Source organism: Streptomyces sp. NPDC050856 (assembly GCF_040653855.1).
Lineage (GTDB): Bacteria > Actinomycetota > Actinomycetes > Streptomycetales > Streptomycetaceae > Streptomyces.
This window is the reverse complement of record NZ_JBFAGV010000023.1, coordinates 1-55,753: the sequence shown is the minus strand read 5'-3', so window position 1 is coordinate 55,753 and position 55,753 is coordinate 1. Positions and strand designations below refer to the sequence as shown.

The window sequence follows — 55,753 nt, the reverse complement described above, 5'->3', positions numbered from 1 at the left end:
TCGGGGTGGCGTTCTCGCCCGACGGCCGGCTCCTCGCCACCACCGGTGCCGACGGCACCGTGCGCCTGTGGGACCCGGCTGCCCACAAACTGGTCGCTACCCTCACCGGCCACACCGCGGACAGTCTCGGGGTGGCGTTCTCGCCCGACGGCCGGCTCCTCGCCACCACCGGTGCCGACGGCACCGTGCGCCTGTGGGACCCGGCTGCCCACAAACTGGTCGCCCGCTTCACCCGCCAACCCACCGCGGGCAGTGGCGGGGTGGCGTTCTCGCCCGACGGCCGGCTCCTCGCCGCCAGTTCGGGCGGTGAGGTGTGCCTGTGGGTCCCGGCTGCCCACGAACTGGTCGCCACCCTTGCCGGTCACACCAGGAACAGCTTTAGTAACGTGACGGCGTGTTTCGGGGTGGCCTTCTCGCCCAACGGCCGGCTCCTTGCCACCGTCGGCACGGACAGCGCCGTGCGCCTGTGGGACCCGACCACTCATGAGTTGGTCGCCACCCTCGCCGGCCTCACCAACGGCGCCCGAGATGTGGCGTTCTCCCCCGACGGCAGACTCCTCGCCGCCGTCGGCAATTACGGCGACGTGCGCCTGTGGGACCCCGCCACCCGCGAACCCATCCGCACAGCCCTCAGCGACCAGCCCGGTGCCGACCGAGCTGTAGCGTTCTCCCCCGACGGCAGACTCATTGCCACCGTCGGTGACGCCGGCAACGCGGTGAAGCTGTGGGATCTGGCCGCCGACGAAGCCGTCACCACCTACCCCACCGGGGGCAGCCGCGAATTGGCGTTCTCCCCGGACGGCCGGCTCCTCGCCATCACTGGCACGGACGGTCCCGTACGGCTGTGGATCATCCCGACCAGCGGAGCCGTCCCGACTCAGCGTGCCCCGCTCGGCGGTGTACGGACACCCTGACGAGAAACGACCGTCCCCCGCCAGCCCAAGAAGCCGTGATCGAAGCCCTGCTCATCACTTAGCACCTGAGGCCAGATAGTAGGAGTCCGGGGCCCCTACCAGAAGGGTGAGCGCGGCACGATCGGGCGACTGTGAGGGTGGGACTACCCCCGCGGGTGCGGGGACGACTATTGGCCGGGGCCTGGGTGCGGATGAGCATCGACTACGCCCATGCCCACGGCTACAGCCTCATGATCGAGGGCGTGTTCCGGGTGCCCGAGATGACGGTGTCGACCGCCGAGGAGTTCACCGCGATCGGCCACCAGGTGGAGGTCGTCGGGATGGGGGTACGGGCCGAACGCAGCCATCTGGACAGCCTGCACCACTACCTGGAAGGCGGGCGCTAGACGCCGCCCACTGCCCACGACAGCTCCTATCAGATGACACCCGAGACCATCGCGGCCGCCGAAGCGAGCCCGGCCGTCCAGCGAATCACCCTCACCGACCGGACCGGCGCCGACCTGTACTTTAACGAGCGTCTTGGTGATGGCAGCTGGCGCCGTGAGCCCGCGGCCGCCGAAGCACTGCATGCCATCCGGGCGCGACCACTCCCGCCCGACCCGAACAGCGCTGCCCCGCCGAGAACACGCCGCGGTACGCCCGCTGCTCCAGGACCTGGTGTCCGCACCGATCAGCACTGCCGATTCGCTGCCGCTCAGCCTGCTCCCGGACGATTTCCTCACCGCCCCGGCGAGCGGTTCCGGCTCCGCCGGCGCGTCTGTCAGGGCCGAGATCGAAAATCGCCGGGCACTCCCGGCCGCCGACCGGCAAGCAGGCGGCTGCGGTACTACGGCCTGCGTCCCGGCCTGCCGGGCGGCACGCTCGGCACGGGCCCGGCGCAGCGCGGCCGCCTCGCTCGCCGCAGCCTCCCGGCGGCGCTGCACACGGGCCTGCTCGATCGAGGCCGGCCCATCGTCAGGGACGGGGATGACCTCGGGTTCAGGGAACGCGCGGTGGCTCAGGTCCCGCATCGCGGCGGTCTGCCGTTCCACCGCCTTCGCGATGGCCGGATCCGCGTGCCGCGGTCGTCAGCCTGGCGGTGCGCTTCGAGGGCGCGGAGGTAGCCCTCCGGCGGGTCCGTCGCTGTAGCGGCGCAGAGGGCGGGGTCGGCTGCGGGTCCGGGTTGGCGGCTGCGGTTGTGGGGCCGGCCTTCACTGATGCGGGTGGCAGGACGTGCAGGGCGCGGACGTTCGCGTCGGGCACCCGCTCGTTGGTCGCCGCGATCAGCTTGGGCGCGCTCAAGCGGAGCTTCGTGCCGTACACGGGAGCGTCGGGGGCGACGTCCAGACGGCCGGTGTCCGCGTCAAACTGCACGGGTTGGCATGACCGGCGAGTTCGGGTGGCGACCGCGGCGAGGATGGCGTCGAACTGGGCGAGGACGCTGCCGCCTACGGCCGGGGCGACCGTGCCACGCTTGGTCATCATCATGCCGATCGCCGCGCCGCGGCCCGAGCGCCTCGCGGCCGTCGCGCCGTACGAGGATGGCGCCGCGCCGCCTCGGCTTTTCCTTCCAGGCGCTGCCGTTCTTCTTCGCCGCCTCCCGAGCGGCGAGCAGGGCCTCGCGGGCGAGGTCGACACCGGACATCTCACCGCTGCTCATGCCTGCCCCCCAGGTGGTGTAGCCGAGGCCCAGATGCCCGAGGTCGGTCAGGCGCTGCACCTGGGCCCCGGGTGAACAGGGTGCCGACAACTCGCCGTACCAGTTGATGTGGTCGAACACCAGCTGGTGGTCTACCGGACGGCACCACCAACGCGTACATGGACGCCAACGGCGCATCCTCGGGCAGGCTCCAGAGGTGGACAGCACGATCACCCTTGTGTGGCCGGTGACCCTGCATTCGGCCGGTCTCTATCGCGTCGACGTGAACCGGATGGGCGCCGAGGTGTAAAAGCGGGGTGGCAGTGGTGTGCCAAGGACAGTGCGGGACGAGGGCCTTCTGGTCGCCGGTGCGGATGTCGCATCCATACCAGGCCAGAAGACCCTCACCCGTTGCAGACTCTAGCCGAGACTTGCGTCACGACGGAACAGCTAGTTCTGGACGCCTCTCTTGACTTCAACGACACCCCGGAAGACGGCGAGAAGGGCAATAATAGCTATTGCCGCGATCACCCACAGGGCGAATTCGGATTGACGCCAGAAGATAAACAGGGGTGCGGCAGCTCCGCATCCGATAAGAGCCGCTATAGCCAGCCTTATACGCGCTCGACCGTAGACTTGGCGCATACCCTGCTCCCCTTTCCCTAACTATTCCTTACGGCCCGGGTACGGCTTTGGTGAGAGCTCCTCCGACAGCACCGAACACTCCGCCGACGGCACACGCTTTCGCAGCGTCGGATCCGGATCCCCCGGAGATCGCGGTACCGACCGCCGCTCCGGCACAGCCTCCGAGCGCACCGCCGACGACAGGCCCTCCCAAAGCCGTACCTGCAGCAAGTGCCAAGGCCCCGACCACACCACCGCCGATGGCGGCGCCCCAGTCGAACAGCCCGGTAGGGTCGATGCGGTTGACGGGGTCGCCTTCGGCGTAGAGGTAAGCATTCTTTTCCAGGCCGGAGGGGTCTGGTTGGGTGAAGCGTCCGGTGTTGGGGTCGTAGTAGCGGGCGCCCATTTTGTACAGCCCGGTCGGGTCGGCGTAGGTGCCGGCGAATCGGTAGGGCTGGGGGATGGTTTCGGTGGTGGTGCGGGCGCGGCCGGTGGGGTTGTAGGCGTAGGTGTGGGTGCGTGTGCCTGCTTCGTCGACGAGGCCGAGGACGTTTCCGGTCGCGTCGGTGAGGTAGTAGTAGCTCTTGCCCCCGGTTCGCATGGAGTTGAGTGTTCCCGCGGGTTCGCGGATGAATCCGGTGTCGGTGCCGGCGGTGGTGCTTCCGGTCAGGCCGAGGGCGGTGGTGTGGAACCAGGTGTCGCCGAGTTTGGTGCGCTCGCTGTTGTCGGTGCCGGCGTGGGCCGCGTCGCGGGCGGTACCGCTGGTAGTGATGGTCTTCAGCTGTCTGTGGTCCGTCCAGGTTTCGCTGGAGCGGGCGTAGCCGGAGGTGGGGTCGGCGGCGAGTTCGTTGCCGGACTTGTCGTAGGACCATCCGGCCGATGACCCGTTGGCGGAGATGAGCTGGGAGGCGTCGTTGTAGCCGTACGTCACCGTGGTGGAGCAGGCACTTGCGGAGGAGTCGTAGTGGATGAGGTTGCCGGCCTTGTCGTAGCAGTACAGCCACGACGCTTTGCGAGCACCCGCCGCATCGGCCTCCTTGGCGTACGACAACCGCCCCTGGGAGTCGTAGATGTAGCTGGTGGTGAGCTTGGTGGCGTTGTCGCTACGCGTGCGGATCTTCGTGCCGTCCGTGGCTCCGCCGGTGCCATAGCCGAAGGTGTAAGCCAGGTCGAACAGGGTCGTCGTTCCTGAGACGGCCTTGATGGCCTTGGGACGGCCCGACTCGTCGAGGGTGACGGTCTGGGTGGTGCCGCCGGGGTAGACGGTTTTGGTGCGCTTGTCGTTGTTGTTGTAGTCGTAGTCGGTCTTCTTGCCTGCCGGGTCGGTCAGGAAGTCGAGGCGGCCGGCCGGGTCCCAGGTGTAGTCGGTCTTGCCGTTGGGGTCGGTGTAGTAGTCGACATCACCGCCGGGCGTGTAGGCCAGTACGGTCTGGGCGCCGTTCTGGAGTGTGCGGGTGGCTTCGCGGTTGAGCTTGTCGAACGACCAGCTCGTGGTGCCGGAGGCGTCGGTCCGGTTGGTGAGGTTGCCGTCGCCGTCGTAGCCGTAGGTGACGGTCATGCTCGTGGACGACACCTGCTTGACCCGGTCGCGGGTGTCGTAGACGTAGACGCTCTTGATCCCACGCCCGTCGGTGACGGTCTCCACCCGGCCCAGCGCGTCATAGGTGTAGGTGACGGTGCCGAGCGGGGCGGGCGGGGTCACCTTGGACAGGTTGCCCTTGGTGTCGTAGGTGAAGGACGTGACCTTGCCGTTGGCGTCCTTCGCCGTGCAGCGCTGGCCTTCGAACCCTCCGCAGGTCGGGGTGGCCTTGTTGTACGTGTACGAGCGCTGGCCACCGTCCGTGCCGGTGGTGGTCACGGTCTGGGTGTTACCGCTGGTGTCGTAGGTGTAGTCCTCCTTCTGTCCGTCCGGAGAGGTGAAGCTCCCAGGTAGATCGCTGCCGGCAATGGTCTGGTAGCCGGTGAGCGCGGCCGTGGCGCCGGTGGGCAATTCGGCGGAGGAGGGGTTGTTGCGGGCGTCCCAGTCATAGGTGGTGACGTTGCCGCCAGTACCGTCGGTCCCCGTGCCCATGGCGTCGGTCGCGGTCTGCACCAAGTGGTTCTTGTAGGTGCGGGAGCGGGAGTGGCCGAGCGGGTCGGTGACCTTGGTGATCTCGCCGTCGGCGTTGTGGGTATGGACGGTCTTGTCGCCGTCCGGGTCGGTCACCGTGGTGGTGCCTGCGTCCGAGGGGGCGGCGCCGGAGTAGTCGTAGCGCCAGGTCGGCCCCATATGGCCGCTGCTGGTCGACTCCGTCGCCCGCTGAACGGACCGTACGCGGTTCTGCGCGTCGTAGGTGAAGAGAGCGACGGTGCCCTCAGGTGTGGTGACCTTGGTCAGGCGGCGAGAGGAGTCGTACCCGTACGACGTCGTCTTGCCCGCGGTGTCGGTGCCCTTGGCGAGGTCGCCGGCCGGGTTGAGGTCGAAGACCGCGGTGCGGCCGGTGTGGTCTTTGGCCTGCCACTGCGAGGCATCGGTCTTCACCAGGTCGATCCACCGGCCCGAGCGGGTCTCGGACAGCATCCCCCACCTATGTCACGCCTCGGGCGCTCCGCCGCGCCCACGGGCAAGCGCTGGACCCGGATGGTCCGGAAGCCCGGCCCGGTGGGCGGCCTCACCTCCGTCGGGCGCTGCGGGCTGCCCAGACCCGTGAGAACGCGGCCGGGCCGGCGGGCCCCCTGCCCGCATGGTTCCGCCCCGGCTAGCCAGCCTTTCGGTGCCTGGCCGGGACAGCCGCCGTCTTACCCCCGGCCACCTTCCTCAGGTAGAGCCGGCAGCGGTGAGGACGCCCGGCGTCTGATGGCGGGTCATGTCTGGACGAGGGGCGGGAGGAGGCGTGGAGGGCAAGGCACCGTGCCTCCTCGGTTGCTGCGGGGCGCGCGTGACGGGGTGTCAGGGATCGGCTGAGTCGGTCTGTCCGACCGCGTCGGTCGCCCGCCCGGTGGGCCGTGCTGGACGCGGGCGCCGTCCTGGGGCACCGGTAGCGGCGGATTGCTCGGGCGCCGCCGTCACAACACGGCGGGAGTGTTGGTCATACAAGCAGTATCGAACTGCACTCTTTCGGGGAAATGTTCGCATGGGCTCTCCCCTCTACCCTTGCATGGGCGGCACTCGTATTTCCCATATGGGAATGGTGTGCACGCATTTTCCGTGCGAGGAGAAGAGTGAGGGGAATGGCGATGACGATCAGCAACGGCGTGCCGGCTGGCGAGATCAGGGGTGTGACCTGGCTGAAGGCGCAGGCGAGCGTGGGGGCCGGGGAGTGCATCGAAGTGGCGGGCCTGCCCGAGGGCGGCGTGGCCGTGCGCAACTCCCGGGATCCGGAGGGCCCGGCCTTGATCTTCACCAAGGCGGAACTGAGGGCCTTCCTGGAGGGTGCGAAGGGCTCGGAGTTCGATCGCCTCGCCATTTAGGAGGCAACTGAAAGCTAAGCCTTGGCCATAATTTGTGGTGGCGGGCATACAAGCGGCATTCTGGGGGCAATTTCTGCCTACTGGCCCGGAGTTCGCATGCCCGCCGCCCGCAAGTCCCGCCTCGAGTCGGACGCCGACGTCATCCGCATGCAGGCGTCGGACGAGCAGCGCCCCGCCGGCCGACTGCTCGGTGATGAGTTGAGGTTCCACCGCGAGCGTCTCGGATACACCCTCGCCGATGCCGCGCGGGTCATCCGGGCCTCGACTTCGAAGGTCAGCCGCTTGGAGCGGGGGGAAAGCCCGGCCAAGCCTCGAGACGTCCACGACCTGGCTAAGTTCTACAGGCTCTCCCGAGAGCAGCAGGGTCAGCTGGACCAGCTGCTGGCGCAGGCCGGGAACGCCGACCTCTACGCGCAGTTCGCCGATGTGACGCCCAACTTCCTCAAGCGACTGATCCGCCTCGAGGGGACCGCCGAGAAGATCTCCGTGTTCGACCCCCGTGTCGTGCCGGGGCTGCTGCAGATCGAGGAGTACGCCCGGGCACTGGTGTCGATGATGGAGCTCGGTGTCGCGGAGTCCGACATCGAGCGCATCGTCGCCCTGCGGATGAAGCGGCAGGTCATGCTCGACAAGGGCGTGCCCACCTTGGCCGCCCACATAAGCGAGGAGGTCCTGTACCGGCCGTACGGGACCGCGGATGTGATGGTGAAGCAGGTGGCGTTCCTTCTCAAGGCGACACGGACCAACCGTGTCAACGTCCGGATCGTGCCCAAGGAGGCGGTCATGCCTCCTTACCCCTTGTTCCATTTGACGTTCGGCGACCGCCAGGAGCTCGCCTACGTGGAACACCTCGACGGGGCGAACTACATCACGCAGAAGCCTCAGCTCGACAAGTACCGCCGGCTGCTGGACAACGTCCGCGCCAGCGCGTACGACCGCGAGCAGAGCACCGCGACACTGGAGCGGGCTCTCGCCCACTGGAAGCGGCTGGCCGCCACGGAAGGGCCGGCGTAGGCTGCTGTGCGGGCCGAGCCTGTTCCGTGACGGCTTCACTGCTGCGGCGTCACCCCGAGATGCGGGCGAGGCCGCCCCACTCCACCCAGTCCGTCGCCCTGAGGTGCAGAGGGGGCGGCGGGGAGTCCGGTCGCCAATCGATCACGTCGACGAGCCCTGGGGGATCTTCGATGTCCAAGCCGTCGAAGAACCGTCGGACTTCGTGCTTTTCGCGGACCCGGCCCCACTTGCCGTTGGTCGCCGCCGCCATGAGGTCGGTGACGTCGCGGCGTACGACTGGGTCATCGCTGACGAGCTGGCAGATCACCATGTAGCTGCCGGCGGAGAGCTGCCCGGCGACGGTCTGGATCAGCCTGGCCGGGTCGTTCTCGTCGTCGGTGTCGGGCAGGCAGTGCAGGACGGACACGAACAGGGCTGCGATGGGCTCGCTCCAGTCGAGGAAACCCTCAGTCGCCGCTCTGATGTCGCTGGTACGCCGCATGTCGTACCCGAGCACCTTGGTGTTGTCGTTGTCGTCCAGGAAGGTCCGGGCGTGGGCGAGGACCATGGGGTCATCGTCCACGTAGACGACCTTGGCGTCCTTCCGGTGCCGCTGTGCGACTTCGTGCACGTTGTCCTGCGTCGGCAGCCCAGATCCGTGGTCGAGGAACTGGGTGATGCCTTTCTCTGCAGCCAGGACGCGCACCACGCGCCTCAAGAACTCCCGGTTGCCGCGGGCCAGCTGCTGGCTGCTGGGAGCAATCTTCAACAGCTCGACGCAAGCCTCGCGGTCGACGTCGTAGTTCTCCGTCCCTCCCAGCAGCCAGTCGTACATGCGTGCGGCGCTGGCTTTGCTGGTGTCGATGACGTGAGTTTGGGGTTTCTCCCCGTAGGCCATACGCGCTCCCCTAAGCCCTGCGCGGGCTGGGTGTCATGAATGTAGGGGGCACATCCTAGGAGCACTCCAAGCGGTCGGCTAGTCGCTCAATGGGACGTAACCGGCGGGCTGTTACACGCCACAGCGGACGAATGTGCCCCGGCGCGCAACCCCGCCTTGCAGAGAGGTGTGCGCCGGGGCTCGGCTCAGGCTCCGCAGTTCCCCAGGAGGGTGCGCAGGTCACGCTCGGCGCCGCGTAGCAGGGCCCGTGCCTCGTGGTCGGCCAGGCCCATGAGCCCGGCGGCGCCGTCGATGGGCAGTCGCAGGTGATAGTGCAGGAGCATCATGTCGGCCTGGTCCTCGCGCAGGAAGGCATGGAACCTGCCCGCCCGGCCCGCGGCGCAGGCGGTCCGCTGGGCGGTCTCGGTGCGCAGGTCCCTCCACGCGCAGGCGGCCGGGCGCTCGCCGCCGAGCACCGCGACCCACCGTGCGCCCAGGGCGTCGAGGACGGCGTCGACGCAGCGGCGCGCCTCCGCTTGGTCGTCGATACGCACCTGGGCGTAGCGCACGTAGGCGTCCCGGTTGGCTTCGCAGAAGGCCGCGAACTCCAGGCGGAAGCGGGCCGGGCGCACCGCGTGGTGGTGGCTGTGTCGCAACATGATCACCTATTCCCTTCCCGGGTGGCGAGCTGCGCGGCCCGCGCCTCCGCCCACAGGCTCTCGAACGACGTCAGGTCTGCGCCCAGCACCGTAAGGACGTCGCTGATGACGGGCCAGTCGGGCACCGCCCGCCCGTCGAAGACTGCCTGCACCTCGGCCACGTCCCGGTCAGGCGGGCAACTCGCGGCGAGGTCCGGTAACCCGGCCGCGAGCCGGGCACCGCGCAGTGCCGCACGCAGGTGTTGCGGGCTGTCGTCCACGTCGCCCGGTGCGGGCTGGCCCCAGGCGTGCTGCCACAGCCACCGCAGTTCCTGCGGCTCGCCGCCCAGGGCGTGCGACAGCATGTAGATGACCGACCAGGGAGCGACCGTGTGCCCTTCCAGCACGGAGGCGATGAGGGGGACGGGCAGGTCCGTGATGAAAGAGACGCGGCGCAGGCCGACACCCGAACGCTCATAAAGCGTGCGCAGGGCTGCGCCGAGGGCTTGTGGCGCGCCACACGTTGCGGGCCGCGCCGGGCGCAGGATGAGCTCACCGCCCGCGGGTGCGGGCGGCTCCTGGTAAGCCGGCCGAGCCGAGGGCAGGGGCACCCGTCCAGCGACCAGGCGGGCGACGCGAACACCGCCCCACCGGGCCCGGGCCGACGCTTCGCTCAGGCCCGCCGCGGATGCCACCTCCTGCCAGGCCCACCCGCGCTGACGGGCTGCGTCGACCGCCACGGCCGCCAGGCAGTCCGCGTCCTGACACAACTGCTCCGTCAGCTCCAGCACCTCCGGCAGGGGCAGCTCGGCGCCGGCGGTGTGCAGGTGCCGGGCGCGCGCGGACAAGTCGTGGCTGATCACCCGCCACGATCCCCCCGTCGGTCTGGAGGCTCGCCGGTCACGGTCCCGTTGACGCTGTGCACGCCGCCGGCATGTTGCGTTGCAGTAGTCCTTCGGGCGCCCGCCCCGTTTCAATTGTTCGATCCCCTTCCCACAGAAGGCGCATCGTGATGGCGCTGCCATCGAAGATCCCCTTTCGCCCGCCCCGGGCGGGGTCACCCCAGCGCTCCGGGGGGCTTCATCAGTCGCGGTCCCGGGTGGGCGCCGTACGCGTACGGCGCCCACCCGGGGAGGGTCCGGGGCTCAGCTCTGGCTCAGGCGCACGACTCGCAGGTGCCCGCGGCGGGACCAGCCCACCACGCTCACCACCGCGAACCCGGTGAGCAGCCACAGGCCGAAGGCGTCCGTCGCGACGGGGCGCATTCTGGCGACCATGATGATGGTCACCAGGACGAGGACGACGATCAGCAGGCTCGCGCACAGACACAGGTCGAACAGCGCGGCGTTTCGGGTTTCACCATCACTCCGGGCAGGGATAATGCCGGGAGGAAGCACCGGGGGAGTAAACGTCCACTCCCGGTTCTCTCCGTTGGTCACGTGCATTCCTTTCTGGGGTTGTAGATGTGACAGGTGGCCCCGGGTCGCACCCCGGGGCCATTCCCATGACAGCCCGCAGGAAGCGGGCCGTGATGGGCCACCCACAATATCTTCAGATGTGAGCTGTTCGCTCCACGATTGCAGGGTTTCCCCCCATGCAATTCGGCCCCCTCATGCAAGAAGGCCGACTTCCTAGGTTTCGAATCACCTGACGCTCACCGATGATCGATCGGGGTGCCTTTATTGTCCGTAGGTGATCGGACGTCCTGCTCGTGGTGGCGCAGGACAGGGAAAGCGCAGGTGGTGGGGTGGTCTGCAGATGGGTGGGCGGAGGACGACACTGCACCTTAAGAGGAATGATCACTTCCGTCCGCTACGGCTCGTGCATATGGGAAAAAAGCAAACTTGCTCAAGTGAAAGAAGCTCCCGGTTCGGGACCATTTTCCACGCGGGGTGCCCGCGAAAAGCAGCTAATCAGGGGGTAGCTGATCCACAGGCGCCGTGAGGGCAAGTTCGCTGGGCAAACACCCTCCATCCGGATGCTTAAAGGTGGCGGAACGAATCCAGTCGATGGCGTGCTATCAATTCGTTCATACGCCCGAAGGATGATCCATCCGACACCTGTGCCAATCGGGACCAGTGACGACGTCAGCCCACCCACTGACGCTGTGCCGCAGGTGGAACTTTCTGGTGAAGACGCGGGGCGGGCACGGCAGGTTGGAACAGCCGTGGGGGCGGGTGACAGGTTGGCCGGCAGGCGCCCAGCAGCGGGGCACAGGCGGGGAGGCGACGGCCGGGGTGGGCCCGGCAGCACGGTGATGGACAAGTGAGGGTGTACCGCGACGGCATGGAGGACCAGCTCGGCTCCCTCGGCCTGGTCCTGAACGCTGTGGTCCTCTGGACGACCCGTTACGTCGATGCCGCCGTCGCTCAGCTCCGCACGGAGGGCCACGAGATCCGAGACGAGGACATCGCCCGGCTCTCCCCGCTCAAGCGCAAGAACCTCAACGTGCTGGGCCACTACAGCTTCACCCGGCCCGTCCCGGCCGGCGGCCTGCGACCGCTGCGCGACCCGGACGCTCGCGGGCTGGACAACGAGGATGACGACGGGGCGGAGGACTGAAAGGTGATGCCCTCGCCGAGTGCCGACGGGCCCCCGAGCCGGGCTGGCCTCCCGCCCCCGAAGGGGCCGGGGTGGACCGACCGGGTCCGTGCCCCTGACGACGTCGACGAGGGCCTGGACGAGTTCGGCAACCGGGTTACCGGGAAGTGGATGCCCAAGGGCATCGACCAAGAGCTGTGGGAGCGTATCCGAGGCGCCACGATCGAGGGCTACCTCGGCTTCGGCGCGAAGGTGCTGAAGGACTTCACCGGCGCCTGCGTCTACACCCGCGACTACCGCGACCTCGACGATATGCGGCGCGTCCTGACGATGCTGCGGGAACTCGGGGTCGACGGCTGGCTCGACTACAAGCGGAACTGCGACACCGCCCGGGGTCTGTTCGGGCGCGGGGCGCTCTACTGGTACTTCCCGCCGGGCACGGCTGCCCGTGGCCCCCGACGGCAAGGGCCGCTACGGGCGAGCGGACGTGGTGATCTGCACGCCGCTGCTGCCGGACCTCGTCATCGAGCTCGCCTCTCGCCCCAACCCCGCGTCTGCGCAGAAACTCGCCTTCGCCCGCGATGCCGGCGCGTTCCCGCTGTGGGTCCGCTTTGGAGAAGGGGACATCGACAACACCGGCGGCGTGATGGTCCTCGACCTGCGCGAGGCCGTACGGGGCGTGTGCGACGCCCAGCCGTCGGCCGGAACATCCTGAACGGCATGGACGATGACCGCGACCTCCTCACCGAGGACGAGGTGAACGACCTGCTCAGCGACGACGACCGCGACGCCGGCGGGGAAGACGACGAGTACGAGTGGGTGCGGTGAACGCACCGGGATCCCGGCGGGGGCTTCCTCCCCGCCCGGGCACGGCGCGTACGGGCTGTCTCACGGGCCGTACGCGCCCTGTAGGTGCGTTGGTCAGCTGACGGGGAGGACGTAGGCGCGGGCGAAGTGGGTGCCGATGTGCGCTTCGTGGAGGTGTCCGGCGATGGCGCGGTCGCCTTCGACGCCCATGACGACGTGGATGTGGGCGAAGCCGTTGCGGATCTCGCCGGTGCCGGTCATCTCGCCGGGCAGGTCGTACTTGGTGATGTTGTCCTTGAGCGCGTCGCTTTCGGGCATGGTCGAGACGGTGAAGGAGTCGGCGGCCCCGATCAGGGAGACGATCGCCGCGTCGGTGATACCGGCCTCGGCGGCCTGGCGGTTCAGCTCGTCGACGAGCTCGCCGGCGGGGACTTCAAAGACGATCATGCGGGACTCCGTCCGATCATGGGGCTCAGCTCCCGCAGCATGACCGAGGAGCACCAGCGTGCGCCAGAGTCCCGGGGGGTGAGCGCCTCCCTCGCGAAGCGGGTGGCGAGGAAGTCCGCGCGGTGGCCGTACGAGGCGGGCTGGGAGACGATCCGGCCGGCCGTCGTCCAGTCCACGGCGCACACGCGGGAGGTCACGGCCGTCATGTAGAGGTGGCGGACCTCCTCGTCGTGTGCCAGGACGCGGGCGACCTGGTCGGCCTGGCCCTGACCGGGCAGCTTGGCGAGGATGCCCGCGGCGTTGACCCGCAAAATCGGTACATCGCCGTCCAGCATCCACCGGCGCAGGTGCACGGTGGACGCCTTGTCCGCCATGGACGCGGTGACGATGTCCGCGCCGTGCGTGGTCTGGACGCGAGCCAGAGGGACCGGGTCGCTCCCGGCGATGCTGGCCGCCATCTCGGTGGCGAGCGCGCCGTGCGTGACGGCCAGGGCGGACAGTCCCAGGAAGGCTCGGCGGTTCACGCGATCGAGCCTAGCTTCCGCCTCCAACTGCTCGACAGGGGCGCCCAGTACGCGAGACAGGTGCCCGATCCAGTACCTGCCGGGGATGACCTTCCCGCTCTCCCACCGCTTGACCGCGTCCCGGCCTGGCGCCCCGGTGGGGTCACCTGCAAACATGGCCAGCTGCTCGGCGAGCTGGACTTGGGTCCAGGGCTTGAGTAAGCGCAGATGACGGATCAGCTGTCCGATCGGCATGGGCACATGATGCCCCCCAAGATGCCCCTCCGTGACGGTGTCGGCACGGTTCACCCTTGCGAGAGCCCGACCGATGGAGGTTACTCATGAACACCGCACACCGATCCGTCTCCCACCGGCAGCTGCCCGACTGGCTCACCGAGGGCGGCGCGGCCGTCGACGAGGACAGCCACGGCCGCCGGGGCATCGTGCAGTTCATCGGCGAGTGGGAAGACCCCTCCACCCGACGCGTCACCGACTGCGCCGTCTTCCTGCGCCCCGAAGGCGGCGGCACGGAGTGGATCGTCGCCGACCACCGCACCCTCACCCCGGGCTGAACCCCATCAGATTCCCGCCCCGACCAGGGACGGGCAGGCGGGCCTCCGGGCCCGCGGCACCACCGGATGCGGGCAGCCGTCCCGCACCGCCGTTTTCCGCAGAGAAGGAGCCATCCCATGGCGCAGTCCAAGTCCACCATCGCCGCCATCAGTGCCCAGGCGCCGGCCCAGGAGACCGATGAGGTCACCGGGCCCGTCGTGGTCGCCGTCGACGTGGAGGACGAGGAGTAGTCCTCGCCCCCGCCCGCGCCCTGACCTGGGCGCCTCTTCCCCGGCCTCTGGGCCCGGGGAAGAGGCGCCCCTCGCCCTTCACCCTGGAGGCCGGTAGTGATTCACGTGTTCGTCGGGCCGACGCTGATGCGGTCCGAGCCGCAGCTTGCCGCGCCGGGTGTGCGGGTGTGGCCGCCGGCGCGGCACGGTGACCTGTTCAACACCGCGATCCGCAGCGGTGACACGGTGGTCCTCATCGACGGCGTGTATCACCAGGCGCCGGCGCTGCGGCACAAGGAGATCCTGGCCGCGATGGGCCGGGGCATCCGGGTGGTCGGGGCGGCCAGCATCGGCGCGCTGCGGGCGGCTGAACTGGCGCCGTACGGGATGCTCGGCGTCGGCCACATCTACACCGCCTACGTCCGCGGGGACATCGACGGCGACGACGAGGTGGCGGTCGGGCAGGCCCCGGACGGCGCGTGGGACGCGCTGACCTGGCCGCTGGTCAACCTCCGGCACGCCCTCCAACTCGCGGTCGCGGACGTGGTCCTCGACGCTGGGCGGGCCGCCGGGCTCTTGTCGGCGCTGCGCGCGGTCTACTACCCGCAGCGCACGTGGGCCGCCGTGCGGGCCGTGTGCGGCGGCCGGGGCGAGACAGCATTCGCCGGCTGGCTGGTCGAGCGGCGCGAGCAGGACCGGCACTTCGGTGACCTCAAGCGCGCCGACGCGCTCGCCGCCGTACGGGGCGCGCTCGCCGGCACCACCGCGGCGACTAGCGTGGTCGCCGCCCCGCCGCCGGGGTGGGAAATGGCCTACGTCCACCGCTGGTCCAACGCCGCCGTGCGGGAGCGGGTGGACGGCCTGGAGCTGTCCACCGAGGACTGCCTCGTCTACCAGCAGGTGTTCGACCCCGCGTTCGGCGACAGGTGGGCGGCCTACCTCGAACATCTCTCCCGGCATCCCTCCGACGGCGGGCCCGGGCTGCCGCTCGCCGAGCGCCTGGCCCAGGCGTGCGGCGGGGGCTTGCCCGCCGACCGTGTGTTCCACCCGAGGCTCGATCTGCGTGACGAGCAGACCGTGGCGCTGCTGCTGGCTGGCGAGACCGCCGAGGACCGGCGTGCGGTCGCCGGGTACTCCGATGCCCTCGCCTGGGCTCGCCGCAGCCGGCCCGGGTTCTCCACGGCGGCGGTCCGCGACGAGGTGGCCCGCGACCTCCTGCTCGGGGTGTGGCGGTGCGACGAGGGGGAGTTCGACGCGGAGGCGTCCGCGCGGGGGCTGGGCCGGGCGGCGAGCGCGGTGGAGGCGGCCAAGCGGTTCGTGCCCGGATTCTGGGAGGAGACGAAGAGGATGGAGACGACCCGTGGTGGGCGTTGACGAGTTGGTGGCGCTGCAGGGCACCGTACGGGCCCGGACGCCTGAGGAGACGTGGGAGGCGGTGGCCGGCCGCCTTGAGGAGTTTGGCATCACCCGGGTCGCGGACCTGACGGGCCTGGACGTGATCGGGCTACCGGTGTGGACGGCCATCCGGCCCGGGTCGAAGACCTTGTCCGCGTCGTAGGGCAAGGGCGCCACCGCGCTGTTGGCGAAGCTGTCGGCGGTGATGGAGGCGATCGAGCTGTGGCACGTCGAGCAGCCGCTGTCCGTCGCCGCAGTGGGTCCGGCCGATGAGGTCGCCCCCGACTGCCCCATGACCGCGCTGCCGACCACTGCCCCTTACCCCGAGGACTCCCTCGCCAGGGTGGTGTGCGAGTGGACGCACGGCGCCGGCCTGGTGAGCGGGGCGAAGGCGCTGCTGCCGGTTGACCTGGTCCGCCGCTGCGGCCAGCGCCCTCCGTGGACCCCGGACGTGTGGCGGGCGACCAGTACCGGCCTCGCCTGCGGCAACACCCGCGACGAGGCGGCGGTGCACGCCCTGTTCGAGGTGGTCGAGCGCGATGTGCTTTACCGGGACACGCAGGCGGGCGGACGGCGGCGCACGCTGATCGACCCCCGCACGGTCGATGACCCGCTCGGCCGGGAAGTGATCGCCCGGCTGGCGGCTGCGGGCATGCGCTGGAGATCGCCCTGGTGGACGGCCCGTACGGGCTGCCGGTGTGCGTCGCCTATCTGTGGTCGGAGGACTACCCGGTCGTCTTCGCGGGCGGCGGCTGCCACAGCGACCCGGGGATCGCGCTGACGCGGGCGGTCACCGAGGCCGCGCAGTCCCGGCTCGCCACCATCGCCGGAACCCGCGACGACATCCTCGCCGACCCCGGCAGCTTCGACACCTCGCTCTTCCGCCCCGCCCAGACCGCAGGACTCGCGCCGTGGCCGGAGGCGACGGCGCGCTTCACCCCGGCCGCTGGCGGCTTCGCCTACCAGGCCCAGGACATCGCCCGCCGCCTCCAACACGTCACCACCCACGAGCCAGTGGCGCTGGACCTGTCCGCCCCCGGCTGTCCCGTCCACGCCGTGCAGGTCGTCTGCCCCGGCACCCGTTCCCGGATCAGAAGGTCAATGCCCCGATGAACCCCACAACCACCAGCCCGCCCCCGGCGCCGTCCGCATCCGCGCAGGAACGCTCGGCTCAGTACGACGCCTTCCACGCCGCCCGTGCCCGCAGCAATCTGGTCGCCAGCCTGTACGCCCAGGCGATGGGCGAGGACTACCCGGCCGAGGTCGCCGCCTCCAGCTCCTGCGACTGGCCCCTGCTGGGGCTGATGTCCGCGCCGCGGCACCTTCACCATCGTCCACCTCACCGGCACGAAGGACGGCCACGCCGAGCCGGTCAACGTCTACGACCACCTCTCGCCCGGCTCCTTCATCCTCGGACCGCCCCAGCTCCAAGCGACCTCGACCACCTCACCGCGAGCGGCCGGTACGACCGGATCGACGGCACCGGCCGCGTTCTGTCCGCCCGCGGCGAGCAGCCCGTGAAGGTGGTGGCCAGCCGTGTGGTTCTTTGACGCGCTCGCCTCCGGCTTCGCCCGCCCCACCGACCCGGGCCGGCTCCAACTGTTCCGGATCGTCTTCGGCACCGTGCTCACCATCCGGTTCGCGCTCGCCCTCGGCCAGGGCAGCTGGGGCCGCCTCGCCCGCGGCTCCCTCAGCCTCTTCCTCGCCGAGCAGCGCTTCGGCCCCCGCCGGGCCCGGCTCCTCGCAGCCGTGTACCGGCCCGCGCTGCTCATCCGCACGACCGCCGCACTCGCCCTGGCGCTCGGCGTCGCCCCCCGCCTCACCCTGCTGGTGGTCCTGGCCGGCGCCGCCACGGAACTGCTCTACCTCAAGAGCCCCAGCGCCGTGCGCTACATCCTGCTGACCGGCGCCTGCCTCCTCGTCGCCAGCGACCTCGGCCACGGGCTGAGCATCGAGCACGCCCCGAGCGCCGCGAACACGTGGTCCCTGTGCCTCCTCGTGCTGCTCACCACGGATATCTACTGGAACAGCGCCTGGCAGAAGATCCGCAGCGACCAGTTCCGCAGCGGCCTCTACCTCGCCCAGTGGGTCCACACCTACACCCAGGTCAAAGAGCACCTCCCGCACCGCCGCGGCCAGTACGCCGTCCCCGCCATCGTCCGCCGCCACCTGGGCAACCTCACCGACCGCGACATCCGGCTGTGGCGCCTGATCGCCGCCACCGTTATAGCGGCGGAGATCGCGCTGCCGGTCGCGCTTCTCATCCCGCAGACGATGCCGTACGCCGTCGCCGCCGGCATCGCGATGCACGCCGCGTTCAGCTGCCTCAAGCCCCGGCAGCTGATCACCTTCTCCGGTCTGACGACGGGGACCTACTTCGCCTTCGCCGCCTGATCCTGGCCGTCGGGCCTATCCGGGCGCCCATACCGTCAAGCTGCTGACCTGCGGGTCTCACATCACCGGTGGGGGGGTGTCACCTCGATGTCGGATATGGTCGAGGACCGCCGACGGACCGGCGCGGGCCGCTCCCGCTCCAGGCGGCGCAGTCGGTCGTGGACGCGCTCCAGGGGGGTGTGAGCGAGATGCGCGCCAAAGGGGCAACGGGATGCTCTTGAAGCACTGATCTGCTCGGCTCACGTGCGGCGGCGTGCAGCGGGGTCGCGTTCGGCGACGTGCCGGGCGACCGAGTCGACGCCGGGCCGGGCGTACCGCTCCAGGGATCGGAACGATGCGTGGCGGGAGCGGGCCAGCAACATCGGGGAAGAGGTGCCGTCCTCCGCGTCGTGCGTCAGGGCACTGTGACGATGCCGGTGAAGCGTCCAGCCGCCCAGGTCCTCGATGTCGTCGGGTAGGGGCGAGGGGTTGGCCAGCAGCCGGGTGTTCTCCTCGAAGATCTCCTCAGTGCGGCGAGCGATGGACAGCTGCCGGTTGACAGTGTCGGCGTCCATCTCGTCAGCCCCGCGCCGCCGCCAGCTCGGCCAGCATCTCCGGCAGCGCCGGGTCGTCGATCGCGGCGACGGGGAAGACGGGCGGCTTCGCGCCCCGGCGGGCGGGTCCGGTCGGCGCCGGTTCGCCGGCGAGCATCCACCCCCCAGGTCGTCAGCGAGATCCGGAAGATCCGCGCGGAGGATTTCGCGATGTCCGCGCCGGTGAGGTAGCGCTCGACCGCTGCGGTGTACGACGTGGGAGGGGCGGACATGGGCACGACGCGGACGCGCGGCAAGCGCAACGCGCCCCCGCCTCCGAGTTCGGTCACCCGTTCGATCGTCACGCCCGCTCCGCCCTTCCGGCACTGCCGCAGTACATCCGGCATTTACTGCGGCAGTTGCGAACGCATTTTCGCGATCGAGCATCCGCCCGGGTGCGGGTCTGCTGTGCGGACTTGAGGGGAGGGGGCTGTCAGTGCCCGGCGCCAGCATGCTTACCTGGGACATGCCCCAGACCCTCCGTCACGGGCAGGCACTCGGCCAGCAGGCCGACGACGTCGCGCCAGGCTCGCTGCGCGTGCCGTGGGTGGTGGCCGACGCCCGGGAGCACGGTCTGGTCGACCGGCGGGTGGTGGAAGGCGTGCAAGGCGCCGCCGTAGACCGCGAGGCGCCAGTCGACGCCCGCCGCCTGCATCTCAGCGGTGACGCGTTCCGTTGCGCGGGCGGCATGATCGGGTCCTCAAACCCGACCCCGGCCCACACCGGGCAGCGGATGCGCGCCGCCTCACCCGGTCGGCCGTGGTGGTTGCGTTAACTGTCCCGATCGCGCGCAGGCTGACACCGCCGCGCCCGAGTTCCAGCCCGACGGCGCCCCCGGTGCCGTAACCGACGGCGGCGATCCGGTCGGGATCGGTCCGCGGTTCGGTGCGCAACACGTCGAGCGCCGCATGGCCGATGCCCCGCATCCGGTCGGGATCAGCGAGCAACGGCAGGCAACGGGCCAGCATCTCCTCGGGGTCGCCCACATAGCGCCCGCCGTGAAGGTCGAAGGCCGGCGCCACATATCCCAGTTTGGCGAGAGCATCGGCCCGGCGGCGCTCGACGTCGCTGAGCCCCATGCCCTCTGGTCCGAGCAGGAGCCCGCACCGGTGTTTCAAGCCGTCTGTCGAACGTCAGGTGACCTGCCGTCGTTCTGTCCGCCGGAGGAAGTCGCTGCTGGCGGCCACTCTTCCGGGCAGATGGAGAAGTTCTCCCAGATGAGGGGCATGACCGAAAATTATCCTGTGACTTCAGTCACGGCGCTAAATCCTATGGTGAGATCGTTTCGGTGCGTTACGTTCTCGGGACACGCAACCGGTTGACCTGACCCGTCAACACGGAGCGTTCACAAGTCCATTCGCACGGGGGGCGGAGCCAGGCGCGGTTCGGGGCCGAAAGTGTCCAAGCCGACGGCTCCACAAACAGGCACCTGGTTCCGCACCCCTTTGTGCATCACACAAAGGAAGAATACGTGAACCGCAACACGGTACGCATCGGGGGCGTCGCAGTACTCTCGGCACTTGCTCTGGGTCTCGGCGGTACTGCTGCACAGGCGAGCACGACTGCCCCTGTCGCCCCTGCCATCTCCGTAACCGCGCTGGAGCAGCGGCAGGCCATCCAGTCACTGGCCACCGCCCTGCTGAACTCCCCCATCGAGTACAGCGCGACTGAACGGGCCGAGCTGCAGTCGCTCGCCAACGGCGAGGCGGCCACCGCCGGCAAGTTCGACGGACTCGTCAAGCTGCTCAAGAAGGTGCCGGGCTTCGCAAAGGCCGTCGGCGGGAAGTTCAGCGACTTCAAGAACTGGTACGACAACCTGGCCTGGTACTGGAAGGCTCCGTTGCAGGCCGCCAACGTCGGTGCCAACCTCTACGGCATCTGGCAGCTCTTCCAGTGACGATCAAGCTGAGCTCTGACTGAACAGAGGGGGCGTGCTGCAGCCACGGCTGCAGCACGCCCCTTTCGGCCTGATGCACAGCGAACCCGAAAGGACCCACATTGCACACCTCTTCAGCCGCCCCGCGTACCGCCAAGCACGAACAGAAGCCAGGATGGTTTCTGACTGCGGCACTATTCGGTGTGCTGTCCGCTGTGCTCCGACTCACCGATATCTGGTCCTGGTGGGTCATCCTCTGGGCACCGTTGTTCATCCTCGCCATCGGCTCCGCGGTGCGCGAATGGCTCCTTACGGTCCGCAGCCAGTGGCATGCGAGCCTCATGGAGTGGGTGCTTCTGGTCGTCGCCCATCTTGCCTTTGCTGCCTCACTGGCGTTGGTCTTGGGCCTCCTGCCCCGATGACCGACCGCTCAGCCGAGACCCGCGCGAGGAATCTCAAACCACGCTGGCCGCCGCTGAACGGCAAGCCGCACGAGGGGCCCCACACCACGACCACTTGGGAGAAGCAGTGCCCGTAACGGCTGCGCACACACGAGGGGATCGCCCTCCGCGGATACCGGAGGTCGACGCCCTGCGCGGCTTCGCACTGATGGGCATCCTAATGGTCAACGCCCTGATGATGGCCAGCCCGTACGGCCTGGGATCCACTGACGCCCCGGACGCCTCCGCACTCGACCGGACCATCGAGGGCATCATCCAGACTCTCATGGTCGGCAAGTTCTACCTGATGTTCTCGTTCCTCTTCGGCTACAGCTTCACCCTCCAACTGGCCTCCGCCGAACGCGACGGCGCCAGCGCCGTTCCCCGGCAGCTGCGCCGTTCCCTCGGCCTGTTCGTCCTGGGTGCCCTGCACGCCGTACTGCTGTACATCGGCGACATCCTCATGACCTACGCGGTGCTGGGTCTGGTCCTCATAGCCGTACGCAACTGCTCAGCACGGGTGGCCCTGCGCGCCGCCCGGATCCTGTACGGCTGCCTGAGCGCCCTCCTGCTCCTCGTAGGGTTGGCATCCCTGCTCATGTCGGATGGCGAGGCGGCCGAACCGGACACCGAAAGCGCAACGAGCCTCGCAGGGCTGGTCGCCGACTACCGGGGTGACGCCGCGTCCGTCGTCCAGGCCAACATCAACCAGCTGCCCGACATGCTCCTCGCCACAACCCTCCTGAGCGGCTTCGTCTTCGCCGCCTTCCTGACCGGCCTGCACTGCGGAAAGCGGCGCCTGCTCGCCGACACGGGAAGCCACAGAACACGGATCCGCCGCATCTGCGTGATCGGCGCGGCCATCGGCCTACCCGGCAGCCTCTTCATGGCCCTGGCCGTCAGCGGCCCGCTCAATCCCCGATGGGCGTTCCCCGGCGAGATGGTGGGAACAGTGACGGCCCCCGCCCTCACCGCCGCATACGTCTGCGGAGCGCTCCTCCTCATGGAGACCGTCCCCGGCGCGCGCATCGCAGCGCTCTTCGCCCCCGCCGGCCGCATGGCCCTGACGAACTACCTGAGCCAGTCCCTGGTCATGGCGCTCGTCTTCACCGGCTACGGCCTCGCCCTGTACGACCGACTCAGCCCAGCCGTCGTCATACTCGGTGCGCTCGTGCTGTACGCCCTGCAACTGGCTCTCAGCACGCACCTAATGAGCCGACACCGGTACGGCCCAGTGGAATGGCTCCTCCGGGCGGTCACCCTTGCACGGTTCCCGCACCACCACGACCGGCCGCCGACCACACGGTGACACAAGCCCCCTCACCCCCCGCGTAGGCTATTCGGGGCGCGGCTGCTAAAGCTCGAACTCCAGGTGCGGGACGTCCGTGAAGCGGACCTGCTCCAGGCTGCCGTCCGGCCGCGCCGCGCTGCCCCACGGCCGCCCCACGCTGTCGCCGTCCTACGGCGCTGCGCGGCAGGTGAAGACTGGTGAAGGAGCGGAGCGGGCGGGGCAGGTTGGAGCAAGCCGTGGGGCAGCTGACAGGTTGGCCGGCAGGTGCCCGGCAGCGAGGCGAGGACTACCCCCGCGGGTGCGGGGACGACACCCTCATGCCGGGCGCCCCCCAGGGCCATGCCGGACTACCCCCGCGGGTGCGGGGACGACCCCACCGGGGACGTCGTGCACGGCGAGCAGGTGGGACTACCCCCGCGGGTGCGGGGACGACGGCGAGACGTCCGATCCGTCATGGGCGGTCGCGGGACTACCCCCGCGGGTGCGGGGACGACTCCCTGAACGATCCGTCCGCGCGCCTAGCGTGGGGACTACCCCCGCGGGTGCGGGGACGACCCTTGCTGACCTGGGCTTTTGTTACGTGATCATGCCGTTTTTCTTTACTTGGTTCGCGGTCGTCCATGGTTGCCCAGCGCTCCCTCTGGGTCTGGACATGAGGGTGAGGCCGTCGAAGTCGGTGGGGGTCCAGCGGTCTTGACCGGCTGTGCGGACGGTCCAGCCCTGTTCGGTTCGGGCGGGTTCGATCATGACTGCCTGTCCGTCGTGGATGCGTTCGGCCAGGACTTTCCACAGCCCGTCGCGGATGCGTGTGTTGGGGCTGCCGACGAAGACACCCGGGGCGACTTCGATGAACCAGCGGGTCAAGTGGCCTCGGAGGCCGGGAGGGGCGGCGATGAGGACTACGACCGTCGTCGCGGCGCTCATGAGGGGGCGCTCCCGTCCGGGTCGGGGATGACGTTCAGGTGGCTGTCGGGGTCGAAGGGGTCCGATCCCCAGTTGCGGCCGCCGCTGACGACACCTTCTTCCTCGTCCCATAGTCCTGCCAGGTCCTCCTCCAGCAGAGCGGTGCCTTCCGGGACCAGCAGGTTCTTGACGTCCGTGACGACGCGGGGCAGCAGCTTGTTCTGGACTACGGCGTCGCGGAGTGCTGTGCGGGCGTCGCGCTCCGAGGTCAGTCCTTTGGCTGCGAGGTCGAAGGCCAGGGGGATGGTGAACTCCGCCTTGTAGAGGTCGGCGATGTCCAGGACGAAGGACAGTGCGGATCCTGTGTGGACGAAGCCGAGGGCGGGGCTGGCGCCGATGCCGGTGATGACGGCGTGGCAGATGCCGTACAGGGCGGAGTTCGCCGCGGACAGCAGCCGGTTGACGTCGTCGCCTGCTGCGAAGGCGTCTCCGGGTTTGTAGTCCCGCTTGGTCCAGGGCACTTTGGTGCGTTCTGAGTGCTGGGCGTAGAGCTGGCGGATGCGTGTGCCCTCCCGTACTCGTAGTTGCTGGAGGGTGAGGCCGGAGGTTTTCTCGCCGGGGAAGCGCATGTCGTACATGCGGCGGGCGACTGCGACGCGTTCCTTGGGGCGGGTGACCAGCCATGCCTGGCGCAGTTGGAGCTGGGAGCCGCGTGCGACGCCGTGGCCGGAGGCGTAGAGGCGGACGCCGTGCTCGCCGACCCAGCACAGGGAGGTGCCGGAGTCGGCGAGCAGGGTGACGGCTGCGTGGGTGATGCGGCTTCCGGGGCCGATGAGGAGGACGGCGAGCCAGGCCGCCGGTACGTGGACGACGCGTGCTTTGTTGACCAGGACGACGGCGTTGTCGTCGCGGTCGATGTGGCAGCGTTCGACGTACAGGCTGGAGACGCGGTCCTCCAGCCGGTGTACTTCCTGCGGGCCCGCCCGCCACCACGGCTCAGGCATGTGTCGTCATCGCCTTCGCCTTTACTGGGGCCAGGGTGAGCAGTCCCTGCCCGTATCCCTTGGCTGGCCCGATGCCTGTCAGCAGTGCCGCGCGTAGCGCGTCGGGGTCGGTGACTCTCAGCCGCCCTTCGAAGGTGGCCGTGGAGAGGGTGACCTGCGGCCCGCCCTGTTGTTTGGCGAAGCGCAGGATGTCGCGGCTGACGATCGACACGGCGGGACCCGTGGTGAGCGGGCCGTCGGCTTCGATTCCTGGGGCCGCCGGCGCGTCGAGGCAGGCTTCAGGGATGGTGAAGCCGTGGCGTTCGGCCCGGGCGAGGAGCCAGTTGAGTTGCTGGGCTGCGGTTCGGTGGGCCACGCGGAAGCCGCGGGGGCGGCGGTCGGCGGCGTCGGGCTGTTCTGCGTGGGCCTTGAGGCGGGCGTCTTGCTGCTCGCTGGGCTTGGTGGGGCGTGACACGGTCTGGACGGGGTTGGCGGTTAGACGGAAGCCGAACTCCGTGCCGATGGCGATGCGCTCGAGGAGGGGGGTGTAGTCGGCGATGAGCGGTGCGCCGCCGTCGGCGCCGGGCCAGCCGGCTTCGTCGACGAGGTGCTGCCAGGAGGGGCGGCTTTCGGTCAGGGTGAGGATCTCGGCACGGTGAGGGGTGTTGTTCTCCATCCGCCACAGGACCCGTTCGGTGACGGGCTGTACGGCGAGTCCGGCGAGGACCGCCGCGTGCAGGCGGTGGGGGCTGGACAGCAGGGAGACGGCCGTGCGGCGCCGCGGGTTCAGGGCGATTTTCGACAGGTAGGGCATTCGGGTCACCAGCCCAGGAGAGCGAACGGGTCATGGCCGGGGTCGGCGGGAGGGGCTTTCCCGTCGACGGGTTCTGCTGCTTGCCGACCGGTGGGAACGGTGACCCACAGGTGCCGGACGTCCCGGCGTCCGAAGAGGGTGCCGGTCTTGAGGTCATAGGTGTTGGGGACGTCGACGGCGACTTGGTCGCCGGCCGGGTTTTCGACCGTGGCCTCCAGGCGCACTTCCGTCGTCCGGACCTGGCTGCGGCGGTGGGCGGACGCCTGCCAGGGCACGGCCGCCAGCGCGTCGGGGAGTTCGGCGTCGGCCTGCAGGCCGAGGCTGACCGGTCCGGTGGGCGGACAGGAGCGGCGGCCGAGGGAGAGGGGGTAGAAGGGGTGGCGTACGGCGTGTTCCAGGCGCTCCAGGAGGGGTGCGGGTCCGCGCAGCGCGGCGACGAAGACGGCGTCTTGGAGGTAGAAGCGCTGCGTGACGCTGGTGTACTTGGCGGGGCTGGTCTTCGTCTGTACGCCCTTGGCGTTCACTTTGGCGGAAGGCAGCGGCAGGCCGCGGCGGTCGCTGGCTGTGTGGTAGTCGCGCAGGAGCGTGCCGGGCTGATCGACGCGCACGCCGAGCCGGAGGTTGAGCAGGTCGGTGATCGAGGCTTCGCGGGTGCGGCCTTCGGCGGCGGCGAGGAGGCCGAGGACGCCGGACTTGGTGGGCTGGGGTCGGGTCTCGCGCCGGTTGTAGCGGGAGGGGCCGCCCCAGGACTGCAGGGGGGCGGCCAGTTTGAGGACGAGGACGGCGTCGTCGGTCATCACGCGTCGGCCTTCGTGATCTCGCCGTTCGCCAGCCATTGCCCGACCAGTTCGCCGAGCGAGTCGAGCAGTGTCGGGAAGGCGACGGACGGGCCGAGCACCTCGGTGAGCTTGTCGGCCTCGACGTTGTAGGCGGCCAGGGTCCTGACCGGTTCGGCACCCCAGGTGGCGGTGACGGAGTGCAGCTCGCCCGCCAGGCGTACGGCGGACTCGGTCGCCAGGCCGGTGACGCCGAGGACGGGCTCCTCGTAGGCGGAGACGAGGTTCACCGGCTGGTCGGTGCGCAGGGTGAGGAGCACCAGGTGGGGCAGGGTGCGGTGGGCGAAGGAGTTCTGGTGGCCGGTGGGCATGGAGCGGGTGAAGGCGTCGACGAACCGGACGGCCGCCTCGCGTGTGTCCTTGGGAGAGCTGAGGTTGTCGCGCAGCTGGTGGACGCCGAGGACCGCGTAGCGGTAGAGGGTGGAGGAGTTGAACTCGACGGTGCCGATCATGCCGGCGCCGTGGTCTTCGGTGTTCTCGTCGTCCACGGCGGTGTAGTAGTCGAACTCGGTGCGCACGGCGTGGGTGGACAGGGCGTGGGCGACCTGGACGGCGGCGTCCACGTTGAGGGCGGGCAGGTCGGCGACCATGCGGCCGAACAGGGCGACCTCCGCCGGGTGGCCGGTGGTGAGGGTGGTGACCACGGGGAGCTTGCCGACTTCGGCCTTGAGGTCCGCGTCGGGCAGGGCGGCCAGTTCCGCGGTACGACCGTCGAGGAGCTTGACGATCGCGTCGAGCTGGCGCTTGCCGAAGAAGAGCAGGTAGGCGGACTGCTCCTCCTTCTTGGACGACTTGGTGATCCCCAGGGGCTCCAGCAGGGCGGCGGCCAGGCGGTCGGCCTGGGTGGTGTCCAGCCCCGTGCCTCCCTCTGCGGCCGGACGGGCGAGCCGCTCGGCGAGCAGGGCGGCGATGCGCTTGGTCCTGGTCGCGCGGTCGGCCGGCTCGACGGCCTTGGCGAATTCGGTGCGGGTGGCCCGCTTCCATGCCTGGGAGGAGACGCGGGCTCGGCGGGCGCCGCCGTAGAGCGCCTGCTTCGGGGTGCCGGAGTCGTCCCGGTTGGCGTTGGAGGGGGGCAGGCTCTGCAGGATGTGGACCTCGACGAACAGGGTGGGCTGTGGCATCAACGGGCTCCTTGGAGACATGGGGCATCGCCGCAGGGCGATGCGGAGCTGAAGCGGGGGAGGGAGACGTGGTGCCGGCCGGTTTTGCCTGTCCGGCCCCGTCGTCAGGAGTTCTTGGACTTGGGCTCGACGTGGAAGTCGCGGTCCCAGCGGTTGCGAAGACGGCTTTGGGCGTTCGGCCGCTTGGGGTCGTCCCAGGTGCGCAGCGCGGTGCGCACCTGGTCGTAGTCGAGGCCGATCCCGGCGCGGGCGAGGGGGGTGATGAAACCCCGCAGGTGCATCGCCAGCTCGCCGGCGTCGATCGAGGTGAGAAGGGTTCCGAACCGGCGTTCCAGTGCCTCTCCCCCGTTGCCGTCCTTCACCAGGAGCAGGCGCGCGGCGGTGCCGGGGCTGTTGCCGGGGATGTGCATCGGCCGGCGGTGGCCTTGCTGGTGGCGCCCGAAGAGGGTGAGCGCCGTGTGCTCGGCGATCAGATCCCTGGTGAGGGCTCCGGTGTCGCGGAGGTTCGTGGGCATGTGGGTCCGGTAGTGCGGCCACATCGCGGGGACGGTGCCGGCCTCACGGCCTGTGCCGGATCTCAGGGCCGCGAGCTGTGCGCCGTTGTCCGCCTGGTTTGGTGTGTAAGGGACCCAGTACGGGGCTGCCTCGGTGCCGTCGGCCGCTGCGGCCGGTTCGGTGTACTGCAGTCCCCAGGCGCGCAGGACCCGGTCTCGGCCCGGCCCTTCCCAGCGGGTGAGGTCGTGCAGCAGTCGGGTGTAGTCGAGGCCGATGCCCGCCTGCGCCAGCAGCAGAACGAGCCGGTACAGGTGCTGGACGAGCTCGTGGAGGTCCTGGGCGCCGGCGGCGGCCATCAGCCGCCGCTCCACAGCGCTGTCCGAGAACGTGTCGGCGCGGCGCAGTTCCCGGCAGGCCCTGCCCAGGCCGGTGCCCGGGAGGTGGGCGGGTTCGGCGGCTGCCTGCTGGTGCCGTCCGAAGAGGGTGAGCGCTGCGTGCTCGGCGATGTAGGAGGCGGGGAGGCGGTCCGATTCCCGGGCGGTGTCCGTCAGCCGCACCCGGTGGGCGTCCCGCATGGCCGGGACGGTGCCCGGCTCTCCGCTGATGCCGTCGCGCAGGCCGCGCAGCTTGCGCGTGATGTGCTCCGAGAAGCGGGGGCGGTCCTCCTGGGCGTGGGCGTGCCAGTCGCTGACGGCCTCTTCCCAGAAGTAGGTGCGCCGGTCGTTGCCGACTTTGCCGGTTGCGGTGCTCATGCCGCCGCCTCCCCGCCACCGGAGCTGTCCTCGGGGGACCGGGTCAGGATTTCGGCGAGCTTTTTGTGGAAGAGGCCGACGGCTTTGCCACTGCGGTACACGATCTCCTTGCCGTTGCTCTTCTCGGCACGCCCCACCACGGCGTGTGGCGGCGTGGCGGCAAGGAGTGTCTCGGCCTCCCGGACGGCCACCGCCCGCACGGACAGCTCCCAGGCGAGCTGGGCCCGCTCCAGCAGGTGGCCGTCCTCACCGACCGTGCGCAGCCCAGCCAGCAGGCGGCGCATCGTGCCGTCGAGGCCGTGCAGGAGCCGGGAGGAGGGGTGCTGGCCCTTGTCCCACGGCAGTGGTTCACCGCCGGAAGCTCGCCGCAGATCACTGTGAAGGTTGTCCAGAGCGCGACCGGCCTGGTCGGCCTGGCTGACGCATTCCAGGATCGCGGCGCGCAGCCAGTCGTCCTCGGCGAGCAGGGACGCCACCGGGAGCGGCAGGGTGTCTCCGATGGCGTTCTCGACGACGGCGGACTGATTGCCGTATTCCAGGCCGCAGATCTCTACGCCGAGTGGGTAGTCGGCGGGCAGGACCTCCTCTGCGTGCAGATCGGCGAGCTGCCGGAGGAGGACGGAGGTGTACGGGCCGTCTCCCTCGACGGGTACCGCCAAGGCGAGCAGGGTGGCCAGGCCCTGCCAGGCCGAGCGGCCGGACGCGTGGCGGCGGGGGCGCCGCTGTGGCTGACCGGCCTTCGGCTTCGCGAAGTGCGACCAGGCGGTGTGCGGCTCGTACTCCGGAGTCTGCGCGAGTCGGTCGCCGGCGGAGACGACCACGCGACGCACGTACAGGCCCCGCTCCGTCTGACACGGGACCAGCCGGATACGGCGGGCCTGGAAGGTCAGCAGGTCCAGCCGTTCTCCGGCGGGGCGCGATGACCACTCGGGGCCGGCCGGTGACTTCCAGCCAGGCGAGGCCGGGCGCTCGTCCCACGCCCACTGGGGCCGGTCTGCCGGCTCCAGTCCGTCGGGCAGGATCGGCGTGTTCAGCATCAGCGTCTCGTACAGGGTCTGGCCCGTCGGTACGACCACGCCGAGCTGCCCGAGCGGGCCCGTCGGGTTTCCGGTCGTCTTGCCGTTCTTGGCCTGCGGATCGTCGACGGCCCCGGTTTTGATGGCGGCTGTGTCCCAACACTGCGTGTGCAATAGCCACAACAGCGCCTGGCCGGGCGATAGCAGCAGCTCGTCGCCCTCGGTGAGCGAGCTGAACAGCGGCACGTTGTTGCCGGACGCGATCGACGGAACGAGCTGCGCGGCCGGCTTCGTCTCCCCGTTGAGCGCTTCCAGACCAGCGACCTGTGCGAACGGGCGCTTGTCATCGAACAGCCGGAAACGGTCGCCGTAGCGGGGGCCGAGGTAGTCCGTCAGGTGCGTCATCTCGGCATCCGAGAACCGGCCACGCTCGAACCGCTCCGCCCACTCTCCCCGTGTGCGCGGCACGCCGAGGGCGTCCCACATCACCGGCAACAAGAGCTGACGCAGCAGCGCGGGCAGCATCGTCGGCACCGGCAACTCCAGCCGCCGTACTGCGTGCGCACCGGTCAACACGCCTAACAGGCCGGTCGTGCGCACCGAGCCGTCGGTATCGACTGCGGTGAGCAAGCCGTCGTGGACGATGTCTCCGTCCGCGCCCATGGCGCCCCCTCCATGACTCATAACGCGCCTCTCGGGCGCACAGGCGGACACGGCAACTCGCCTTAGGGTAAGGGTTTTTGGCGCTTCAGCCGCTCACCGAGAGCCTCGCATGCGGCAACTCGTTCTTACAATCGAAACAGCACGATTGAATGGATTTGATCTGATAGATCCCATAGGTGAGTAGTGATCCTGTACCCTGTCCGCCGGCGCATGGAGTCGCCCTCCTCCGAAGCCGAAGTCTTCGCATCCAGCACTTCCCGTCGTCTCCGCAGCGGGGGACGACGGGTCTCCGCAGCCGGCTTCACGCGCTGCTCAGCCCCGTTCGACGACCAGCCCCAAGGTGTCGTCGTACGAGACCCGGTCCGCACCCAGCACGGCCGCCCCGTCCTCCTCCAGGACCAGCGCCCGCGCATACCGGAGCCAGGGATGACCAGCCCACCCCGGCAACGGAGCGAGCCCGGCCTGCTTCGCTTCCGCTGCCTCCGTGAGCCGGGCCGGCAACCTCACCGTGCCCCCCAAAAGCCGATCGACCACGGTCTCGTCGTCCACCTCGCCGTGCACACCGATCCACGTCCCGTCGACCGCCCGGTACCCGCCGGCCGAACGCCGGACGATCACCGCTTCCACCGACCGCTCACCGTCACGCACCACGGCGTCGAGATCTTCCTCGGACGCGGCTCGGCTGCCCGCGTAGTGGAGCCCCTCCAGCGTCGGCGCTCCCCATTCGCGGGGACGCGTCAGCAAGAACCCCTCCGCATTCTTCCCCCGCTTCTCCTCCTGGACATGCCACCCCTCCCGGGCCACGCCCTCATCCCATTCCGGCGGGCACACCTCCGCCTCCCCGTAGGCTCTGGCGACCAGGTCCGGTACGTCGGCCGGGATGCTCCACCCGCCGCTCTGCCGCGCTCCTGCGCCCAGCGGCCCCGCAGCTTCGGCGACCAGGGCGGCCGCCCTCAGCAGCGCCCACTCCCCGTAGATCTTCTTCGAGGCGGGCAGGAAGCACGGACGCCTTCCCGCTCCGGGCGCCACGCCGGTCACCAGGACACGCGGCTCGGCGACTGCGGCCGGCCTACGAGTCCCGCTGTGCCGGTGGAGCCGCCCGATACGCTGCAGCAGCAGATCGACGGGGGCGAGGTCCGTGATCAGCAGGTCCGCGTCCACGTCGAACGACTGCTCAGCCAGCTGTGTCGCGATCACCACCATCCGCTCGGGCCGGCCCTCGCCGGCCTCCGGTCCCAGCAGCCGCAGGCACTCCTCGGTCCGCTCCGCCCGGTGAGTCGAGCAAAGACGCCCGTGCAGTAACCGCACCCGCCCATCGAACCCGCCCTCCACCAGGGCACGATAAATGGCTTGGGCCCGGTCGACCTGATTGACCACCACCAGCGCCACACCACCCTTGACCACCTCTTCCCGCACTGCCGAGGCGACCAACGCCCCGTCCGTGGAGATATCAGGAAGCCAGTCGATCCGCGTCGGCACCGACGCGCGCCAGGACGGCACTACACGCTGGGAACTCTCCGCCACCGCCGCCCCGTCCAAGGCGTAGGCCACGGTGACACACGGATAGCCGGCCGGCTCCGGCACCGGGCACGACACGTCCGCCGCACTCAACGAACCCGACAGATACGCGTCAACGCAAGCCTGTCGCTGCGCCGGCGGAAGCGTCGCCGACAGCAGGACCACCGGAACCCTGGCCTGTCCGAGCCAGCGCAGCGCCTCCAGGAGGAACTGCCGCATGTAGACGTCCGCGGCATGTACCTCATCCACCACCACGACCTTGCCGACCAGCCCCGCGAAACGCAGCATCACGTGCCGCGTACGGGTCGCCGCGTGCAGGAGATGGTCCACGGTGCCGACGGCGAACGCCGTCAAGAGGCCCCGCTTGTTGCCCAGGAACCACCGGGCCGGGCTGTCCCGCTCCCCCTGCACCCCGGGGCTGCCGGCTGACGACCAGGACGGCATGCCGTATTCGGCGTCCTCCTCGGTCGCCCCGTAGACATCGAACGGATCCGAGGACACCCACCCGTCCTCTACGACACATAGCCCGTCGGAGGTCACCCGTTCACCTTCCCAGATCCTCCGCCACGTCGGGTTGGAGCGACGCTTGCCGTGCAACAGCGCGACCTGCGCTTCCAAATCCGAGTCGAACGACCGCACCCACTCCAGCACCTGCTCGTACATCGGGTCACTGGTCGCCTGCGTCGGCATGGCCACGAAAACGCCGTCCAGCCCGAACCGGGCCGCCAGCACCTCGGCCGCCGCCAGCGCGGCCTTCGTCTTGCCCTCCCCCATAGGAGCCTCGGCCACCATCAACCCCGGCACGGGCATCGACCACGCCCGCTCCACCAGCTCACGCTGCGAGGCCCTTGGAGACACCCCCAACCGCCCCGTCAACGGAGCAAACAGACTTTCCGGCACGGCAAGCTCACGCCACCCACCCCGTAGACCGAGCCGCTCCCACGCCGCCTCAGCACGCCGACGAGCCCCGGCAAGAGACACCTCCCGCGCATCCGCGAGCCCTGCGAACTGCTCGCTGTCACTGGCAATCCAGTCCGCCATGACGATCAGCCCGGACAACGCCAGCTGCTCCGCCCTGTTCAAGGCCCCCACCGGGCGCACATTAGTCAGATCTTCAAACCCGACGGCCCGAGTGAACACATCCACGACCGCCCGCTGCGCCTCCTCCCACCCAGCTCCGCGCCCCTGGACCTCCCGGTGCTTGGGCTTCAACCCCTGAACGGACGGAAACACCCCATGATGGCCGGCCACCAACGGCCACACCCACGCCGCGCTCTGCGCACTGCCCCACTCCGCGACCAATCTCGGACGCAGCAACGCGGCACCCGCCACGTCATGCCGCCACCGCTGCCGCCGATCCGCCGGCAACCGCCCCCACGTCAACCCCGCCGCCCTGACCGGAGCTGCTTCCTCCTCATCCACAGCCTGAAAGGCCGGGCACGCCTTCCCGCAGTCGTGAATCCCGCAGATCCACATGAACCACAACCGCCCGCGCCCGCCACTGACGTCCTCCAGACGACGCCGCAACGCAGCCGACATGTATCGATCCCACATCACCTCCGCCACTGCGGCGGTGTCCAGCAAGTGCCCGAGCAGCAGGTGCGTTCGCCCCCCGTTACGCGCCGCCGACTTCCCCCATAACCGCGACACCCCGGCGATGGCCTCTGTCGACAGCCCCATCGCCCGCATCAGGTCGACAATCGACCGCATCTGCTCCACTGGCGCAGCCTCCTCCGTACAGTGGACCCGCACCATAGACCCACCCACTGACAACACCCCTGAACCGCATGCCTCAGCCCCGACTCTGCTCAATGAAAACCACCCCAACTGCTAGCATCCGCGCAGGTCAAGAAGTGTCGTCCCCGCGCCTGCGGGGGTAGTCCGCTGACCCGGGAGCTCGCGCAGCGTCCCGGCATGTCGTCCCCGCGCCTGCGGGGGTAGTCCGGATCCGCGCGACGAGCGGTTCGAGCGGCGCGAGTCGTCCCCGCGCCTGCGGGGGTAGTCCGCCGGATGAGCCTGAGTCAGCCCCGGAGCTTGAGTCGTCCCCGCGCCTGCGGGGGTAGTCCGACGTCGACTGCATCATCACCAGCCACACCACCGTCGTCCCCGCGCCTGCGGGGGTAGTCCTCTTTTCGGAACACAAGCGGAGGATCTTGGGGCGTCGTCCCCGCGCCTGCGGGGGTAGTCCTTGGAGTGCCGCACGTGCCGCCGAGTGCTGACCGTCGTCCCCGCGCCTGCGGGGGTAGTCCTCGGGTTCTTGTGCATCAGGTTCGCCTCGATGCAAAAATCCGGCACGGCAACCTCAGTCGTCCTCCTTGCCCAGAGCCACCCTGGCGTCGGTCTGCGTCGGTCAGCAGAGTCTGCGCCCGGAGGACGGCACGGTACGGGCATTGCCAAGCCAAGGGGACCCGGCAAACACGGCTGCCACGATCAGCTCGAATAGTCCGAACCTGCTGGCCCAGTCCCATGGGGCAGCGAAGCCGTCGAGCTCCTCGTGGCCGGTGCACCAGAGAAGCACCTGCATAGGGCCTCTGGCCGCCGGACCACAGGAGGGAGTACCTCAGCGCTCACTGGTGCTGGCGGTAACCAGTGCTCGCACCCCCTGCGTGATGTGGTGAGCATGCAGCAGTGTTTCGACCACACCCATTGCTGCGACCCGTCCCGATTCGCACAGACCACGGTCCAGCCGCGTGCGGTCTGACTCCGGGGTCAACAGCCAGAGCATCAGCGTCAGGCACTGAAGTGCAGCAGTGATCGCCCCGTCGATCCAGGGACCACGACACGGAAGGCAGCCACCACTTCCCTGCTGATGCTGTGCCAGGCTCTGTGGGCTATCACGGCGTGATCAGAGTTTGGGCGGTGAGCCGCTGGTCTCTCGGTTCATGGCGATTGGTCCTGTCCGTGCGGCGAACGGGATCGCGATCCCAGCGAGCGATGCGCGCTATCACGGCGTGATAGCGCCCCTCAACGGGTGCAGCGACTGACTTGCTGCCTATCACGGCGTGATACCGCCGCCGCCATCTGCTAGATAACTAACGTGCCTTGCATCCAAGGATGCCGTATCCGTTAGTAGAGTGACCTCATGACGTCACCTGACACCAGGGGCGACCGTGAGAAGGTCGTCTCCAAGCTGCCTTCTTGGCTGCGCCAAGAACTCAAGATTCGCGCCGTTCAGCTCGGCATCGACATGCAGGAAGCCGTAGACGCTGGCATTACCGCATGGCGCGGGCTCGGATCCAACCTCAGCCCGATCGACACCTCCGGGGCAGAGTCCTTCGCCACGTTCCTGCCCGCCGACCAGTGGGCCGGGTTCCGAGCCGACTGCAAGAACCGCGGCGTGTCCCTCATCCAGGGCCTGGCCCAGTCCATCCAGGTATGGCTCGACAACCACCCTGCGCCCGCCGTGAAGCGACCGGCGATTGTTCGGCGCATCGTCGTCTGCAACCAGAAGGGCGGTGTCGGCAAAACCGCCATCACTGCCGGCGCGGGAGAGGCTCTCGCTGAGGACCCCACGAACCTCGTGCCCGTCCGCGTTTCCAAGCACTTCGCAGCCCTCCTCGAAGAGGAAGGCGAGCCGAAGAGCGACCCGCTCGCTCTGGAAGATCTCCCCGGCCTCGGCCAGCGCGTTTTGCTCGTCGACTTCGACCCGCAGGGTCACCTCACCAAGCAACTCGGGCACGAACCCCTGCCCATGGACGGTGACTCCCTCACCAACCACATGGCTGGCGACGCCAAGGGTGAGCTCCGGGACCTCATCGTCACCATCGATGAGGACCGCTTCGGAGGACGCCTCAACCTCCTGCCCGCCTGCGCCGACGCCTTTCTCCTCGACGTACGCCTCGCCTCTGTCCGCGCCCGTGAAGCCGCACTCGAGCGAGCGCTCGCTGCGGTCGAGGGCGACTACGACGTCATCCTCATCGACTGCCCGCCCAGCCTCGGGCTCAGCATGGACGCAGCCAGCTACTACGGACGCCGCCGGCCCGAGGAAGTCCCCGGCAACTCCGGTGTCCTCATCGTCGTCCAGGCCGAAGACAGCAGCGCCGACGCCTACGGACTCCTCACCTCGCAGATCGAGGACATGCGCAACGACCTCGCTCTCGACATCGACTACCTCGGCCTGGTGGTCAACCACTACGACGCCCGCCGCGGCTTCATCGCCACCTCGTCCCTGCAGTCCTGGATGGACATAAAGGATCCCCGAGTCGTCGGCGTCATCGGCGATCTCAAGGAACAGAAGGAAGCCGTCCGGGCAAAGCGACCGCTCTTGGCCTACGCCCCTCGCTGCGAACAGTCCGTCGCTCTGCGCGCCCTGGCCCGGGAGATCAGCAAGTGAGCAAGGCCAAGAACCTCGGTGCCGGGTCATCGTTCGCTCAGGCGCGCCCCATCAGTGCTCGCCGTGCCGCTATCGGCGCTGCCACAGGGGCCCCTACCTCCGGGGTGCCCGACCCGACCGAACTCCCCCTCGGTCTGATCAGTCAGAACCCCGACAACCCTCGCGAGGAACTCCGGGACCTTGAGGGCCTGGCAGACAGCGTCCGGGAGATCGGCGTCATCAACGCCATTACCGTGGCCACCATCGACGCCTACCTCGCAGAGCGGCCCGACCGAGCAGACGACCTCGACGAGGGCGCCCGATACATCGTCATCGACGGCCACCGCCGTCTCGAAGCCTCACGCCTCGCCGGCGTGCCCACCATCCGCGTCAGCGTCGATAACGCTCTTGTCTCCACCGACGAATCGCTGCTGGAAGCCGCCTTCGTAGCCAATGTCCACCGTGACGATATGAACCCCTTGGAGCAAGCGCAGGCACTGCGCAAGCTGGTCGACTTCTACGGCTCGCAGAGCAAGGCCGCCAAGAGGCTGGGCATCGCCCAGTCGACCATCTCCTCCAAGCTCTCCATCCTCGACCTCAGCCCGGAACTACAGGCAGATCTCCTCGCCGGGCGCCGCAAGATCGAGCACGTACGCAACTTGTCCAAGCTGCCCCCCGAGGAGCAGCGCCAGCAGGCCGACGCACGTGCCGCTGCGAGCGATCGCCAGCGTCGCCAGCCGGGGGCTGACCTATCACGCCGTGATACCTCCGACCCGAGCAATACCGCCGTCTCCGCTACAGGGGGAGCCGCACCCAGTATTGACGGGCTATCACGCCGTGAAACCGCCGGCAACGAGTCTGCCAAGGCCCGGGAGGGCTCGGGCACCATCGGGCTCAGCACCGGTGACCTATCACGCCGTGATAGCCCCCTCTCCAAGCCGACTGCCTCACCAACCGCAGTAAACGGCGCCCCGGGCGAAGCAGTCGCTCCATCACGCCGTGATAAGCCCGGGATGAGGGACCAAGCCCAGGCACAGGGTGACAACTTGCCCGCGCCGCGATCCGAGGCCTCCGACGTCCTAGCCCAGTCACCGGGGTCGGCAGAGCCTGCCCCGGGGCAGAGCGGCGTCATGGATTTGCGTCGCGTCATCCGGATGCCCTGGCACGATGGCAACCAGGTCGCCGACCTCGTGCTGGAGAAGATGCATGAGGACCAGCGCAAAGTTCTGATCGAACGGCTGCTCGCTGAAGACAGTGACTCCCGTCTGGAATGACCGATCGCGGCTTACCTGAAGGTCGTGACCGGTGACGGAAGTGCATCCTTGCTGCTGGGGGTGGGCGTACCGCTCTGCGGTAGGCCTCCCCCACCGCTGCACGAAACGCGCCCTCACCCCCGCAGCTGCAGCGAGGTTGGCTACCGGGCCCGGTGCCCGCGCCGGGCGCGCTGCCCAGTGAGCTGCGGTTTCAGCCGCTCGGCGGCTACCGGGCGCTCGCCTTCACCCCGTGGCCGGCACCCGGCCGGCTGCTGCTGCAGTCCCGCCGCCGCAGCCTCATCGCCGAGTCGTTTCCGGATTTCGTGGCCGCGGCCGTGCACCTGCCCGACCACCTGGCCCTCGATGGCGAGCTGGTCGTGTGGGCCGATGGCCAGATGTCGTTCGAGGCGCTCCAGCGGCGAGCGGTCTCCTACGGCCGGACCGCCGCCGGTCTCGCCCAGGAGATGCCAGCGCACTTCATTGCCCGAAGCCGAACATGGCCAAGCTCGCCGACGACCCAGCCGAAGTCCGCGCCGCCGCCCAGGCCGCCGTTGACGCGCAGGCCGGCCTTGGCACCATCACCTCGTACTGGACCGACGTACCGCTGCCCGCCACCGGCACCTGGAAATGCCCGGCACGGGCGGCGCCGAGCCGACATCGCCCTGACCGTCCCGCAGGACCGGGTGCCGCCTGGTCCAGGACGTCGGACCACGCGCCGCCGTACGCCGCCGGGTCGACGCCAGTCAGCGGTGTCAGCCACAGGTCGGCGTGCGACTGGAGCCGTCCTTCGGGTGAGCGGTAGCCGCGGACCGTGCCGCACGGCATCGTGCCAGTGTCCGGGTAGTCCGCGACGCCAGGCCACCCGTCCAGGTCCACGGTGTGCACCGGGCACAAGAACGCGAGCCAGGCCGCGCCCGTCCCCGGAGTCCTGTGCCGGGCCTTCGCGGAGCACGGTGGCCTTGAACCGGCACTCCACCACCGTGCGGAGCCCTCCGAGCTCGCGGCGGCCGGAGAGCTCCCGGACGATCGACGGCACAGCGGCTCCTTCGCGGGTCAGACCTCGAGGTACGCGACGACGACCACGGTGCGAAGCGCCGTCACCCAGTACAGAAGCCGTACGCGCTCGACTTCGTCGGCGTACTCGCGCAGCTGGGGGCCGGCGGTGTCGCCGGGGATCGGCTCGCCGACGTCGGGGGCGACGGAGACGACGACCAGGGCGCGGTCCAGAGCGTGGATCTCCGCCTCGCTGGTCAGGTTCTCCAGCTGCTTGGCGGCGGAGTCGGAGAACGCGATCCGGGCGCGGCGCGGGCCGTGCTGCGGGGCCATCAGGCGACGGCCGGGCGCTGCCGAGCCAGGCGGGCGAGGTGGGCCTCGCGCAGCTCCTCCCACGGGGTGCACTGCTCGGGGTCGGGCAGGCCGTTGGTGGCGATGTCCTCCAGGACGGCGGCGAACCGGTCGGCGTCGGCGCGGGTCTTGGCCGCGTACGCGCGCACCGCGTCGGCGGCCGCGGGCTCCAGCTGCCGGGCGGTGTCGGCGGGGGCCGGCTGTTCGCTCATCGAGGGCTCCAGAGGGCAGAACTGGCGTGTCTCACCAGGGTATCGCCGGGCGGAAGGGCACAGGACTCTGTTCAGGTGAACCGAGGGCGATTCATTCGGAGCGGAGTTCGAGTTCGTGGACCTTACTGCTCGGCCCGGCCTTGGCTCGCCAGTTCTCGAGCCACGTTCGCAACTGCTCCTCGGTGTAGTGATGTGCCTGTCCGTCCCAGGCACTCCTTGGCAGCGGGATTCCGCGCCGCTGCGAGCGACCGAGATATTGGCGCATCGTGGTCGGCTTCCAAGGAACGAAGCCCGCCTCGTATGCCTCGGCGAGGGTGTACAGAGGCTCCTGCTGCTCATCGGACCCGCTGCTCGGGTCGGCGTCGGAAAAGTCGTGCTCTGCAGGCCTCGGAGCGGGTACTGCGCTGTTTACACAGGGACGGGGTTCGATGCCTAGAAGTTCCCACACAGGACGGTCCGTCTCGATCCAGTCTTCCAACACAAAGCGGTCAATGACGTGAAGGTTCTGATCTTGGGCGAAGTTGCGTGCCCTGCCCGTGACCGCCCCGTTGGTCACCATGACGATGACATGCCCCTTATGCACGGGGCGCCCCGTGCCGTTGAGGATCTGAAACTCGCGGACACCCACGGGTGCACCTGAGAGCCCTTGCTTACGGTGCTTGCACTGAATGATCCAGCGTTTACCGGCGGGGTCCACTGCCACAACGTCAGCGCCGTTGTCGCCTGCTCCCCCGACTCTCCTTACCTTGTCCGCGCCGTCACGGATTATGAGGTCGCGGATCAGGTATTCGAACTCGCGGTGGTCGAGGCCATCGACGCGAGCCGGGGAGCAGCAGGAGCGCTGACACTGAGGGGAAGCGGTCGGTCGGCGTCGGTAGCGCCGTCTGGCCAGTACCCACCCAGTCGTTGCTGAGGCTAAGAGCATGATCGGCGTCAGCCACAGCATGCCTGGTTGAAGAGCAGATGCAGTGTGCACACCGGCACGATCGCAGACGCCACTGACATCACTGGCCCGGAGCGACAGCAGCTCAGAACTTACGCCGGAGCAGACCGTGCGATTACTGCGCTAGGAGCGGGCGCGGGTGGGGAGCGCGGCGAGGTCTCCCGCGGCTTCGGGCTCGCTGGTGGGGAGCCGTGCCGCGAACGCCAGCTCGTCGATGCCGGAGCCGGCGACCAGCCGGGCGAGTTCTGCGAGCAGGGCGGCGTGCGCGAGGACTGGTGGCGGCAGGAGGTCGGCGGCGGTCTGGCGGGCGGCCGGGTCGCGGTAGTGCCCGAGGTGTGCGGCCAGGGCGTGGGCGAGCCAGGCGTCGACGTCGGCCTGGACTTAGCCGCCGGCGCGGCGGGTGAGCTCCTCGCGTACGGCTTCGTCGCCCTCGCGAGGTTCGGTCTGTTCCAGGGTGCCGAGCTCGCGCAGCGCCTGGAGCTCGTCGGCGTGGGCCTCGATCCGGGCGGCTTCGCGCAGCTCGGCTTGCCGGGCAGCGGCGGCGTCGGCGGCGAACTCGGCCTGGACGACGTTGTCGGTGTCCGGGTCATAGACGGTGCCCGGGGCCGCGTCGGCGAGCAGCTGGTGCAGGCGCTCCCACTCCGCGAGCTCCGCCGGGCCGCGGACGTCGTCGGCCAGGTCCTCGTGCCGGGAAGCCTGCCGCGTGTCGAACCGCGCGTCTTCGAGGGCCGCCGCGATGGCGGCGGCGTCCATGCCCTTCGCCCGGCGCCGGACGACGCGGGCAGGGTCGACCGGCTCGCGGGGCGCGGCAACGCGCCGCAGCTGAGCGCACGGTCAACAGGAGCTGAGCGGCGTGGGGCCGGGCGGTGCCGGCCGAATAGCGTCACGCAGCGTAGTGGTTGCACAGGTCGCCGCACCGCTAGGTTGAAGCAGGCAATTATGCCCACCTGGATAGGTCGTAAATCGCGTCACATACGGGGTCTACGGCCACCTGCACACGGTGTACGGCAAGAGTCTCGTGATCGTCCGGGTTCAAAATGGCGATGAGCTTGGCCGACGCCCACCAACCCACATTGCGAGGCAGGCCGGTCTCGGAGTCGTACAGCGCGAGGTCCACGCCAATCGTGCGATTGTCATTCGACAGATAAACACGCACGACAGTGGGGGTACGCAGGTCAAATCCAACGAGCTGGTACAGGTCCGGGGCTGCGGACGCAGCGGCATCATGCCAGAGAGGATCCCCGGCGAGGTCGGAGATCACGTAGTCCAGCGTGTCCTGTGCTGTGACGTCAGCGTCCCTGGGCAGATCTCCCGCCGAGACCAGCGTTGAGACATCGATCACCCGCCGTCCGTCGCCGTCACCCTCGGAGGCATACCCGAGGTCGCCGTCATACGCCATTCGGACGACCCGGCGCAGAACGCCTACGCACCACCAAGTCCCAACCTGCTCACCGTCCGACAAGCGCTTCGGCAAGTCAATGTCGAGCGAACCGTCCGCTGAGTTCTCCACACGCACTCGATAGCAGCTACCCAGTGGGAAGGCGGCATGAATGTAGTAATCCGTTCCCGGAAGGGGAACGCCGATGAAACGGCGCAGCGTCAGCAAGACGCGGGTCGAGAAATCGTCCATGTCTCCAGAATCCCCTACCCGCGTCTGCTGACCGTCATGTGCGGATCAAAGCGAGTTGATCCAGTCGGGGCACAGCGTTTGGCCCCGGCAGAAGGCGGTCACGGTGCCGATGGGCCGACCGTCGGGAGTGTTCACCCCTCCCGGCCCCCTCTCACCGCGCTCAGCGACACTGGTGATCGTCATGCGAACGCTGCCACCACTGGTGACGACGCCGTCGTACTCAGCGCGGGACCCGCGCACACGGTCGGCCACACCGTTGTACGGGGCGTTGATGGCCTTCTTCCCACGCATGTTGTGCTTGCTCGCCGCATGCTTGGCCCCGAAGTCATTGTTTCCCTGGCGCGTGGGGATGTCGTTGTAGTCCCAGTCCAGCGCGGACCAGTTGATCCGGTACCAGGGAATAGACGGATCCGGCGGAGGCGCGAGGGTTCCCGTGTTGGCGGGGAGTGGCACTCCCTCCGCGATGGCGCGCTGAACGCCGAACTTCGCTACATACTCGTCATTGGAGTAGATCTGGACATCGGCAGGCGCATCGGCACCAGCGGTACGCTCCCCCGGCCCCGTTGCCGTTGCCGTTGCCGGCAGCATCATTGCCGTCACGCAGGCGGCAACAGCGCCCAGGACAGCGGTCTTACGACTCAATTGCACGGACTTTCCCCCAGCAATCAGGCAGGCGCAGCCCAACGGTTGAGCCTGCGTGTGGTCTGTGCTTGGACCAGAGCTTAGGCACAGCGGAGGCGGTGAAACCGGGACAGAGAACCGATTGACTCAAACTTTGCGGGTCTTCGTCCGCCCCGGTCACGGCGCACTGTTTGGCGAGGCCGAGAGTCAGGCGGTTACCCGGACGAAGCCCGCCTCGCTCTGCTCATTGCCGCCGTTCCTGGCCCGCGCGCTCTGGTCCCCCGACGACGACCAAGCCGTGCCTCAGACCGGCGAGGACACCGAGCAGTCCCAGACCAGCGCTGACCCGCCGCTCACGCCGTCTGCTCCAGGCGACGCGGCTCGATCCGCTGGCCGCCGACCTTCTCTGGACGGGCCCTGCGCAGCGCGGCGGCCTCGATCACCGCGGCCTGGCGGTGACGCCGCTCGCAAGCTGCCCCAGGATGTTCAAGATCCCCTGACCGGCCGGAGTGGGGCGGTCAGGACTCCCAGCGCCAGGACGATGACGACGGTCAGCTTCTTGTCGAAGCGGCTGCGGGCCTCCGTACGCCGCCGCAGCCGCCAGAGGACGATGACTGGGAGCAGCACGGCCACATTGATGGTCACCAGCCGCCCCCGACCTCCCCACCGACCGGCCTTCACCCCACGGACGACTGGATGTCGCCGCCAACCGTCAGGGCGTCGTCAACGCCGAGGCCACGCTGCTGCTGAGCCAGGCGCCGCGTGTGCTGGTAGAGCCGCGCGGCCTGCCACACCAAGGTCAAACCCGGCACCCGAAACCCGGGTTGTCGGGTCTGACCGGCGTAAACGGGCCACCTACCCGCTCCGGCCGGCGCGCAATTCGCCGGGTCCGGCTGGGCACCGCGTCGCACGGGTCGGCCAAGACGGCTGGAAACCCGTTCCCGGGGCGCACACCTGCGAGTACGGTCGGCCGTACCGCGCCCGGACGGCGCCGTGTACAGGAAAGGAGATGCGCATGCATCGCGACAGCAGATGGGGATGCGCCGATGTCGGCTGGGGAGCCGCCGGAAAGCCAGGCTGGGGTCTGTCCCGGGACTTCGGCTGGGGCCTGAACGGCGGCTGACCGCCCGCACCGCCAGTGCAACGGCAGGCCAGACCGTAGCGAGAAGCAGCCGGTGTGCCACGCTGGATACGCCCGGCGGGGCCGCGCCCGTGAAGCCGACGCCGCCCCGCCGGGCACCGGCACCCCGATCAGCGCGGGAAGACCCCGGCCCGGAAGTCCCGCAAGATGATCTGCTACTGGGCCGAGTGCAGCGGTCCCGCCGCGCCGGCCTTCGAACCAGCCACCAGGCCCCTGCGGCCTCGCCGACGCAGGCGTTGCTGGAAAGCTATGTCCTCGAGCAACTGGGCAGGTCTCCGGATCTGTGCGCGCACCCTTTCGGCATCGCCTCGGTGACCAGCGCGGGCGGCATTAAGGCCGGTGACCAGGAGCTGCACTCGCACATGGTGAAAACCCCCGGGCAGACAGCCACGCTCGTGCTCGTTCCTGAACGTGGTCTGCCCCATCGTCCTGGGCGCGGTCAGGTGGGGTTCAGCGGAGTGATGCCGGTGCCCGTATACAGCTCGGGTTCCAGCGACAGGACCGTGAGCGGCTCCCCTGCCTTTAGTGCCTGCCAGGCAATGGCAGCCGCGTGAGCCACCGGCCAGTCCGTATATCTCCAGTCCATCGCATCCACCGCGTGCGCGGCGGTGAACGGAACGTTCTCCGCGAACCGCAGCGATGCCGCGTGCTTGCCCGCGCCTGCGTCCTGCCGCTCGGCAGCGACGATGGAGAGCGACGGGATCAGGACGCGGCCGGTGCCACGTGAGGCTTCGACGTAGAGGCCGGTGAAGAAGGGTTCCGCACGATACAGAGCGGCCAGAGCAGTGTGGTCCAGGACGGCCGTCAGGTTCATGCGGCGGCGCCGCCCTGGTGGGCGCGGATCTTCGCCCAGGCATCCTGCCCGACCTGCTGGACCTGCTCGCTGTACTCGATGCCGAGCTCACGGGCCGCTTCGACAGCACGCTGCTCACGCTCGGATTCCGTGAGCTCGCGGGAAGCGAGCTCTTCCAACAGCTCAGTGATGGTGGTGCCGCGCTCGTCGGCAAGGATACGCAGGCGGTCGCGCACTTCCTCGCTGGTCTTGATGCTCGTCGGCTTACCCATACCCCTGATTCTACCGCCGGTAGAACTTGCGGGGAATCCCCGTCGAGCCCTCACGACCGCCTCCGCGACGGCCCGGCCGCCAGGGACGGCGGCGCGACCGCACGCTGGGTTCGAGGACGCGGCGGTAGCCATCCCGGAGGGGTCCCTACCTGGAAGGAGGGCCACAGGATGCGGTCATCGGCCTGTCCGATGCTCACATCCTGTGGCCCTTCTTCACGGCCGCCGGATACCGGCTACTTGAGGTAGACGAGGCCGTCGGTGGTGACGGCCGGCCTTCCTGTGGTGCCCACTACGACAATCTTGACCGTGTGCTTGGCGCTGGACGCCCAGGTCTTGGTCCAGATCGCGTCGCGGTACTTGGTCGTGGCGGATTTCAGGTCGACGGTGGCTGTCTTGACGCCGTCGACGTAGATGTGTGCCTGGCCGGAGGTGGTGGCGCGGGAGACGACCCAGGCGGCGGACCTGCCCGTGAAGGTCCAGGTGAGGCTCGCGTTCGTGGCGGAGCTGGTGAGTGACTGGCCACCGAGGTAGCTGGTGGAGGACTTGACCGCCCAGGTACTGGTCTTGGCGGCTGCGGTCTCCTGGAGGATCACCGGGGCTCCGGTGACGGAGGCGGTGCCCGTGTTGCCGGCCTGGTCGTAGGCGGTCAGGGACCACGAGGTGGACACGCCTGCTTTGGCGGTGTGGGCGGCGCTGTAGAGGGTCGGCCCGTACGTCCGGGCCACGGGGGTGGTGAGGCGTACTTCCTTCAGCGCCGCGCTGTCGGTGGCCTTCCAGCTCAGGGTGAGGGGGACGGCTGTGGTGTTCACGGTCCCGGTGCGCAGGGCGAGGGCGGGCTTGGTGGTGAAGGTGGGTGCGGTGGTCTCGGCGATCACGGTGGCCGCCGTGGTGGTGGCGGTCTTTCCGGACTGGTGGACGGCGCGTACGGCGACCTTGTGGGTGCCGGCCGTGAGGGCCGTCTTGGCGGAGGTGGCGGTGGCCGCGGTGGTGGCGACGGTCTGGCCGTCGACGAGGAGTTCGTACCGTGTGATCAGCGAAGCGGGTGTGGTTGCCTTCCAGTTCACGGTGACGGCGGCCTTGGTGTAGTACGTCGACCCCGCGAGGCCCGCGCCGGTGACCGACGTCATCGCCAATCCGGTGACAGGCCCGGCAGCCCAGGAGCGGATGGTGCCGAGCTGGTTGTAGAAGGTGTTGCCGGGGCACTGGGTGTTGTAGCCGTCCCGGTGGCCGTGGATCGTGGGGAATGCCAGCTGGGCGCCCTTGGTCCAGGTCTTGCCGGAGTAGTTGCGGCCGGAGTCGCCGGCGGTGAGGGTGGTGGTGCCGGCCGGGTCCACGCCGTACTGGCCGAGCTTCCAGGCGGCGATCCGGGCGACCGAGGACATCGCGGCCTGCGAGGGAGCGGTGTCGGTGTAGGTGCCGAGCACGGAGACGCCGGTCGTCTGGGCGTTGAAGCCGTAGGCGTGTGCGCCCTGCACGGGCTGGTCCACGCCGCCCTTGCGGCCCTCGTAGAGGGTGCCGCACTTGTCGACGAGGAAGTTGTAACCGATGTCTTTCCAGCCGAGCTGTTTGACGTGGTAGGCGTAGATGCCGCGGACCACTGCCGGGGCCTGCTCACAGGTGTAGGTGTTGGATGCGGCGGTGTGGTGGACCACGACCGCCTTGATCTTGCCGCCGGGCAAATAGCCCGGTTCCTCCGGGCTGATCGACTCGTCCGATCCCCAGCCGGCGCGGGAAGTGATGGGCGGCTGGGGGACGGTCGACGGCGGAGCGGGCGGGACCGTCGCCGTCAGTGTGGGTGTAGGCGTGGGCGTGGGGCTCGTTGCGGGGGAGGACGACGCCGGATCGGAAGGTGTGGGGCTGGAGGTGGTGGGCTCGCCGACCGGTTCGCTCACCGTCGGGTCCGCGCTCGGCTCGTCGGTGACGGACGGGTTACCGGGCGGCGGCTCGGACGTCACCGTGGCGCTGGGCTCCGGTTCCACGGAGGCCGAGTCCGACGGCGAGGGCTGTTCGCCTTCCTCGATGCCGAACGCCGCGGGCTCCATCGCCGACCGGCTGCCCGTGCCTGGGTCGATCATGTCCAGCCGCAGCCCGGCGGGCAGTCCGGCGGAGGTCGTGCCGCCCGCGTTGACCCGCGCCTCGGCCCCGTCGGACGGTCCCACCCAGGCCGGCTCGGTGCCGCCGCGAGCGGCTCCTTTCTCGCCCTGGCCGCTGTCGCTTTCCAGCTTCAGCCACGGCGACCACTGCCCGGTGGCGGCGTCGCGGGTGCGGACCTCGACCGTGCCACCGACCGTCGCGGCCGGGTCCGTCCAGGTGATGCCCAGCATGCTGAACGGCTTGGCGCGGTCCTGCTTCAGCGACGCGCTGCGGCGGTCACCACTGGTCCTCAACGCGGCCGTACGCGTATCGGCCTTGACCGGCCCGGATTTCGCCTCCGTGGTAGTGCGGCCGTCGACGTCACCGCTCGCCCCCTGGAACACCAGGACACCCGACATCCCCACCGCCACGGCAGCAGCCGTGCCCCCTACGATCCGTCGCCGCTTCACGCGACCCCGCCCCTTCACCTGATCTGCCCGCCTGCAACAAGCAGCTGGTCTTCACATATCGCGCACACCAAGGTCTCGGGCGAAGGCAGCTCCCTGGGACACCGGACGCAGCGACCAGGTCGGCGCAGTCCGCACTGCTGGAAAGAACGACAGTGCGCGCCGCAACATGGGGAGCTGGTACTCGGCGAGACGCACGATGACCAGTAAGGGACGGCGCAAGCCGACCTTTTGACGGAGCGCTTGTCCCGCTGCGATCAACAGGATGCGTCACTTCCGTTTATGAAGCAACTGTTGAGGCTGGAGAGGTTCTTCACAGGCCTGGGCGCAACTGGAGCGTTCGTTCTTACATGACGTTGATCACCTTATGCCCTTTTTACTCTTCGCTATCGTCACATGTGCGCCACACACGTGGTTTGCATGTGGACACAAGAAGACTGAGGCATCATGAGGGTTCACATACCCGCGCCAGAGGAGCGCGGGCGGTCTTGGACCGGGGGGAGCCTGCGCTGCGTAGCGGGGAGTCTCACTCTGGCCCTGGGCTTCGGCCTGATCGACGGCACTGCCGCGATGGCCAGCACACCAGAGATTGCCAGCGCTTCGCCCAGGCAGGAGCAGGCGGTCACTCAGGCGGCGGACATCGCTTCGGCTCGTGTGGCTGCGCGACTGTCCGGCAAGCGTGTCGAGGCGCTGTCGGAGCGCACCGAGACGTCGACCACGTGGGCGAACAAGGACGGTTCCCTCACCACGGAACTAACGGCGGGACCGATCCGGTTCCATGACGAGAACACGGGGGACTGGCGTGACGTCGATCTCGACCTGGTCAGCCTCTCCGACGGGCAGGTAGAAGCCAAGGCCCACCCCCGCGGCCTGAAGCTCGCGGGCAAGACCGGCACGCCGCCTGCCTCCCTCAAGGCGGCACAGGCGTCCAAGGCCACCGACCTGGTGACCCTGGGCGAGGGCGATGAGCAGATCACGCTGCAGTGGAAGGGCGGACTGCCGCAACCGAAGCTGAACGGCACGCGCGCCGAATACGTCAACGCCGTACCCGGCGCGGATGTGGTGGTCGAGGCGACCCGTACCGGGTTCGAGCAGTTCGTCGAGCTGAAGCAGAAGCCGGCCACCGACGGCTACAGCTACACGATGCCGCTGAAGGCCAAGGGGCTGAAGGTCGAGCAGCAGGCCGACGGCAGTGTGCTGTTCATCGACAAGAAGTCGAAGAAGACCGCGGTCATGCCTGCCCCGGTGATGTGGGACGCGACGGTCGACCCTGTCTCTGGCAAGCACACGCGCCAGGTCAAGGTCGGGATGAATGTCGTCAGGACCAAGGACGGCGTGGACCTGGTCCTCACCCCGGACGCCGCCTTCCTGGCCGATCCAGCGACGAAGTACCCGGTGACGGTCGACCCGTCCACCTCGTCGCTGTCGAACGTCTTCGACACCTATGTCCAGCAGGGCACCACGGTCGACTGGTCCACGGACGTCGAGCTGGACCTGGGCAACCCCGGAACGAAGAACGCCGACGGAACCTACCGCACCGCACGTTCCTTCATCTCGTGGAACACCGCGCCGATCTCCGACGCGCTGGTGATGGACGCGAAGCTGTCCCTGTGGAACTTCCACTCCGGCAACTACACCGGCACCTCCTGCCCCACCCAGCCATGGGAGGTCTGGTCCACCGGGGCCGCGTCGACCTCGTCGCGCTGGACGGCCCAGCCGTCGTGGATCGCGAAGAAGGCCACGTCCTCCGAGACCCGCGGTAACCCGTCCTGCTCGACCCAGCCGGACGGCTGGATCAACGCCGACGTCACCACGATGGTGCAGGAATGGGCGTCGGCCAAGGCGGCCAGGTCCCACATGGGCCTGCGCGCCTCCGACGAGACCATCACAGGCCAGTGGAAGCGGGTCAACTCCGCCAACGCCGCCACGAATCCGCCAAAGCTGGTCGTCACCTACAACTACCGGCCCCGCACGGGCACGAAGCAGGAGGCCGGTCCGCCGTACTTCTCCTACGGTGGCGCCTACACCGTCAACACGGTGACGCCGACGCTGCGCGACACGTTCCTGGATCCCGACGGTGACAAGATCCAGGGCGCCTACCAGATCTACGACACCGCCACCAACACCCAGGTCGGCGCCGTCCTGCGGTCCGCGTTCGTGCCCTCGGGCCAGCCCGCCCCGGTCGTCGTGCCGGCCGGCGTGCTGACCAACGGCAAGACGTACCAGTTCCGCAGCAGCCCCTACGACGGTACCCATTACAACCTGGGCTGGTCGGCGTGGAAAACCTTCACGGTCGACACCACCAACCCGTCCGCACCGACCGGCATCACCTCGACGGACTACCCGTCGAACGCGTGGGTCAAGGGCGCGGGCCAGGCCGGAATCTTCACCGTCACCCCGAACGGCACCGACCACAACTGGCTCGAGTGGTCCCTCGACGGCGTGACCTGGACCAAGGTCGTCACCAGCGGCTCCACCGCCGCCAAGGCCATCAGCGTCACCCCGCCCAAGGACGGCACCCACACCCTCCAGGTGCGGCAGGTCGACAAGGCCGACAACAGGTCCGAGCCGATTTCCTACACCTTCCACGCCGGACCCGGCGGATTCGTTCAACCCGCCGACGGTGAGCGCACCGCACGCCGGCTGCCCCTCGTCGCCGAGGCCGACGCGGGTAAGTACGACCAAGTGTCCTTCTCCTGGCGGCGTTCCGAGGCCGACCCGTGGGTGCAGATTCCCGCCGGGCAGGTGACGTCCGGTGGTACTCCGCTGACCGCCTGGCCGGTGCCGCTGGTGAACGGCAAGAACGCGCCGCTGGTGTGGAACGCCACCGACACCGTCAACCCCGACGGCTCGGTTCAGATCAAGGCGAACTTCACCGGTCCGAACAGCGCGACCGGTGCCACGCAGCCACTGACTGTCGTAGTGGACCACAACGCTGACAGTGCTGCGGCCTCCGAGGTCGGCCCCGGTTCGGTCAACCTGCTGACCGGTGACTACACGCTGTCCGGCACCGATGTCTCCGTGCTCGACATGAGCGTGACACGCAGTGCCTCCTCGCGTACGCCTACCGCGGGCGCGGGCCAGGAGGGCAGGGCTGCGATCTTCGGCAAGGAGTGGGTGGCGGGAACGGCCGCTCAGGCTGTGCAGTCCGACTACTCCGAGATCCGCAAGACCTCGGCCACGTCGCTGGACGCCGTCACCGCCGATGGAGGCACGATCTCCTTCACGGCCAATGCGACCAAGACGGCTTGGATTCCCGAACCGGGCGCGGAGAACCTGTCGCTCAAGGGCAGCCTCACTAGCGGTGACCTCACGCTGTCGGACACTGACGGCACCGTCACCACGTTCAGCCGGGTCGGCACCGCCGGCACCGCCTGGACCGTCAGCCGCTCCTTGCTGGATGGCCACGCCAACTCCACCACCGATGTGGTTTCCGAGTCCGTGACCGTGAACGGCAAAGTGCTTGCCCGTCCTAAGCGGATCATCGCGGCTACCAGTGCCGTGACGGTGGGCACGTGCGAGGCCAGCCCGTCCACCAAGGGATGCCGGGTCCTGGAGTTCGTCTACGCACCTTCGACCACCGCGACCTCCTCGGTCTTCGGGGACGTCAAGGACCAGGTCTCCGAGATCCGTGTCTGGGCGACCTCGCCCGGCGCGGCGTCCTCGACCTCGACTACCGTTGTCAAGTACGCCTACGACGAGTCCGGGCGGCTCCGGGAGACCTGGGACCCGCGGATCTCCCCGGAGTTGAAGACCACCTATGCGTACGACTCGGCGGGCCGCGTCACTCAGATGACCCCGCCCGGCCAGCTTCCGTGGACCTTCTCCTACGGCAAGGTGGGCAGCGATCCGGTGACGGGTGAGGGCATGCTCCTCAACGTCAGCCGGCCCACGCTGAAGCCGGGCTCTGCCGCCGAGACCGACGGCAACACCGCCCAGACGACCGTGGTCTATGGCGTGCCCCTGATGGGTGGTAACGCTCCCCAGGCCATGGGTGCGGCCGACGTGAAGGCATGGGGCCAGCTCGATGCTCCCACCGACGCCACCGCGATCTTTCCCACGGACGCACGCCCGACGTCCAACGACGGCAGCGCGCTGACGGCCGCCGATTACCGGCGTGCCATGGTGCACTACCTCAACGCGTCTGGCCGCGAGGTCAACACGCTCGACCCGGCGAAGAACGTCACCACCACCGAGTACGACCAGTTCGGCAACACCGTCCGTGAGCTTTCTGCGGCCAACCGCGCCCTCGCCCTCGGTACCACCGCGGCGGAGAAGGCCACGCTCGCGGATCTCGGCATCGCCACGCTGCCGGCCGCCGAGCGCGCGGAGCTCCTGTCGAACCGCGGCATCTACAACGCCGACGGCTCACGCGAGCTGGAGACCCTGGGGCCCCTGCACCGAGTGGTGCTCGAAGCGGACCTCAAGGATGGTACGACCACCGTGGCCGCGGCAGGCGAGCAGCTGATGGTCCGGCACCGCACGGTCAAGGAATACGACGGCGGTCGTCCCACCGACGGCAGCGCCACCGTGTCCGACAAGGTCACCAAGTCCACCGAAGGCGGCCAGCCGCGCAACTGGTCGACGCTGACCGCGGACCCCCGGGTGACCCAGACCGTCTTCGACTGGAGCAACGGGCAGCCGACCAGCACCATCCAGGACCCGGGCGGCCTCGCCATCACTGAGAAGGCGACGTACGACGCAGCTGGGCGGCAGATCAGCCGCAGCCTGCCGGCCTCCACAGGGTCGGACGCCGGAACTTTGATCACCGAGTACTACACCGGTGACGGAACCGGCGTGTGCGGGGGACGTCCCGAGTGGGCCGACGAAGTGTGCCGTACCCGGCCCGCCGCGGCCGTCAGCGGCGGCGGTAGCAACCCGGCCGAGCTGGTCACCACGCTCGCCGAGTACGACCGCTGGGGCGAGACCGCCAAGCTGACCGAGACCGCCAACGGCAGCACCCGCGTCAAGACGACCGAGTACGACCCCGCCGGTCGGGCCTCAAAGGTGACCGTCACCGGTGGTCTCGGCACGGCCGTCCCCGCGGTCACGACGACGTACGACCCGGCCAGTGGCAAGGTGGCCACGATCACGTCCACCGACGGCGGCACGATCAGGAAGTCCTACGACAAGCTGGGCCGCCTGATCTCCTACACTGACGCCGACGGGGGTGTGACCACCAGCACGTACGACGCCGAGGGCCAGCCGATCCAGGTCAGCGACAACGTGCCCTCGAGCACCACGTACGGGTACGACACCACGAACGACCCGCGCGGCCTGCTGTCCTCCATCACCGACTCGGTGGCCGGCACCTTCACCGCCAGCTACGACGCCGACGGCCAAGTGCTGAGCAGGAAGCTGCCCGGTGGCTTCACCATGCGTCAGAGCACCAACCCCACCGGACAGCCGACAGAGCGCACGTACACCCGCGACAGCGACGGCGCGATCCTCTTCTCCGAGAACCTGCTGCCCACCGTCCACGGCCAGCGAGCCACCTACACCGGCTCCGCCGGGCAGACCGCCAACCAGACCTACAGCTACGACAAGGCAGGACGACTCACCAAGACCCAGGACGACACGGTTGACGCCGTCTGCGTCACCCGCAGCTACACCTTCGACAAGAACTCCAACCGGAAGACGCGCTCCACCGCGGCCGCGGCCCCGGGCCTGGACTGCACCACCAACGGTGCGACCACGACCACGCACACCCACGACAGCGGCGACCGCCTCGTAGACACCGGCTACGCCTACGACGCGTTCGGACGCACCACCGCGGTCCCCGGCACCACGCTCGCGTACTACGCCAACGACCTGGTACGCCAGCAGACGGCCGGCTCCCAGCGACAGACCTGGACCCTCGACTCCCAGCTCCGCTTCCGCGGCTGGACGACCGAGTCCAACGCTTCCGGCAGTTGGACGCAGACCCAGTCCAAGCTGAACCATTACGGCTCCGACGCGGACTCTCCGCGTTGGATCGTCGAAGACACCGCCACCGGGGCGCTGACCCGCAACGTCAACGGGTTCGACGGCGGGCTGGTAGCCACGACCGGCAAGACCGGTGACACGGTGCTCCAACTGGTCAACCTGCACGGCGACGTCGTGATGCAGTTGCCTACCGCGGCCGGTACGTCGGCTACGGTCCTCGGCACGGACGAGTTCGGCAACCGCACCGACGACACCAGCACGGTCCGCTACGGCTGGCACGGTGGTCAGCACCGCTCCTCCGAGACGCGGACGAACCTTCTGCTCATGGGTGTGCGCCTGTACAACCCGGCTACCGGCCGGTTCCTGTCGACCGACCCCGTGCCGGGGGGCAGCTGTAACGCGTATGACTATGCGTGCGCCGACCCGGTGAACAGCGAAGACGTGACCGGATGCGCCACCTGCCGGGTGCCGAAGCACGCTTGGACCGGCCGTACCTTCACTACGGTCCTGCGTACGACTGCGTGGAGCTATGGCAGCTGGCAGAACTACAACTACCACTGGTCCTGGGATGTCGTCAGCGGTGACTGGGGCCCTCTGCCGATCACCTCGTGGAAGCGCCAGTACCGCTACCGCAAGCAGTACGTCTTCAAATGTCGTGTCGCGGCCTGGTACGGCTGGGGACGACAGAAGATCGTGGCTACGCACGAGACCCGCTACCAGTACTCCTACCGTGACCGGACCACCTACCGGATAGCCTGGTCGGGTATCAAGTGGACCCGGACCGGCGGTTGGAGCTGGGCCCGGACATCACGGACCTACGTGTCCAGCTACCGGATCGTCTACACCAACGGCTGATGCCTGAATACTGATCCGGCAAGGGGTGGGTGTGCCCCACGTGTGAGCTTGGGGCACACCCACCCCACCTATGATCGATCGACTGCGGTCCACGACCGCCTAAAGCGAAAGTCCCTCCCCATGCTGTTTGCCGTCGCCGCCATCGGTATCGCCGTCTTTGCCCTCACCTTGTGGTGTTCCGTCACCGTAGCTCGGATCAAGGATCTCCCCTGGTGGCGACGGTACCTCCCGCTCGCCCTCTTCTTCGCCTCCAACATCGCGAGCGCGCTTCGCGCCTTCGACATACCAGAAGTGGCCAACGCTGTGGCCTTCCCGTTGAACGTCGGGATCGTTGTCGTGGCGCTTACGGAGATGCGTGCTGCCCGGCAGCGCCACAAGACATCTGAACCTCGATCCACCGCGTGAATTCTGATCACGGGCGGATCAAGGCTGAGCAGGCGGTGGACCTGGAGCTGATGGGAACCGACCTCCTGACCGTCAAGGACCGCAGCTGAGCCGTTTTGCCGCACGACAACGGAATACGCACCGGTTACCGGACCACTTCCCACGGGACGCACCCTTGCCTGTCGCTTACCGGAGATACCTATCGCCGGTGCACCGCGTCTCCTCCGAGCAAACGTTCACCTCGCTCTCGGGGTGATCACGGTTTCGGTCCGGATTCGTCGCCAGCGATCACCCAGTGGATGCCGTCCAGGCTCATCCCGTCGAGCGGACCGAGCAGCGGCTCGCAGGACAGGAACCGTACGGTGGCCGGCACCTGCCTCAGATCGTCCACGCGCGGAAGTTCCCTCGCCGTCTCCACGGAGACGCCCATCCACACGTTGGGCGGCCAGTCGAGCCGATCGGCGACCTGGCGCAGTCGGCGGGCGCGCTTGGTGAGCACCTGGTAGGTGTACTGCGGGGTTTCGGCCATGACAGCGAAGACACGGCGTACGAAGTCGAGCGGGACGCGGGCGTGGAAGAGGTCCGACATGGAGTTCACGAACACGGTCCGCGGACTCTTCCACCCGTACGTGACCCCCAGAGGGCATCGGGGTGGATGGTGAGGTCAAACCCGGGCCCGGAAGTTTTGGGGTCGCCGTCGTTCTGGTACTTCGCCGCCCCCATTGCCTTGAGCCGCTTAGCAAGAGTCAGGGCGTAGCAGTTGTCGCAGCCGGACGAGACGCGATCACACCGGTCGTCGGGTTCCAGGTCGCCTCGGTCCACTCAATGGAACTCCGGTCACTCACTGGTTCGCCTCCATCTCGCCCGCCCGTCCCGGCCCGCTGGCCCATCCGCAGCGGCATCGCCATCCAACCATCCTCGAGCCCTCCGCATTGCTGAAACGACCCCTGGCTGGCACCGCAGGTCCGGGCTCCGGGGTCATCAAGGCATCGATTCACGCCACTTCACCAGATGCCTGCCGTGACACCGCGGGAATGGCTGCCCCGGCGCGTTCCGCGCGGGCTCGGCGCAGGGCGGCGGCCTCGGTGGCCGCAGCCTGGCGGCGGCGCTGGACGCGGGCCTGCTCGATCGGGGTTGGCGCATCGCCCGGGACGACGACGTCGGGCTCGGGGAACGCGCGGCGGCTGAGCTCGCGCATCGCACGGTTCTGCCGCTCAACCGCTTCTGCAATGCCTGGGTCTACCCGGCGGGGCACCGCGACCTCCTGGAGCGCGGCGAGCGCGCGGCGGTAGCCCTCGCACGCCGTCCCCCTGGTCTTCGCCGGACCGGTGGGCGCGGACGGGGCCGGGTCCGCCGGGACAGCATCCATCGGACCGGGGACGGGCACGGCACCGGGCGGCAGGATCCGCAGGGAGCTCACGACGGTGCGGCCCGCCGCCTTGTTGGCGGTCGCGATGACACGGGCCTGCTCCAGGCGGGCCTTCGTCGCCCACGCCGATGACTCCGGGCACACAGTGAGCCGGCCGGAGTCCGGGTCGTACGACACGGCGGCGACGTGCCCGGCGAGCTCGGGGGCGATGGCCGCCCACCGCTCCCGCAGCGTGGCGCCGGCGGCCGGGAGCTCCCACGCCCGCTCGGTGACCAGCGCGCCGATCGCAGCACCGAGGCCCATCGGCTCGCGCCCGTCGCGCCGCACCGCCGTGACGGCCCGCGGCTTCTTCCTCGCCTTCTGGCCGTTGCCGTTTTTCCGGGCCGCCTCCATCGCAGCCCGCAGCGCGACCCGGGCCAGGTCGACGCCGGACGTCTCGCCGTCGCTCATGCCTGCCCCCAGGTGGTGTAGCCGAGGTCCAGGTGCCCAAGGCCGGCCAGCCGCTGCACCTGGGCGACGAACGCCCGGGTGAACAGGCGCTGCGCCGACAGCTCGCCGTACCGGTCGATGTGGTCGAACACCAGCTGGTGGTCGGCGGCGGCGCGGTTGCGCCAGTCCAGGACCTGTTCCCGGGTGAGCTCCTGGAGGACCAGCTCCTGGTCGTCGTCGACGTTGGCGGGCTCCGGCTGTGGAGCGGGGCAGACGGCGGGCGGGCGCGGCGCCCGGGGGGCAGTTTCCGCGGGGAGTTCACGACGGTGCGGCCCGCCATCTTGTTGGCGGCCGCGATGATCCGGGTCTGCTCTAGTCTTCTGAGTCAGGAATTCTGTTTAGATATGAGGCGAGGCGTTCGAGGATCTCGTCCGCCGTCTTGGTCCAGACGTAGGGCTTGGGGTCGG

General features: G+C 69.1%; 48 protein-coding genes, 5 pseudogenes and 2 CRISPR repeat arrays. Of the genes and pseudogenes, 20 read left to right on the top strand and 33 right to left on the bottom strand.

The window, feature by feature from the left end:
• The coding region (locus AB0H53_RS20520) for a WD40 repeat domain-containing protein (RefSeq protein WP_362115037.1) at positions 1-914 on the top strand (914 nt) is incomplete at its 5' end.
• Positions 915-1,045: 131 nt separating this feature from the next.
• Positions 1,046-1,300 (top strand): zeta toxin family protein, encoded by a 255-nt coding sequence (locus AB0H53_RS20515; protein ID WP_362115034.1) that lies wholly within the window; start codon positions 1,046-1,048, stop codon positions 1,298-1,300.
• Between the two features lie 956 nt (positions 1,301-2,256).
• Here AB0H53_RS20515 and AB0H53_RS20510 read toward each other — a convergent pair.
• Both AB0H53_RS20510 and AB0H53_RS20505 read right to left on the bottom strand, forming a co-directional pair.
• Positions 2,257-2,673: a hypothetical protein gene (locus AB0H53_RS20510; RefSeq protein WP_362115031.1), complete on the bottom strand. Its 417-nt coding sequence runs from the start codon at positions 2,671-2,673 to the stop codon at positions 2,257-2,259.
• A gap of 532 nt (positions 2,674-3,205) precedes the next feature.
• Positions 3,206-5,716, bottom strand: coding sequence for an RHS repeat-associated core domain-containing protein (locus AB0H53_RS20505; RefSeq protein ID WP_362115028.1), 2,511 nt, complete (start codon positions 5,714-5,716; stop codon positions 3,206-3,208).
• Between the two features lie 656 nt (positions 5,717-6,372).
• On the opposite strand from AB0H53_RS20505, the gene AB0H53_RS20500 reads away from it, so the two are divergent.
• Complete coding sequence (locus tag AB0H53_RS20500; protein WP_362115174.1) at positions 6,373-6,606, top strand: DUF397 domain-containing protein; 234 nt, start codon at positions 6,373-6,375, stop codon at positions 6,604-6,606.
• 96 nt (positions 6,607-6,702) lie between these two features.
• Positions 6,703-7,620, top strand: a complete 918-nt coding sequence (locus AB0H53_RS20495) for a helix-turn-helix transcriptional regulator (protein WP_362115025.1) — start codon at positions 6,703-6,705, stop codon at positions 7,618-7,620.
• A 49-nt stretch (positions 7,621-7,669) separates the two neighbouring features.
• Here the strand turns inward: AB0H53_RS20495 and AB0H53_RS20490 are convergent, their stop codons facing one another.
• From AB0H53_RS20490 to AB0H53_RS20475, 4 genes are all read right to left on the bottom strand, one after another.
• Positions 7,670-8,497 carry an SAM-dependent methyltransferase gene (locus tag AB0H53_RS20490; protein ID WP_362115022.1) on the bottom strand — a complete coding sequence of 276 codons (828 nt, stop codon included), beginning with the start codon at positions 8,495-8,497 and terminating at the stop codon, positions 7,670-7,672.
• Between the two features lie 185 nt (positions 8,498-8,682).
• The gene (locus AB0H53_RS20485) at positions 8,683-9,135 is read right to left on the bottom strand and encodes a hypothetical protein (RefSeq protein ID WP_362115019.1); all 453 of its coding nucleotides are present in this window, start codon (positions 9,133-9,135) and stop codon (positions 8,683-8,685) included.
• A 2-nt stretch (positions 9,136-9,137) separates the two neighbouring features.
• Positions 9,138-9,977: a hypothetical protein gene (locus tag AB0H53_RS20480; RefSeq protein WP_362115016.1), complete on the bottom strand. Its 840-nt coding sequence runs from the start codon at positions 9,975-9,977 to the stop codon at positions 9,138-9,140.
• 282 nt (positions 9,978-10,259) lie between these two features.
• The gene (locus tag AB0H53_RS20475) at positions 10,260-10,553 is read right to left on the bottom strand and encodes a hypothetical protein (RefSeq protein WP_362115013.1); all 294 of its coding nucleotides are present in this window, start codon (positions 10,551-10,553) and stop codon (positions 10,260-10,262) included.
• Positions 10,554-11,373: 820 nt separating this feature from the next.
• Here AB0H53_RS20475 and AB0H53_RS20470 point away from each other — a divergent pair.
• The 3 genes and pseudogenes from AB0H53_RS20470 to AB0H53_RS20460 all read left to right on the top strand — a co-directional run.
• Positions 11,374-11,676, top strand: a pseudogene (locus AB0H53_RS20470) (Tn3 family transposase); the annotation flags it as partial.
• A 6-nt stretch (positions 11,677-11,682) separates the two neighbouring features.
• Positions 11,683-11,994: pseudogene (locus tag AB0H53_RS20465) on the top strand (putative phosphothreonine lyase domain-containg protein); the annotation flags it as partial.
• Between the two features lie 148 nt (positions 11,995-12,142).
• Positions 12,143-12,370 (top strand): hypothetical protein, encoded by a 228-nt coding sequence (locus AB0H53_RS20460; protein ID WP_362115179.1) that lies wholly within the window; start codon positions 12,143-12,145, stop codon positions 12,368-12,370.
• Positions 12,371-12,576: 206 nt separating this feature from the next.
• Here AB0H53_RS20460 and AB0H53_RS20455 read toward each other — a convergent pair whose 3' ends face one another.
• Together AB0H53_RS20455 and AB0H53_RS20450 are read right to left on the bottom strand one after the other, a co-directional pair.
• Positions 12,577-12,909, bottom strand: a complete 333-nt coding sequence (locus AB0H53_RS20455) for a DUF296 domain-containing protein (RefSeq protein WP_362115010.1) — start codon at positions 12,907-12,909, stop codon at positions 12,577-12,579.
• Entirely contained in the window at positions 12,906-13,667 is a 762-nt protein-coding gene (locus tag AB0H53_RS20450) for a helix-turn-helix transcriptional regulator (protein WP_362115007.1), read from the bottom strand. Before AB0H53_RS20450 ends, AB0H53_RS20455 begins: the two co-directional genes overlap by 4 nt.
• 86 nt (positions 13,668-13,753) lie before the next feature.
• Between AB0H53_RS20450 and AB0H53_RS20445 the strand changes: the two genes are divergently transcribed.
• From AB0H53_RS20445 to AB0H53_RS20420, 6 genes and pseudogenes are all read left to right on the top strand, one after another.
• Positions 13,754-13,984 (top strand): hypothetical protein, encoded by a 231-nt coding sequence (locus AB0H53_RS20445; RefSeq protein WP_362115004.1) that lies wholly within the window; start codon positions 13,754-13,756, stop codon positions 13,982-13,984.
• 327 nt (positions 13,985-14,311) lie between these two features.
• Positions 14,312-15,568, top strand: coding sequence for a TfuA-like protein (locus AB0H53_RS20440; RefSeq protein ID WP_362115001.1), 1,257 nt, complete (start codon positions 14,312-14,314; stop codon positions 15,566-15,568).
• Positions 15,555-15,752, top strand: coding sequence for a hypothetical protein (locus tag AB0H53_RS20435; RefSeq protein ID WP_362114998.1), 198 nt, complete (start codon positions 15,555-15,557; stop codon positions 15,750-15,752). The genes AB0H53_RS20440 and AB0H53_RS20435 overlap by 14 nt, the downstream gene beginning before the upstream one ends.
• Before the next feature lie 42 nt (positions 15,753-15,794).
• Positions 15,795-16,702, top strand: a pseudogene (locus tag AB0H53_RS20430) (YcaO-like family protein).
• Positions 16,699-17,139, top strand: coding sequence for a hypothetical protein (locus tag AB0H53_RS20425; protein WP_362114995.1), 441 nt, complete (start codon positions 16,699-16,701; stop codon positions 17,137-17,139). Before AB0H53_RS20430 ends, AB0H53_RS20425 begins: the two are co-directional and overlap by 4 nt.
• A complete protein-coding gene (locus tag AB0H53_RS20420; RefSeq protein ID WP_362114992.1) occupies positions 17,126-17,983 on the top strand; it encodes a hypothetical protein in 858 nt (285 codons plus the stop codon). The genes AB0H53_RS20425 and AB0H53_RS20420 overlap by 14 nt, the downstream gene beginning before the upstream one ends.
• 239 nt (positions 17,984-18,222) lie before the next feature.
• On the opposite strand, the gene AB0H53_RS20415 is transcribed toward AB0H53_RS20420, so the two are convergent.
• The 3 genes and pseudogenes from AB0H53_RS20415 to AB0H53_RS20405 all read right to left on the bottom strand — a co-directional run bounded on the left by AB0H53_RS20415 (position 18,223) and on the right by AB0H53_RS20405 (position 19,673).
• Positions 18,223-18,537, bottom strand: coding sequence for a hypothetical protein (locus tag AB0H53_RS20415; protein WP_362114989.1), 315 nt, complete (start codon positions 18,535-18,537; stop codon positions 18,223-18,225).
• A gap of 4 nt (positions 18,538-18,541) precedes the next feature.
• Positions 18,542-18,673, bottom strand: a complete 132-nt coding sequence (locus AB0H53_RS20410) for a hypothetical protein (RefSeq protein ID WP_362114986.1) — start codon at positions 18,671-18,673, stop codon at positions 18,542-18,544.
• 315 nt (positions 18,674-18,988) lie between these two features.
• Positions 18,989-19,673: pseudogene (locus tag AB0H53_RS20405) on the bottom strand (dienelactone hydrolase family protein).
• A gap of 353 nt (positions 19,674-20,026) precedes the next feature.
• Between AB0H53_RS20405 and AB0H53_RS20400 the strand changes: the two are divergent.
• From AB0H53_RS20400 to AB0H53_RS20390, 3 genes are all read left to right on the top strand, one after another.
• Entirely contained in the window at positions 20,027-20,452 is a 426-nt protein-coding gene (locus AB0H53_RS20400) for a hypothetical protein (RefSeq protein WP_362114983.1), read from the top strand.
• A 194-nt stretch (positions 20,453-20,646) separates the two neighbouring features.
• Complete coding sequence (locus tag AB0H53_RS20395; protein WP_362114980.1) at positions 20,647-20,853, top strand: hypothetical protein; 207 nt, start codon at positions 20,647-20,649, stop codon at positions 20,851-20,853.
• Between the two features lie 187 nt (positions 20,854-21,040).
• The gene (locus tag AB0H53_RS20390) at positions 21,041-22,180 is read left to right on the top strand and encodes a DUF418 domain-containing protein (protein WP_362114977.1); all 1,140 of its coding nucleotides are present in this window, start codon (positions 21,041-21,043) and stop codon (positions 22,178-22,180) included.
• 265 nt (positions 22,181-22,445) lie between these two features.
• Positions 22,446-22,719: a CRISPR direct-repeat array (repeat unit 28 nt; unit sequence GGACTACCCCCGCGGGTGCGGGGACGAC).
• A 19-nt stretch (positions 22,720-22,738) separates the two neighbouring features.
• Here AB0H53_RS20390 and cas2e read toward each other — a convergent pair.
• The 8 genes from cas2e to cas3 form a co-directional block, all read right to left on the bottom strand.
• On the bottom strand, positions 22,739-23,086 hold the full coding sequence (gene cas2e / locus AB0H53_RS20385) for a type I-E CRISPR-associated endoribonuclease Cas2e (RefSeq protein WP_362114975.1): 348 nt from the start codon (positions 23,084-23,086) through the stop codon (positions 22,739-22,741).
• The gene (gene cas1e / locus AB0H53_RS20380; protein WP_362114972.1) at positions 23,083-24,069 is read right to left on the bottom strand and encodes a type I-E CRISPR-associated endonuclease Cas1e; all 987 of its coding nucleotides are present in this window, start codon (positions 24,067-24,069) and stop codon (positions 23,083-23,085) included. The genes cas2e and cas1e overlap by 4 nt, the downstream gene beginning before the upstream one ends.
• Positions 24,062-24,862 carry a type I-E CRISPR-associated protein Cas6/Cse3/CasE gene (gene cas6e, locus AB0H53_RS20375; RefSeq protein WP_362115172.1) on the bottom strand — a complete coding sequence of 267 codons (801 nt, stop codon included), beginning with the start codon at positions 24,860-24,862 and terminating at the stop codon, positions 24,062-24,064. Before cas6e ends, cas1e begins: the two co-directional genes overlap by 8 nt.
• Positions 24,863-24,867: 5 nt before the next feature.
• Positions 24,868-25,659, bottom strand: coding sequence for a type I-E CRISPR-associated protein Cas5/CasD (gene cas5e / locus AB0H53_RS20370; protein ID WP_362114969.1), 792 nt, complete (start codon positions 25,657-25,659; stop codon positions 24,868-24,870).
• Entirely contained in the window at positions 25,659-26,819 is a 1,161-nt protein-coding gene (gene cas7e / locus AB0H53_RS20365) for a type I-E CRISPR-associated protein Cas7/Cse4/CasC (protein WP_362114966.1), read from the bottom strand. The genes cas5e and cas7e overlap by 1 nt, the downstream gene beginning before the upstream one ends.
• Before the next feature lie 104 nt (positions 26,820-26,923).
• Positions 26,924-28,066, bottom strand: a complete 1,143-nt coding sequence (casB, locus tag AB0H53_RS20360; RefSeq protein ID WP_362114963.1) for a type I-E CRISPR-associated protein Cse2/CasB — start codon at positions 28,064-28,066, stop codon at positions 26,924-26,926.
• Positions 28,063-29,745, bottom strand: coding sequence for a type I-E CRISPR-associated protein Cse1/CasA (gene casA, locus AB0H53_RS20355; RefSeq protein WP_362114960.1), 1,683 nt, complete (start codon positions 29,743-29,745; stop codon positions 28,063-28,065). The genes casB and casA overlap by 4 nt, the downstream gene beginning before the upstream one ends.
• A 312-nt stretch (positions 29,746-30,057) precedes the next feature.
• The gene (cas3, locus tag AB0H53_RS20350) at positions 30,058-32,973 is read right to left on the bottom strand and encodes a CRISPR-associated helicase Cas3' (RefSeq protein WP_362115169.1); all 2,916 of its coding nucleotides are present in this window, start codon (positions 32,971-32,973) and stop codon (positions 30,058-30,060) included.
• A gap of 145 nt (positions 32,974-33,118) precedes the next feature.
• Positions 33,119-33,512: a CRISPR direct-repeat array (repeat unit 28 nt; unit sequence GTCGTCCCCGCGCCTGCGGGGGTAGTCC).
• An 833-nt stretch (positions 33,513-34,345) separates the two neighbouring features.
• Here cas3 and AB0H53_RS20345 point away from each other — a divergent pair.
• Both AB0H53_RS20345 and AB0H53_RS20340 read left to right on the top strand, forming a co-directional pair.
• Positions 34,346-35,596, top strand: a complete 1,251-nt coding sequence (locus AB0H53_RS20345) for a ParA family protein (protein ID WP_362114957.1) — start codon at positions 34,346-34,348, stop codon at positions 35,594-35,596.
• Positions 35,593-36,849, top strand: coding sequence for a ParB/RepB/Spo0J family partition protein (locus AB0H53_RS20340; RefSeq protein WP_362114954.1), 1,257 nt, complete (start codon positions 35,593-35,595; stop codon positions 36,847-36,849). Before AB0H53_RS20345 ends, AB0H53_RS20340 begins: the two co-directional genes overlap by 4 nt.
• Before the next feature lie 1,032 nt (positions 36,850-37,881).
• Here the strand turns inward: AB0H53_RS20340 and AB0H53_RS20335 are convergent.
• The 10 genes and pseudogenes from AB0H53_RS20335 to AB0H53_RS20290 all read right to left on the bottom strand — a co-directional run bounded on the left by AB0H53_RS20335 (position 37,882) and on the right by AB0H53_RS20290 (position 46,276).
• Positions 37,882-38,154, bottom strand: a complete 273-nt coding sequence (locus AB0H53_RS20335) for a hypothetical protein (protein ID WP_362114951.1) — start codon at positions 38,152-38,154, stop codon at positions 37,882-37,884.
• Positions 38,154-38,384, bottom strand: coding sequence for a hypothetical protein (locus AB0H53_RS20330; protein WP_362114948.1), 231 nt, complete (start codon positions 38,382-38,384; stop codon positions 38,154-38,156). The genes AB0H53_RS20335 and AB0H53_RS20330 overlap by 1 nt, the downstream gene beginning before the upstream one ends.
• A gap of 91 nt (positions 38,385-38,475) precedes the next feature.
• The gene (locus tag AB0H53_RS20325; RefSeq protein WP_362114945.1) at positions 38,476-39,330 is read right to left on the bottom strand and encodes a restriction endonuclease; all 855 of its coding nucleotides are present in this window, start codon (positions 39,328-39,330) and stop codon (positions 38,476-38,478) included.
• A gap of 378 nt (positions 39,331-39,708) precedes the next feature.
• Positions 39,709-40,080, bottom strand: coding sequence for a hypothetical protein (locus AB0H53_RS20320; protein ID WP_362114942.1), 372 nt, complete (start codon positions 40,078-40,080; stop codon positions 39,709-39,711).
• Between the two features lie 184 nt (positions 40,081-40,264).
• Entirely contained in the window at positions 40,265-40,957 is a 693-nt protein-coding gene (locus tag AB0H53_RS20315) for a hypothetical protein (RefSeq protein WP_362114939.1), read from the bottom strand.
• A 45-nt stretch (positions 40,958-41,002) separates the two neighbouring features.
• Positions 41,003-41,605 (bottom strand): hypothetical protein, encoded by a 603-nt coding sequence (locus AB0H53_RS20310; RefSeq protein WP_362114936.1) that lies wholly within the window; start codon positions 41,603-41,605, stop codon positions 41,003-41,005.
• A 412-nt stretch (positions 41,606-42,017) separates the two neighbouring features.
• Positions 42,018-42,226 (bottom strand): annotated as a pseudogene (locus AB0H53_RS20305) (hypothetical protein).
• 932 nt (positions 42,227-43,158) lie between these two features.
• Entirely contained in the window at positions 43,159-43,533 is a 375-nt protein-coding gene (locus AB0H53_RS20300) for a PIN domain-containing protein (protein ID WP_362114933.1), read from the bottom strand.
• A complete protein-coding gene (locus AB0H53_RS20295) occupies positions 43,530-43,784 on the bottom strand; it encodes a hypothetical protein (protein WP_362114930.1) in 255 nt (84 codons plus the stop codon). The genes AB0H53_RS20300 and AB0H53_RS20295 overlap by 4 nt, the downstream gene beginning before the upstream one ends.
• A 233-nt stretch (positions 43,785-44,017) precedes the next feature.
• Positions 44,018-46,276 carry an N-acetylmuramoyl-L-alanine amidase gene (locus tag AB0H53_RS20290; protein ID WP_362115166.1) on the bottom strand — a complete coding sequence of 753 codons (2,259 nt, stop codon included), beginning with the start codon at positions 46,274-46,276 and terminating at the stop codon, positions 44,018-44,020.
• A gap of 618 nt (positions 46,277-46,894) precedes the next feature.
• Here AB0H53_RS20290 and AB0H53_RS20285 point away from each other — a divergent pair.
• Both AB0H53_RS20285 and AB0H53_RS20280 read left to right on the top strand, forming a co-directional pair.
• The gene (locus AB0H53_RS20285; protein WP_362114927.1) at positions 46,895-53,104 is read left to right on the top strand and encodes an RHS repeat-associated core domain-containing protein; all 6,210 of its coding nucleotides are present in this window, start codon (positions 46,895-46,897) and stop codon (positions 53,102-53,104) included.
• A 120-nt stretch (positions 53,105-53,224) separates the two neighbouring features.
• Entirely contained in the window at positions 53,225-53,509 is a 285-nt protein-coding gene (locus tag AB0H53_RS20280; protein ID WP_362114924.1) for a hypothetical protein, read from the top strand.
• A 235-nt stretch (positions 53,510-53,744) separates the two neighbouring features.
• On the opposite strand, the gene AB0H53_RS20275 is transcribed toward AB0H53_RS20280, so the two are convergent.
• The 4 genes from AB0H53_RS20275 to AB0H53_RS20260 all read right to left on the bottom strand — a co-directional run bounded on the left by AB0H53_RS20275 (position 53,745) and on the right by AB0H53_RS20260 (position 55,438).
• Positions 53,745-54,092, bottom strand: coding sequence for a DUF5131 family protein (locus AB0H53_RS20275; protein WP_362114921.1), 348 nt, complete (start codon positions 54,090-54,092; stop codon positions 53,745-53,747).
• On the bottom strand, positions 54,083-54,310 hold the full coding sequence (locus tag AB0H53_RS20270; RefSeq protein ID WP_362114918.1) for a DUF5131 family protein: 228 nt from the start codon (positions 54,308-54,310) through the stop codon (positions 54,083-54,085). Before AB0H53_RS20270 ends, AB0H53_RS20275 begins: the two co-directional genes overlap by 10 nt.
• Positions 54,311-54,482: 172 nt before the next feature.
• The gene (locus AB0H53_RS20265; RefSeq protein ID WP_362114915.1) at positions 54,483-55,307 is read right to left on the bottom strand and encodes a DciA family protein; all 825 of its coding nucleotides are present in this window, start codon (positions 55,305-55,307) and stop codon (positions 54,483-54,485) included.
• On the bottom strand, positions 55,304-55,438 hold the full coding sequence (locus tag AB0H53_RS20260; RefSeq protein WP_362114912.1) for a hypothetical protein: 135 nt from the start codon (positions 55,436-55,438) through the stop codon (positions 55,304-55,306). Before AB0H53_RS20260 ends, AB0H53_RS20265 begins: the two co-directional genes overlap by 4 nt.
• Positions 55,439-55,753 lie beyond the last annotated feature (315 nt).

Excerpts from the sequence above, each read along its gene's own strand:
- AB0H53_RS20505 (WP_362115028.1), bottom strand. The coding sequence starts at position 5,716 with ATGCTGTCCGAGACCCGCTCGGGCCGGTGGATCGACCTGGTGAAGACC.
- AB0H53_RS20500 (WP_362115174.1), top strand. The coding sequence starts at position 6,373 with ATGACGATCAGCAACGGCGTGCCGGCTGGCGAGATCAGGGGTGTGACC.
- AB0H53_RS20495 (WP_362115025.1), top strand. The coding sequence starts at position 6,703 with ATGCCCGCCGCCCGCAAGTCCCGCCTCGAGTCGGACGCCGACGTCATC.
- AB0H53_RS20490 (WP_362115022.1), bottom strand. The coding sequence starts at position 8,497 with ATGGCCTACGGGGAGAAACCCCAAACTCACGTCATCGACACCAGCAAA.
- AB0H53_RS20485 (WP_362115019.1), bottom strand. The coding sequence starts at position 9,135 with ATGTTGCGACACAGCCACCACCACGCGGTGCGCCCGGCCCGCTTCCGC.
- AB0H53_RS20455 (WP_362115010.1), bottom strand. The coding sequence starts at position 12,909 with ATGATCGTCTTTGAAGTCCCCGCCGGCGAGCTCGTCGACGAGCTGAAC.
- AB0H53_RS20450 (WP_362115007.1), bottom strand. The coding sequence starts at position 13,667 with ATGCCGATCGGACAGCTGATCCGTCATCTGCGCTTACTCAAGCCCTGG.
- AB0H53_RS20445 (WP_362115004.1), top strand. The coding sequence starts at position 13,754 with ATGAACACCGCACACCGATCCGTCTCCCACCGGCAGCTGCCCGACTGG.
- AB0H53_RS20425 (WP_362114995.1), top strand. The coding sequence starts at position 16,699 with ATGAACCCCACAACCACCAGCCCGCCCCCGGCGCCGTCCGCATCCGCG.
- AB0H53_RS20415 (WP_362114989.1), bottom strand. The coding sequence starts at position 18,537 with ATGGACGCCGACACTGTCAACCGGCAGCTGTCCATCGCTCGCCGCACT.
- AB0H53_RS20410 (WP_362114986.1), bottom strand. The coding sequence starts at position 18,673 with ATGCTCGCCGGCGAACCGGCGCCGACCGGACCCGCCCGCCGGGGCGCG.
- AB0H53_RS20390 (WP_362114977.1), top strand. The coding sequence starts at position 21,041 with ATGGGCATCCTAATGGTCAACGCCCTGATGATGGCCAGCCCGTACGGC.
- cas2e (WP_362114975.1), bottom strand. The coding sequence starts at position 23,086 with ATGAGCGCCGCGACGACGGTCGTAGTCCTCATCGCCGCCCCTCCCGGC.
- cas1e (WP_362114972.1), bottom strand. The coding sequence starts at position 24,069 with ATGCCTGAGCCGTGGTGGCGGGCGGGCCCGCAGGAAGTACACCGGCTG.
- cas6e (WP_362115172.1), bottom strand. The coding sequence starts at position 24,862 with ATGCCCTACCTGTCGAAAATCGCCCTGAACCCGCGGCGCCGCACGGCC.
- cas5e (WP_362114969.1), bottom strand. The coding sequence starts at position 25,659 with ATGACCGACGACGCCGTCCTCGTCCTCAAACTGGCCGCCCCCCTGCAG.
- cas7e (WP_362114966.1), bottom strand. The coding sequence starts at position 26,819 with ATGCCACAGCCCACCCTGTTCGTCGAGGTCCACATCCTGCAGAGCCTG.
- casB (WP_362114963.1), bottom strand. The coding sequence starts at position 28,066 with ATGAGCACCGCAACCGGCAAAGTCGGCAACGACCGGCGCACCTACTTC.
- casA (WP_362114960.1), bottom strand. The coding sequence starts at position 29,745 with ATGGGCGCGGACGGAGACATCGTCCACGACGGCTTGCTCACCGCAGTC.
- cas3 (WP_362115169.1), bottom strand. The coding sequence starts at position 32,973 with ATGCGGTCGATTGTCGACCTGATGCGGGCGATGGGGCTGTCGACAGAG.
- AB0H53_RS20345 (WP_362114957.1), top strand. The coding sequence starts at position 34,346 with ATGACGTCACCTGACACCAGGGGCGACCGTGAGAAGGTCGTCTCCAAG.
- AB0H53_RS20335 (WP_362114951.1), bottom strand. The coding sequence starts at position 38,154 with ATGGCCCCGCAGCACGGCCCGCGCCGCGCCCGGATCGCGTTCTCCGAC.
- AB0H53_RS20330 (WP_362114948.1), bottom strand. The coding sequence starts at position 38,384 with ATGAGCGAACAGCCGGCCCCCGCCGACACCGCCCGGCAGCTGGAGCCC.
- AB0H53_RS20325 (WP_362114945.1), bottom strand. The coding sequence starts at position 39,330 with ATGCTGTGGCTGACGCCGATCATGCTCTTAGCCTCAGCAACGACTGGG.
- AB0H53_RS20320 (WP_362114942.1), bottom strand. The coding sequence starts at position 40,080 with ATGGACGCCGCCGCCATCGCGGCGGCCCTCGAAGACGCGCGGTTCGAC.
- AB0H53_RS20315 (WP_362114939.1), bottom strand. The coding sequence starts at position 40,957 with ATGGACGATTTCTCGACCCGCGTCTTGCTGACGCTGCGCCGTTTCATC.
- AB0H53_RS20300 (WP_362114933.1), bottom strand. The coding sequence starts at position 43,533 with ATGAACCTGACGGCCGTCCTGGACCACACTGCTCTGGCCGCTCTGTAT.
- AB0H53_RS20295 (WP_362114930.1), bottom strand. The coding sequence starts at position 43,784 with ATGGGTAAGCCGACGAGCATCAAGACCAGCGAGGAAGTGCGCGACCGC.
- AB0H53_RS20290 (WP_362115166.1), bottom strand. The coding sequence starts at position 46,276 with ATGTCGGGTGTCCTGGTGTTCCAGGGGGCGAGCGGTGACGTCGACGGC.
- AB0H53_RS20285 (WP_362114927.1), top strand. The coding sequence starts at position 46,895 with ATGGCCAGCACACCAGAGATTGCCAGCGCTTCGCCCAGGCAGGAGCAG.
- AB0H53_RS20280 (WP_362114924.1), top strand. The coding sequence starts at position 53,225 with ATGCTGTTTGCCGTCGCCGCCATCGGTATCGCCGTCTTTGCCCTCACC.
- AB0H53_RS20265 (WP_362114915.1), bottom strand. The coding sequence starts at position 55,307 with ATGAGCGACGGCGAGACGTCCGGCGTCGACCTGGCCCGGGTCGCGCTG.